Origin of the sequence: Pantoea sp. VS1, assembly GCF_002207995.1 — a bacterium.
Classification (GTDB): Bacteria; Pseudomonadota; Gammaproteobacteria; order Enterobacterales; family Enterobacteriaceae; genus Pantoea; species Pantoea dispersa.
This window is the reverse complement of the sequence record NZ_NHZE01000042.1, coordinates 57,459-104,745: the sequence shown is the minus strand read 5'-3', so window position 1 is coordinate 104,745 and position 47,287 is coordinate 57,459. Positions and strand designations below refer to the sequence as shown.

Below are 47,287 nucleotides of genomic sequence, written 5' to 3'. Positions count from 1 at the left end.
ACAGGCTCATCCTTGCGTATTATGACCGGGCAGAAAAGCGTATTATCCGAATCGACTGACCACAAAAAGTGTTACCTGTGTGCCCGGTCTGATCTGTTACCCATGTGCCCGGTCGTACCTTAATGCGCACCCTACAATCCGGGTGACAACTGGGACGATGAGAATATAAACCGGTCACATGGGTAACATTTCAGGCCGTACCACTTCAGGGGTGGCATGTGGGTACAAACCGGTCACATGGGTAACACTTGAGTCCGTATCACTGTAGGGGCGCCATTGATGGCGACCAGGCATTGCCTGAATTCATATGACAACTGGAGGAGATGTGCAGCATAAAATGGTGGCGGGAGAAGGATTATTCGCCGCAAGCGGCTCACCCTGCGGGCCGCGCTGCGCGCGTTGTCTCACTGCGTTCGACCCGAACCTTCGGTCGAAGCTTCTCATCCTTCTCCAGGTGTTATTAACTGGCTTTATTGACTGGCTGGAAGAGGACTGCAACATGAAATGGTGGCGGGAGAAGGATTCGAACCTTCGAAGTCGATGACGGCAGATTTACAGTCTGCTCCCTTTGGCCGCTCGGGAATCCCGCCAGGGATATGAAGCTCAGAAGATTCAGGCACAGAATGGATTCAGATGGTGGCGGGAGAAGGATTCGAACCTTCGAAGTCGATGACGGCAGATTTACAGTCTGCTCCCTTTGGCCGCTCGGGAATCCCGCCACTGGCCTGAATCTTTATGCCTGAAAGCGGGGCGCATCATACCAAATGCGTTCAGTCTGTAAAGCGCCCGCAGTAAAAAACTCAATCGTTTGCCCACTTTTTACGCGTGGCGCTGAAGAGTTGCGCAAATCAGCGCCGCAGTGGTTAAAGAATGATCGTGCGGTTGCCGTAAACAAACACGCGCTGGCCCAGCACTTTATACAGCGCGCGGCTTAGTACATTCTTTTCCACGTCGCGTCCGGCACGCATCATCTCTTCAGCGGTATAGCTGTGATCGACGTTAATCACGTCCTGCATGATGATCGGGCCTTCATCCAGGTTGTCGTTCACGTAGTGCGCTGTGGCACCGATGATCTTCACGCCGCGCTCATAGGCCTGATGATAAGGGCGTGCGCCAATGAAAGCGGGCAGGAACGAGTGGTGAATATTGATGATCTGGTTGGGATAACGCTGTACAAACGCCGGCGTCAGCACGCGCATGTATTTCGCCAGTACCACGTAATCCGGCTGATAGCGATCGATCTCATCCGCCATGCGGTTATCGTGCTCTTCGCGCGTCAGGCCTTCATGGCTGACCAGCACGAACGGGATGTCAAAACGCTCGACCAGTGAACGCAGCGTTTCATGGTTACCAATGACGGCGGCGATTTCCATGTCCAGACCACCAAAGGCGCTCTTCATCAGCAGATCGCCCAGGCAATGCGCCTCTTTGGTGACCAGAATCACCACTCGGCGACGTCCGGCGCTGTGCAGCTCACGTACCGAACCGCTCGGCAGCGCGCTGTCGAGGTCAGCCAGCAGCGTGTTGTCGTTGAAAATGCCTTCCAGCTCTGTGCGCATGAAAAAGCGCCCGGTACGGTGATCGACGAACTCATTGTTCTGCACAATGTTCAGTTCGTGCTTGTAGCAAATGTTGGTGATCTTGGCGATCAGACCTTTGGCATCGGGGCAAATGGTCCGTAAAACTTTTCGTTGCATGGTTTGCGCTTGCATCTCGATCAGAGTCCTGTCAAAGCGATGAATGGTGAAGCTGTTGGGCATCTGTCCAGATTAGCCACAACATTTTTTGTATTTTTTATCGGAGCCACAAGGACAGCGATCGTTACGCCCTAACTCCGGCGTTGTTCCGTCGACATAGTACCAGCGTTGATCCTCGCGAAGAAAGCGTGAACATTCATACAGGCTGCCGGCACGGCCTTTTTCGAGATAACGCGCAAAAAAAGTCACGAAGGCTTCATTCTCATGGCTTCCGTGATTACAACGGGTTACATTCAGGCCAAGCCATTCTGTGGTGGCGAAACTTTCGGATAATAGCGTCTCCAGTCCGGCCACGCGCTGGCTGGGATGCCAGGTTTCTACCAGCCAGGCGGCGTTTTGCTTAACGTAAGCGCTGTAACGCGAGCGCATTAACTGTTCAGCGCGCTGTGGCGTTTGTTGCCCGTTCAGAAAGGGCTGACAACATAGGCTATACTGCTCTCCGCTGCAGCAGGGGCACTTTTCGGACACATCATCTCCTGAGAGTGATTAAAGTTAATGAAAGTGTGCGCTATGTTAGCCGACTGGCCAGCGTGAAGCTACGCATCAGGTTGATCACGAGGTGAGATGAGAAAAGTCAGGATTGGGCTGGCCCTGGGATCGGGCGCTGCCAAAGGCTGGGCGCATATCGGTGTCATTAACGCGCTGGAGCGCGCCGGTATTGAGGTGGATGTCGTCGCCGGCTGTTCCGTCGGCGCACTGGTGGGTTCTGCCTACGTCAACGGTCGTCTGGCGTTGATGGAGAAATGGGTCAGCGCATTTCGCTACTGGGATGTTATCCGTCTGATGGATCTCTCATGGCAGCGTGGCGGCCTGCTGCGCGGCGACCGGGTGTTTAGCCATATCCGTCAGCTGATCCCCAACGAGCTCATCGAAGACGCGGACAAGCGCTTTGGCGTGGTGGCAACCAACCTCAGCACCGGACGCGAGCTGTGGCTGACCGAAGGTGATTTGCACCAGGCGGTGCGTGCATCGTGTAGTATGCCAGGCTTATTGCCTCCGGTTGGCTACAATGGTTATTGGCTGGTGGATGGTGCGGTGGTCAATCCGGTGCCGATTTCGCTGACTCGCGCGCTGGGCGCTGACATTGTGATTGCCGTTGACCTGCAACATGATGCGCACCTGATGCAGCAGGATCTGCTGTCGGTCACGCCGCAGAGCGGTGAAGAGGCGGCAGCGGCAGAAGCACTGAGCTGGGGCAAAAAACTGCGCCAGCGTCTGATGGGGTTGACCCATCGGCGCGCCAGCCAGTCTCCAGGCGCGATGGAAATTATGTCAACGTCAATCCAGGTATTGGAAAATCGCCTGAAACGTAACCGTATGGCAGGCGATCCGCCGGATGTGCTGATTCAGCCTTTTTGTCCGCAGATTTCAACGCTGGACTTTCATCGGGCTGAAGAGGCCATTGCGGCAGGCAAGGCCGCCGTGGAGAAAAAAATGGATGAACTATTACCGCTGGTCCGTAGCAGATAATCAGTTGTTCATTCACGGGGGTTGTGACTTCAGCCAATTCTGAAAGGCGCAACGGCGTTTTATGAACCACTATTGAAATATCTGGTACGCAGGGGGAGAGAATGGAAAAACCGCTAATCGGCAAAAAGATACTCATTGTCGAAGATGAGGTCGTTTTCCGTTCATTGCTGGACACATTGTTAACTGGCCTTGGAGCCAGCACGTTCGAAGCGGGCGACGGACTCGACGGCCTGAATTTACTCGCCGCGCAGTCGGTGGACCTGGTCATTTGCGATCTGGAAATGCCGCGCATGGGCGGTATTGAGTTTGTCGAGCGAATTCGTACACGCGGTAATAGCGTGCCTATCCTGATCATCTCCGCCACGCAGAACATGGCCGATATTGCCCACGTGCTGCGCCTTGGCGTACAGGACGTGCTGCTCAAGCCGCTAAAAAACCTGGAACGTTTCCGTGAAGCGGTGTTTGAGTGCCTCTATCCTTCGATGTTCACCTCGAAAGTGGAAGAAGATGAACAGCTGTTTCAGGACTGGGATGCCCTGGTCCGCGATCCGCTCGCTGCCGCCAAGCTGCTCAAACAGCTGCAACCGCCAGTCCAGCAAACCATCGCCAGCTGCCGCATAAACTACCGTCAACTCACCATGGCGGAACAGCCGGGGCTGGTGCTGGATATTGCCGCGCTGTCGGACAAAGATCTGGCGTTTTATTGCCTGGACGTAACGCGTGCCGGCGACAACGGCGTGCTGGCTGCATTATTGCTCAGAGCACTGTTCAACGGTTTATTGCAGGAGCAACTGTCCGGGCAAAAGCAGCGTCTGCCGGAACTCAATGGTCTGCTGCGCCAGGTGAATATGCTGTTGCGTCAGGCCAACCTGAACGGTCAGTTCCCGCTGCTGGTGGGCTACTACCATCGTCAGTTGAAAAATCTGATTCTGGTTTCAGCCGGTCTGAATGCCACGCTGCATATCAATACTCAGCAAATCCAGCTCAGTAACGGCGTGCCGCTTGGCACTATGGGCAGCACCCATCTTAATCAAATCAGCCAGCGCGCCGATGCCTGGCAATGTCACGTCTGGGGAGCCGGCGGTCGGCTTCGCCTGATGTTATCGTCCGAAGAATAGCCACTCAGATTTATATTTTCCGCGGGTTAAAGACAGGGCCAAAGCTTAGCTTTACACTTGGGTAATAGTCTTAAATTCCGCGGATTAACTCCATCCAGGATAAATCCGTCTGACACTAACTGATATACTCATTTCGTTTTTAAACCGACATATCAAGTATTAACTTGAACGGCCTATTAAGAGAGGTATTTGATGTCTGCCTATAAGTCTAAAGTAAAAAAAGCGGTAATCCCGGTTGCAGGTCTGGGTACGCGTATGCTGCCTGCCACCAAAGCTATTCCAAAAGAGATGTTACCGCTGGTCGATAAGCCGTTGATCCAGTATGTCGTGAACGAGTGTATTGCTGCGGGTATTAATGAGATCGTGCTGGTTACGCACTCCTCTAAAAACTCCATCGAAAACCATTTTGATACCAGTTTCGAACTGGAAGCGATGCTGGAAAAACGCGTGAAGCGTCAGCTGCTGGATGAAATCCAGTCCATCTGCCCGCCACACGTTACTATCATGCAGGTACGTCAGGGTATCGCCAAGGGCCTCGGTCACGCCGTGATGTGTGCTCATCCGCTGGTCGGTGATGAGCCAGTCGCGGTGATTCTGCCAGACGTGATTATTGATGAGTACGAATCTAACCCAACCAAAGATAACCTGGCAGAAATGCTGACGCGCTTTGAAGAGAGCGGTCGCAGCCAGATCATGGTTGAGCCAGTTGCCGATGTCACCGCTTACGGCGTGGTTGACTGCCAGGGCGCAGAGCTGGCACCGGGCCAGAGCGCACCGATGGTGGGCGTGGTTGAGAAGCCAAAAGCCTCGGAAGCGCCATCTAACCTGGCGGTAGTCGGTCGTTACGTGCTGTCTGCGGACATCTGGCCTCTGCTGGCGAAAACCCCTCCGGGTGCCGGCGGCGAAGTGCAGCTGACCGACTCCATCGCCATGCTGATGGAAAAAGAGACCGTAGAAGCTTACCACCTGACCGGCGTGAGCCACGACTGCGGTAATAAACTGGGTTATATGCAAGCTTTTGTTGAGTATGGCGTGCGTCATCCGGTGCTGGGCAAAGATTTCGCTCAGTGGCTCGACGGCGTTGCAGGCAACAAAAAGTAATTCATTAAGCACAGGATAATTCAATGAAAGTCACTGTATTTGGTATCGGCTATGTCGGTCTGGTTCAGGCTGCGGTGTTGGCCGAAGTCGGACATGACGTTCTCTGTATTGATGTCGACGAAAAGAAAGTCGAAAGCCTGAAAAAGGGCATCATCCCAATTTTTGAACCGGGCCTGACGCCGCTGGTTATGTCTAACTATGAAGCGGGGCGTCTGAAATTCAGCACCAACGCAGAAGAGGGCGTAAACCATGGCGTAATGCAGTTTATTGCTGTGGGCACGCCGCCGGATGAGGATGGCTCTGCCGACCTGAAATATGTGACTGCGGTTGCGCGTACTATCGCGCAGCACATGAACGATCACAAAGTCGTCATCGACAAATCTACCGTACCGGTAGGCACCGCTGACCGCGTGCGCGCGGTGATGAGCGAAACGCTGAAGCAGCGTGATGCCAATATCGCGTTCGATGTGGTCTCCAACCCGGAGTTCCTGAAAGAGGGCGCCGCAGTTAACGATTGCATGCGTCCGGAACGTATCGTGGTGGGCACCGACAATGATGAGGTGGTCGAACTGCTGCGTGAACTGTACGAGCCGTTTAACCGTAATCACGACCGCATGATTCTGATGGATATCCGCAGTGCAGAGCTGACCAAATATGCAGCTAACTGCATGCTGGCAACCAAAATCAGCTTCATGAACGAGATTTCCAACCTTGCGGAACGCCTGGGTGCTGACGTGGAAAAAGTACGTCAGGGCATCGGTTCTGATTCACGCATCGGTTATCACTTTATTTATCCGGGCTGTGGTTACGGCGGTTCCTGCTTCCCGAAAGACGTGCAGGCGCTGATTCGCACTGCAGAGTCAATCGGCTACACCCCGCGCCTGCTGCAGGCGGTAGAAGACGTCAACGATTCGCAGAAGAACAAGCTGCCGACGTTTATTAAACGTCACTTTGGCGACGATCTGCGTGGCAAGACGTTTGCGCTGTGGGGTCTGGCGTTCAAACCGAACACCGACGACATGCGTGAAGCCTCAAGCCGCGTGCTGATGGAAGCACTGTGGCAGGCGGGCGCAACGGTGCAGGCGTTTGATCCGGAAGCGATGGAAGAAGCTCAGCGCATCTACGGTCATCGTGACGATCTGAAGCTGTGCGGCACTAAAGAAGCTGCGCTGCAGGGCGCCGATGGTCTGGTGATCTGCACCGAGTGGCAGAACTTCCGTGCTCCGGATTTCGACGTGATTAAATCCTCGTTAAAACAACCCGTGATTTTTGATGGTCGTAACCTGTATGATCCGGAGCGTATCAGCAAACGCGGTTTTGTTTATTATGCAATCGGCCGCGGAGCGTCTATTCAAATTGTGTAATAAATGAGGGATGTATGAATTTTCTGGTCACCGGCGCGGCAGGATTTATTGGTTTTCACGTTAGTCAGCGTTTGCTGGCTGCCGGTCACCAGGTTGTTGGTATCGATAACCTGAATGATTACTACGATGTCAGCCTGAAACAGGCGCGCCTCGACCAGATTACCGCACATCCCGCGTTTACTTTTCTTAAAATGGACCTGGCAGATCGCCAGGCCATTTCTTCCCTGTTTGAACAGCATGCTTTTGCGCGTGTGATCCATTTAGGTGCACAGGCGGGTGTTCGCTATTCCATCGAGAATCCGCACGCCTACGCTGATGCCAACCTGATTGGTCACTTAAATATTCTGGAAGGTTGCCGTCATCATAAGATTGGCCACCTGCTGTATGCTTCATCGAGTTCGGTTTATGGCCTGAACCGTAAAATGCCGTTCTCCACGGATGATTCGGTTGATCATCCGGTATCACTTTATGCTGCGACGAAAAAAGCCAACGAATTAATGTCGCATACCTATTCACACCTTTACCAATTACCCACCACCGGATTGCGCTTCTTTACCGTTTATGGTCCGTGGGGCCGTCCGGATATGGCGCTGTTTAAGTTCACCCGCGCGATGCTGGCCGGTGACGCGATTGATGTGTATAACCGCGGCCAGATGACACGTGACTTCACCTATATTGATGATATTGCCGAAGCGATTGTGCGTTTGCAGGACGTGATTCCGCAGGCAGATGAAAACTGGACGGTGGAAAACGGCTCGCCTGCCACCAGTTCGGCGCCTTATCGCGTATACAATATTGGCAATAGTCAGCCTACCAGCCTGATGACTTACATAGAGTCGCTGGAAAAAGCGCTGGGGATTGAGGCGAAGAAAAATATGCTGCCGATGCAGCCCGGCGATGTATTAGGCACCAGTGCAGACACGCAGCCGCTGTATGACGCGATAAATTTCCGCCCGCAGACCAGCGTAGAGCAGGGCGTGCAGCGTTTTGTTGACTGGTACCGCGACTTCTATCAGCAATAAGTCGCGATAAAAAAAGGAAGCCAGCGGCTTCCTTTTTTCTTACCCGGTGTAAAACAGAGCACAGCGCCAGGGCTGGCATGCTGCGAAGCACTGGTTCCTTACAGCAGGAAATCGTCCAGTTGTTTACCTTGTTCTTCAATCGCTTTTTTAATCACGGCTGGCGTACGTCCCTGGCCGGTCCAGGTACGGTTCTCACCGTTTTCGTCGACGTAACCATACTTCGCCGGACGTGCCGCGCGTTTGGCTTTACCTGGCGCTTTGGTTTCCGCTAATGCCTGCAGCAGTTCGTTTGGATCAATACCGTCTGCCATCAGCATTTCACGATATTGTTCCAGCTTACGGCTGCGCTCGGCATTTTCCGCCTGGGCAAGAGATTCTTCTTCACGACGTTCATTCACCACAACCTCAAGTTTTTCCAGCATCTCTTCCAGTGTTTCCAGAGAGCATTCCCGAGCCTGCGCGCGCAATGTACGGATATTATTAAGAATTTTAAGTGCTTCGCTCATTGTCCTAATCTCAAAATATAATAAATGGAGTTGTTCTGCCGCCTCATAATAGTGGCGGTGAAAAATAACTGCAATAGCCAGATTAAAAAGCAAAACGTAAAGTTAATGTTGTTAAGCTTTTTAAGGCGCTATTTATTATTCTTTTTATAGATTTGATAGCACAGGTTTTGCAGGGATAAATACCGCTGTGCCCCTTTCGCCCGGGCATCAGCGCTAATAATGCTGAATAAAATTGCTGCATGATCACGGCTTTGACATAACGTGCGAAATGTTGATAACGATGCTGCTGATCTATGACGATGGCGTTAATTTGAGCAGTTGATAAAAATAATGCATCGCAACAGTGCAGCAGCTTTATGATAGACTCACGCGCAACAGTTTCATGCAGTGACAAGAGACATTTTATGGCGCAACTCTATTTTTATTACTCAGCGATGAACGCGGGAAAATCCACCGCACTGCTGCAGTCTTCCTACAATTACCATGAGCGCGGCATGCGTACGCTGGTGTATACCGCGGAAATTGACGACCGTTTCGGCGCCGGAAAAGTCAGCTCGCGTATTGGTCTTTCGTCTCCGGCTTTTTTATATAACGCGCAGACCAACCTGGAAAGTGAAATAGCGGAACAGCACGCGAAGCAAACGGTTCACTGTGTACTGGTGGATGAGAGCCAGTTTCTGACGCGGGAGCAGGTGAAAGCCCTGTCGGACGTGGTAGATAATCTGGATATTCCGGTGCTGTGTTATGGTCTGCGTACCGACTTTCGCGGTGAGTTATTTACCGGCAGTCAGTATTTATTGGCCTGGGCCGATAAGCTGGTGGAATTGAAAACCGTGTGTCACTGTGGACGCAAAGCCAGCATGGTATTACGGCTGGATGCGCAGGGTAAACCGTTCAGCGAAGGGGAGCAGGTGGTGATCGGTGGTAATGAGCGCTATATCTCTGTGTGCCGCAAGCACTATAAACAGGCGATTAATGACGGCTCGCTAAACGCCATTTACGGTTCACAACTGCCTCACGCCTGAATAGCCGCAGCATAAAAAAAACCCGCCGCAGCGGGTTTTTTTGTATCAGGCCAGTCAGGCCTTTTTGGTTTTCTTCTCACTCTTTACGGCTTTAGCTTCACCCTCAGCGGCAACACTGTTATCTGCTTCTGAGAACTCACGGCCATAGAAGGTATCCAGCATGATTTGTTTCAGTTCAGCAATCAGCGGATAGCGTGGGTTAGCGCCGGTACACTGGTCATCGAACGCATCATCCGCCAGCTTGTCGACTTTCGCCAGGAAGTCAGCTTCCTGCACGCCCGCTTCGCGGATAGAAGTTGGGATGCCCAGCTGAGTTTTCATCTCTTCCAGCCATGCCAGCAGTTTTTCAATTTTCTGCGCGGTACGGTCACCGGCAGCGCTCAGACCGAGATGGTCAGCAATCTCAGCATAGCGGCGGCGTGCCTGCGGACGGTCGTACTGGCTGAAGGCAGTCTGCTTGGTTGGATTGTCATTCGCGTTGTAGCGAATCACGTTACAAATCAGCAGGGCGTTGGCCAGACCGTGTGGAATGTGGAACTCAGAGCCCAGTTTATGCGCCATGGAGTGACACACGCCGAGGAAGGCGTTGGCGAAAGCGATACCGGCAATGGTCGCCGCATTATGAACACGCTCACGCGCCACAGGATTTTTCGCGCCGTCGCGGTAGCTGGCAGGTAAATTCTCTTTCAGCAGCTTCAGTGCCTGCAGCGCCTGACCATCGGAGTATTCGTTGGCCAGTACCGATACGTAGGCTTCCAGCGCATGAGTGACAGCATCCAGACCCCCAAAGGCGCACAGCGAACGCGGCATCTCCATCACCAGGTTGGCATCGACAATCGCCATATCCGGCGTCAGGGCATAGTCTGCCAGCGGATATTTCTGGCCGGTGGCATCGTCAGTCACTACCGCAAACGGGGTAACTTCTGAACCGGTACCGGAAGTGGTGGTGATGGCCACCATGCGCGCTTTGACACCCATTTTCGGGAACTTGTAGATACGTTTACGGATGTCCATAAAGCGCAGCGCCAGTTCTTCAAAGTGGGTTTCCGGATGCTCGTACATCACCCACATAATCTTGGCCGCATCCATCGGTGAACCCCCGCCCAGGGCGATGATTACGTCAGGTTTGAAGCTGTTCATCTGCTCGGCACCTTTACGCACGATGCTCAGCGTTGGGTCTGCTTCTACTTCAAAGAACACTTCGGTCTCAATACCGTGTGATTTCAGCACGCGGGTGACTTGGTCAGCATAACCGTTGTTGAACAGGAAGCGGTCGGTGACGATAAAGGCGCGTTTTGCACCGTCTGTCGCCACTTCTTCCAGCGCAATTGGCAGAGAACCGCGGCGGAAGTAGATAGACTTCGGAAGTTTATGCCACAACATATTTTCAGCTCGCTTGGCCACGGTTTTCTTGTTGATCAGGTGTTTTGGACCCACGTTTTCAGAGATAGAGTTACCACCCCATGAACCGCAGCCCAGCGTGAGTGAAGGGGCCAGCTTGAAGTTATACAGGTCACCGATCCCGCCCTGTGAAGCCGGGGTGTTGATCAGGATGCGCGCGGTTTTCATTTTGTCGCCAAAGAAGTTTACGCGCTCGCGCTGGTTGTCCTGGTCGGTATAAAGACAGGAGGTGTGGCCGATACCGCCCATTGCCACCAGTTTTTCTGCTTTATCCACCGCATCGTAATAGTCTTTCGCGCGGTACATGGCCAGCGTAGGCGAGAGCTTCTCATGGGCGAATGGCTCAGACTCATCCACCAGTTTCACTTCACCAATCAGAATTTTGGTGCTCACCGGCACGCTAATCCCTGCCAGTTCAGCAATTTTGTAAGCCGGCTGACCGACAATCGCTGCGTTCAGCGCGCCATTTTTAAGGATGATATCCTGCACCGCTTTCAGCTCTTTGCCCTGCAGCAGGTAGCCGCCGTGGCTGGCGAAGCGCTCACGCACGGCATCATAGACAGAATCCACGACAATCACTGACTGTTCAGACGCGCAAATCACGCCGTTGTCGAAGGTTTTTGACATCAGGATCGAGGCAACCGCGCGTTTGATATCGGCCGTTTCGTCAATCACCACCGGAGTGTTACCCGCGCCCACACCAATCGCTGGTTTGCCGGAGCTGTAAGCCGCTTTCACCATGCCCGGACCACCGGTGGCGAGAATCAGGTTGATATCCGGGTGATGCATCAACTGGTTAGAGAGCTCAACCGATGGCGCATCAATCCAGCCAATAATGTCTTTTGGCGCGCCGGCCGCGATAGCAGCCTGCAGTACGATATCTGCCGCGTTGTTGGTGGCATCTTTGGCACGTGGATGAGGAGAGAAGATGATACCGTTACGGGTTTTCAGGCTAATCAGGGCCTTGAAGATGGCGGTAGAGGTCGGGTTGGTGGTGGGCACGATGCCACAAATCAGGCCAATCGGCTCAGCGATGGTGATGGTGCCAAAGGTATCATCGGTATCCAGCACGCCACAGGTTTTTTCGTCTTTGTAAGCGTTATAGATATATTCGGAAGCGAAGTGGTTTTTGATGACTTTATCTTCAACGATACCCATGCCGGATTCGGCAACGGCCATTTTGGCGAGAGGGATACGGGCATCGGCAGCGGCGAGGGCGGCCGCACGGAAAATGGTATCAACTTGTTCCTGACTAAAATTGGCGTATTCGCGCTGTGCCTTTTTAACACGTTCTACCAGTGCGTTAAGCTCGGCAACATTAGTAACGGCCATAATACTCTCCTAAGGAAGTTAAACTTTTTTAGTAAACAAGCCTGAATCCAGAAGTATAGTCTCGTTACGCTTATGGATAGCTAAGGATGGCGATGCCCGTGCCGTTGCTTACTAAAAAGGTTTTTCCGCCAGGATGACCTGTGTCACAGGGTTGAGTTCCGATGGGCTAAGATTACCCCTGATGGGGTAGGCAATTTATGATGCAGATCAATTTAACTATCAGCTGACACCTTTCAGCGCTCACTTTTGCAAGTAAAGTTAGCGTCGACGGCTACAGAAGCGGATCTGACCGGCTGCAGGCCGATAACATCGTGCTAACAGTAGCGGAATAAACTGGGATAGTGCTTTAAGTGCAGCATTTATTTCTGCGTTAGCCTCTGGTGTTTCGCCAGGCTTTTGCACTACATTAAGCGCGATTTTTTCGCCATCATCTGGAGCCCACCGTGACCCCTGCGCTACTCGATCTTTCTGGCTACATTAAATTTTTTGTGGGTTTGTTCGCGCTAGTTAACCCGGTCGGCATTATTCCGGTATTTATCAGCATGACCAGCTACCAGGCGGTGGCGGAGCGCAATAAAACTAACCTGACCGCGAACCTGGCGGTGGCGATTATCCTCTGGACCTCGCTATTCCTTGGCGACGGTATCCTGCATCTGTTTGGTATCTCGATTGACTCTTTCCGCATCGCCGGTGGCATTCTGGTGGTCACCATCGCCATGTCGATGATCAGCGGCAAGCTGGGTGAAGACAAACAGAACAAGCAGGAGAAGTCAGAAACGGCGATTCGTGAAAGCATCGGCGTGGTGCCGCTGGCGCTGCCGCTGATGGCAGGGCCGGGCGCGATCAGCTCGACCATTGTCTGGAGCTCGCGTTATCACAGCTGGCCAAATCTGCTGGGCTTTACCCTGGCGATTGCGATATTTGCCTTCTGCTGCTGGTTATTGTTCCGGGCCGCACCGCTGATGGTGCGCGTATTGGGACAAACCGGTATCAACGTCATTACGCGTATCATGGGGCTGCTGCTCATGGCGCTGGGCATTGAATTTGTCGTGACCGGAATGAAAGCCCTGTTTCCAGGATTACTGAATTAACGGCGGTTATTTTTTATCGCTAAGCGCTTTATGAACCAGAATGGTGCAATTAAACGAAATATTGCACCATTATAGTGATTTTATTTGTCGCGCTTAATATCGGCTTAACCTCATCAGTTTTACTACTGGTGTTATCCCGCATATACCCTGAGCCGCAAAATACTGTGATAATCGTCACGGTATATCCCACTACTCTGCAAATAATCTGCAGTATCATTCTACAGCTTGCGCTGTAAATCCGAATAAATATCCGGGCTTCAGCATTAAAAGCAGCAATATTCGTAAATATTATAAAGTTAGTTGATTAACGAATAATTAACGTGCAAATAAGGCTGAAATTCATTATTTATCAGTGGGTTAATCGATAATTCTGCTCAAGAATTAACACTTTTCCTGTGCGCGGCAACGTGATAAAAGAGAATCAGCTAACATTTTTGTGGTTTAGCTTTGGCGTGCGGGCAACGCTTCTGATAATTTTCGGCTCACCGCAAAATTTTTTATCTGCTAGCAACAAATGTGTACGCTTCTTGCTTACTGCTATCAGGTTTATGTTGAAGGTTGATATTGGTTGATGAAAAGCATGGTAGCGAAAACGGCAGCGCGCACGTTTCTGGCGCTTTGCCTCTCCAGTGCGCTGGCGCAAAGTCAGGCCGCTGAGATCCCAGCCGGGACGTCATTGGCGGATACGCAACGCATCGTTATTAACAATGGCAGCGAAGTGTCCTCGCTTGATCCACAAAAAGTCGAGGGCGTGCCGGAATCCAATGTGATTCGCAATCTGCTGGAAGGACTGGTTGAGACCGACAACAACGGTCAACTGGTGCCCGGCGTGGCGCAGCAGTGGCAAAATCAGCAGGGCCGCATCTGGACATTCACGCTGCGTAAAGATGCCCGCTGGAGCAATGGTGAGCCGGTCACCGCGCAGGATTTTGTCTACAGCTGGCAGCGTCTGGCCGATCCCCGCACCGCCTCGCCGTACGCCAGCTATTTGCAGGCTGTGCACATCAGCAACATTGATGCCATCCTCGCCGGTAAAGCGGCGCCTTCCCAGCTGGGCGTGAAAGCGCTGGACGACCATCATTTGCAGGTTACGCTCTCTGAACCGGTACCGTATTTTGTTGATATGCTGGCTCATACTTCGATGAAACCGGTTTATCGTCCGGCGGTAGAGCAGTGGGGCGATGCCTGGACACAGCCGCAGCACTACGTGGGTAATGGCGCTTACACGCTGGCGGACTGGGTGGTGAATGAGCAGATCGTGGTGAAGCGTAATCCGCACTACTGGGACAATGCCCATACCACGCTGGAGGAAGGCGTGTTTCTGGCGCTCACCTCTGAGAATAGCGATATAAACCGCTATCGCAGTGGCGGCACCGACATGACCAACAGCGTGGTGCCGCCCGATATGTTCAAAAAGCTGCAGCAGGCGCTGGGAGACGAAGTAAAAGTCAGCCCGCTGCTGTGCACCTTCTATTACGAAATCAATAACAAGAAAGCGCCGTTTGACGACGTCCGCGTACGCAGCGCGCTGAAGTTAACGCTCGACCGCGACATCATCGCACAGAAAATTATGGGGCAGGGACAGATCCCGGCCTACGGCCTGACGCCGCCCTTTATTCACGGTATTGCTCTCAATACGCCAGCGTGGGCGCAGCAGACGCAGGCGCAACGTAACGCGGCAGCGAAGCAGCTGCTGGCGGAAGCTGGCTTCAATGCCCAGCATCCGCTGCGTTTTACTCTGCTGTATAACACCTCAGAACAGAACAAGCGTCAGGCGATTGCGGCTGCCTCGATGTGGCAAAAGAATCTCGGTGCGCAGGTCACGCTGCAAAATCAGGAGTGGAAAACGCTACTGGAGACCCGTCATCAGGCACAGTTTGATGTGGTGCGCGCCACCTGGTGTGCGGATTACAACGAGCCATCCAGCTTCCTCAATCTGCTGCTGAGTGGCTCCTCCATCAACACCGCGTTTTATCACAGCGCCGCATTTGATGCGCTGATGGCGCAAACGCTCAACACCGCTGATGACGCGCAGCGCGCGCAGCTCTATCAGCAGGCGGAACAACAGCTGGATCAGGATTCACCGATCATCCCGGTCTACTACCGCGTTAGCGTGCGGCTGGTGAAGCCGTGGGTGGGCGGTTTCAGCGGCAAAGATCCGCAGGATATGCTGGCGCTGAAATACTATTACATAAAGAAACATTGAGTAATGTGACCATCCGGCGCTACAGTCGGGCGTCACGTTGCCGTGGTAACCCTGCAGGGTGGTAGTGATCTTCGCGCAGACAGGCGGAGATCTCCCGGAAACGGGGTACGCCGGGCGGTCAGCCGACCCGGTGACGATAATAAAACTGGAGCGTAATAATGAACAACATCACGAAAAAAAGCCTGATCGCCGCAGGCGTACTGGCGGCCATCGGCGCGCTGGCAGGGAATGCTGCACTGGCGGCCAACGTACCGGCGGGTACCGAATTGGCAGCGAAACAGGAACTGGTGCGCGGCAATGGCGATGAAGTGCAGTCGCTGGATCCGCACAAAATCGAAGGCGTGCCGGAAGATAATATCGCCCGTGACCTGTATGAAGGTCTGATCGTGAGCGACAGCAACGGCAAGCCGGTTCCGGGCGTCGCGGAAAGCTGGGAAAACAAAGACTACAAAGTCTGGACCTTCCATCTGCGTAAAAATGCCAAATGGTCAAACGGCGAGCCGGTCACCGCGCAGGACTTCGTCTACAGCTGGCAGCGTCTGGTCGATCCAAAAACCGCCTCGCCCTATGCGAGCTACCCGCAGTATGGCCACATCCTCAACGTGGATGACATCATCGCCGGTAAAAAACCGACCTCCGATCTTGGCGTGAAAGCACTGGATGACCACACGCTGGAAGTGACGCTGAGCGAGCCGGTACCGTACTTCGATAAGCTGCTGATCAACGCGGTGATGTCACCGGTGTATAAGCCAGCCATTGAGAAGTTTGGCGACCAGTGGACGCAGCCGCAGAACTGGGTCGGCAACGGTGCCTTTAAACTGGAATCTCACGTGATCAACGAACGCGTGACGCTGGTGCGTAACCCGGAATACTGGGACAACGAACATACCGTACTGAATAAAGTCACCTTCCTGCCAATCAACTCCGAAGTCAGCGATGTGAACCGTTATTTCTCCGAGAACGGCAGCGACATCACTTACAACAACATGCCGATCGAGCTGTTTAAAAAACTGCAGCGTGATAACGGTAAAGAGCTGATGGTGAAACCGTATCTGTGCACCTACTACTATGAAATCAACAACCAGAAAGCACCGTTTACCGATGTCCGCGTGCGTACCGCGCTGAAGCTGGGTCTGGATCGCGACATCATGGTGAACAAAGTGCTGGCGCAGGGTCAACAGCCGGCCTACAGCTTCACCCCGCCAGCCACTGACGGCATGGAACTGCTGCCGCCGGACTGGTACAAGTGGGATCAGAACAAGCGTAACGAAGAAGCGAAGAAACTGCTGGCCGAAGCCGGTTATACCGCCGACAAACCGCTGACCTTCAACCTGCTGTACAACACTTCCGATCTGCACAAAAAACTGGCGATTGCCGCCTCGTCCATCTGGAAAAAGAACATCGGCGTGAACATCAAGCTGGAAAACCAGGAGTGGAAAACCTTCCTGGATACCCGTCATCAGGGCAACTTCGATGTCTCCCGCGCAGCATGGTGTGCCGACTATAACGAACCGACTTCCTTCCTGAACATCATGCTGTCGGACAGCAGCAGTAACACCTCGCACTATAAGAGCGCGGACTTCGACAAAGTGATTCACGATGCGGTGAAAGCGGCGGATGACAAAGCGCGCGTGGCCGATTATCAGAAAGCAGAGCAGATCCTGGATAAAGACAGCACCATCGTGCCGGTTTACTACTACGTGAACGCGCGTCTGGTGAAACCGTACGTTGGCGGCTACACCGGCAACGATCCGCTGGATAAAACCCTGGATAAGAACCTGTACATCATTAAGCATTAATAGCACTCAGGCTATCGACAGTGGCGGTGCTGCGGCGCCGCCTTTTTGACTTTGTGAAGCAACAGCCTGGTAGGTACGGCAATGTTAAAATTCATCCTGCGTCGGCTCCTTGAAGCCATCCCGACGCTATTCATTCTGATCACCATCTCCTTCTTTATGATGCGACTGGCACCCGGCAGTCCGTTCACCGGCGAGCGTGCGCTGGCGCCGGAAGTCATGGCCAACATTGAGGCCAAATATCATCTCAACGATCCGATCGGCAAACAGTATCTCAGCTACCTGGTGCAGCTGGCACACGGCGATTTCGGGCCGTCGTTTAAATATAAAGACTACTCGGTTAACTACCTGGTCGGTCATGCGTTTCCGGTATCGGCCAAACTGGGGCTGGCAGCCTTCTTCCTTGCGGTGGTGCTGGGCGTCACGGCGGGGGTTATCGCCGCGCTGAAGCAAAACAGTTTGTGGGATTATGCGGTCATGGGGGTGGCGATGACCGGGGTGGTTATTCCCAGCTTCGTGGTGGCACCGCTGCTGGTACTGATCTTTGCCATCACCCTGCGCTGGCTGCCAGGCGGCGGCTGGAATGGCGGCCAGTGGAACTACATGCTGCTGCCGATGGTGGCGCTGTCACTGGCTTACATCGCCAGTATCGCCCGTATCACCCGCGGCTCGATGATTGAAGTGATGCACTCCAACTTCATCCGCACCGCGCGTGCGAAAGGTCTGCCGCTGCGCCGTATTGTGCTGCGCCACGCGCTGAAGCCGGCGCTGCTGCCGGTGCTCTCCTATATGGGGCCGGCGTTTGTTGGCATCATCACCGGTTCGATGGTAATCGAATCAATTTACGGTCTGCCGGGCATCGGTCAGCTATTCGTCAACGGCGCACTGAACCGTGACTACTCGCTGGTGATGAGCCTGACGATTCTGGTCGGCGTGCTGACCATCCTGTTCAATGCGATCGTTGACGTGCTGTACGCCGTTATCGATCCGAAAATTCGTTACTGATGGTGGAGCTCGCTCATGATGTTAAGTAAGAAAAATAGCGAAGCTCTGGACGCGTTCAGCGAAAAGCTGGAAGTGGAAGGGCGCAGCCTGTGGCAGGACGCACGTCGCCGCTTTATTCATAACCGTGCGGCCCTTATCAGCCTGCTGGTGCTGCTGGTGATTGCGCTGTTCGTGGTGTTCGCCCCGATGCTGGCGCAGTTCAAATATGATGATACCGACTGGGCTATGATGTCTGCACCGCCGGACACCACCTCAGGCCACTGGTTTGGCACCGACTCCTCGGGACGTGACCTGCTGGTGCGCGTGGCGATTGGCGGCCGTATCTCGCTGATGGTCGGCATCGCTTCAGCGCTGATCGCGGTGCTGGTGGGCACGCTGTACGGTTCGCTGGCCGGCTACCTCGGCGGCAAGATTGACTCGGTGATGATGCGTATCCTGGAAATCCTCAACTCGTTCCCGTTTATGTTCTTCGTCATCCTGCTGGTGACCTTCTTTGGCCGCAATATCCTGCTGATCTTCGTTGCCATTGGCATGGTGTCATGGCTGGATATGGCGCGTATCGTGCGCGGCCAGACGCTGGGACTGAAGCGCAAAGAGTTCATCGAAGCGGCGCAGGTCGGCGGCGTTTCTACCGGCAATATCGTGCTGCGCCACATCGTGCCGAACGTGCTGGGCGTGGTGGTGGTGTATGCCTCGCTTCTGGTGCCAAGCATGATCCTGTTTGAATCCTTCCTGAGTTTTCTTGGCCTCGGCACCCAGGAGCCACTGAGCAGCTGGGGCGCGCTGTTGAGCGACGGCGCCAACTCGATGGAAGTATCACCGTGGCTGCTGATGTTCCCGGCGGGCTTCCTGGTGGTGACGTTGTTCTGTTTCAACTTTATCGGCGATGGCCTGCGTGACGCCCTCGACCCGAAAGATCGTTAAGGAGTTTCCCGATGACCCATCATGATACTCAGCAGCCGCTGGCGGCTGCACCTGCGGGAAACGCTAACCTGCTGCTGGACGTTAAAGATCTGCGCGTCACCTTCAGTACCCACGACGGCGACGTGACCGCTGTGAACGACCTCAACTTTTCCCTGCGCGCCGGTGAAACGCTGGGCATTGTTGGTGAATCCGGCTCCGGAAAATCGCAAACCGCGTTTGCGCTGATGGGACTGCTGGCGAAAAATGGTCGCATTGGTGGCTCGGCGCAGTTTAACGGCAGCGAAATCCTCAATCTGCCGGAAAGCAAGCTGAACAAGCTGCGCGCGGAGCAGATTGCGATGATTTTCCAGGACCCGATGACATCGCTCAATCCGTACATGCGCGTCGGCGAACAGCTGATGGAGGTGCTGAAACTGCACAAAGGCATGAGCAGCGCCCAGGCGTTTGAAGAGTCGGTGCGCATGCTGGACGCGGTAAAAATGCCGGAAGCGCGCAAGCGCATGAAGATGTTCCCGCACGAGTTTTCCGGTGGCATGCGTCAGCGCGTAATGATCGCCATGGCGCTGCTGTGCCGGCCAAAGCTGCTGATTGCCGATGAGCCCACCACCGCGCTGGATGTCACCGTGCAGGCGCAAATCATGACGCTGTTGAATGAGCTGAAGCGTGAATTCAACACCGCCATCATCATGATCACTCACGATCTCGGCGTTGTTGCCGGGATCTGTGACAAGGTACTGGTGATGTATGCCGGGCGGACCATGGAATATGGCCGTGCGCGCGATGTGTTCTACCAGCCGGCCCATCCGTACTCGATCGGTTTGCTGAGCGCGGTGCCGCGTCTTGACGCGGAGGGGGAGTCGCTGACCACCATTCCCGGCAACCCGCCCAACCTGTTGCGTCTGCCGCAGGGCTGTCCGTTCCAGCCGCGCTGCGCTTATGCCATGGATATTTGTGCCAAATCACCGCCGCTTGAACCGTTTGCCGAAGGGCGCCTGCGCGCCTGCTTCAAACCGGTGGAGGAGTTAGTATGAGCACCGTAACTGAAGAGAAAAAAGTGTTGCTGGAAATCGCCGATCTCAAGGTGCATTTCGATATCAAAGACGGCAAGCAGTGGTTCTGGCAGCCGCCGAAAACCCTGAAAGCGGTGGATGGTGTCAGTCTGCGTCTGTATGAAGGCGAAACCCTCGGCGTGGTCGGTGAGTCCGGCTGCGGCAAATCCACGCTGGCGCGCGCCATTATCGGTCTGGTGAAAGCCACCGACGGACGCGTGGCGTGGCTGGGACGCGATCTGCTGGGCCAGAGCCAGGAAGAGTGGCGTCAGGCGCGCAGTGACATTCAGATGATCTTCCAGGACCCGCTGGCCTCGCTCAACCCGCGTATGACCATTGGTGACATCATCGCCGAACCGCTGCGCACCTACTATCCGAAGATGCCGCGTCAGGAAGTGAAGGATAAGGTTAAAACCATGATGATGAAGGTCGGTCTGCTGCCGAACCTCATCAACCGCTATCCGCACGAGTTCTCCGGTGGCCAGTGCCAGCGTATCGGTATCGCCCGTGCGCTGATTCTTGAGCCGAAGCTGATTATCTGTGATGAGCCGGTGTCCGCGCTCGACGTATCGATTCAGGCGCAGGTGGTCAACCTGCTGCAGAAACTGCAGCGTGAAATGGGCCTGTCGCTGATCTTCATCGCGCATGACCTGGCGGTGGTGAAGCACATCTCTGATCGCGTACTGGTGATGTATCTCGGCCACGCGGTGGAGCTGGGAACCTATGATGCGGTGTATAACGATCCACAGCATCCGTACACCAAAGCGCTGATGTCGGCGGTGCCGATTCCTGATCCGGACCTGGAGAAGAATAAGCAGATTCAGCTGCTGGAAGGGGAACTGCCGTCGCCGATCAATCCGCCATCAGGCTGCGTATTCCGCACCCGCTGCCCGATTGCCGGCCCGGAGTGCGCCAAAACCCGACCGCTACTGGAAGGCAGTTTCCGCCATGCGGTGTCCTGTCTGAAGGTTGATCCGCTATAAGGGCGGTGCCATAAACAACAACGCCGGGCAGTGCCCGGCGTTTTTTTATGCGCTGCGGCTTATTCACGCCAAACAATTTTTCTCCGTATTGATTAGTATTTGCTCGCATTGAATAGGGCCGCTAGGTAGCGTCGCGCCTGGGTTTCGTGTATTTATCTGCCTAAATTAACCCGCACTTGTATGGGCCCGCTTTGGGTACAAAACAAGGTAAATAGGTACACGAAAAATGATTAATTCAAAAACAGACGCACTTAAGTTTAAACCGGACGAGGGAAAGACCTTTAAGAAATCAAGGGTAACAAATCAAGGACTGAAAGGACTCTATTTAGTATGCCGTGTGACCAAAGCGGGCACGCTATCTAAAAGCTGGAGGTTCATTGCTAACGGCAACGATTTGACCTTAGGCACTTTCCCTCGCTATTCACTCGATGAAGCTCGGGCCTGGTCGTCAGATGTATGGAAACGCATTAACTCAGGTTTTGTACCTGACAATGCTCCATCTGTACCAAGAACTATGGATCAGCTGTTTGCAGAGTTCATTGACCAACATGATGTCACCTTATCAACAAAAAAATCCACCAGCTCAGTATGGCGCAAGCATGTAGCCGGTTCGGCGCTGGGGCAAGCAAATCCGGCCTTATTAAAGCAGCCGCTTGTAGTCCATCATGCAAAAATAATGGGGGTAACTACTGGCACTGTTCGCTACCTACAGACAGTTAAAGCCATGATGGCTTACGGCAACATCACACATGGGTTTCAACCAGTACATGTACCATCTGCTGGAGTCATATTTGGTTCCAGAAGAGCCTACAGCGTTATCAATCCTAAGCGTTTTAATGTGCTGGACTCTGAGCAGTTCAAAAGGTTGTATCGACTATGCGCAGCAAGCTGGGATCCGGTTGATCAGATTCTGATATGGGCGATGCTAACTGGTGCGAGGAAAGGGGAGGCGATAGGTTGCCGTTTCAGCGAAATAAAAGATGGTGTATGGATTCTCCCCGCTGAGCGTACCAAAACAAACGTACAACGAGAAATCCCCTTAACTAAGCAACTATTAGCCATCATTGAACGAAACCGATGGCGTCAATCCGAGGGGGATCTGGTATTTGGCACAGTTGGAGCAGCTACTGTTTCACAAAGATGTGAGCGATATAGACCTATCATCGGCAATGATTTCACATGCCATGATTTGAGAAGAAGCTTCGCGCATCTGGCTGGTCAGGTTGTTGATCCCTTTGTGGCCGATCTGATGATTGGTCATGCACCCGTAGGTGCTAGTAAAGCATTCTCGGTTTATCAGCCACAGGCATTCATTGAACGCGTTAAAACAGCTTGGCAGGCGTGGGATAATTGGGTTGACACTAATCTTTAATGGAAATGCCTTATTTTGATGAATGGCTTATAAGCCAAAATTAGCAATTGATATCATTGGTTTTTTTAAATAGGGTTGACTTATAAATATAGGTCAATCCTATTTTTTCTTTAAAAACATATCTTTACATGAATTTTCTCTTTCGCTAGTGTCTTCCTCATCCAATACCGAGGAATACACAATTATGTCTACGCCAACTCTTTTATCATTACCTGACGTCGTTGCACGCCTTTCTGTTACACGCGATGTTTATTATAAAACTCTGCGTCATATCCCAGGTTTTCCAAAACCTCTGAAGTTCGGGAAATCAATTCGCTTCCGTGAAGATCAACTTGCTCAGTTCATTAAAAATGCTACGGAGTAGCGGCAGGAATATTTTGAAAAGTTGATTTTCACAAGTCAAAAATATGCCGTATAGATTAGAGAGAATATCTAAGAGGGGTAAACCAAAACCATAGTATAGCTCACCGAAGAAATGACCTTGAGTTATAAAATAGTGCTAGGAGATTGCAGGGAAGCTCTTCTATGTTAAAAGAGAGTGTCCGGGCTGTTGTGCCTGAAACCTGACGGAGCAGAAATGAGAACGCAAAAGCGATGCATGGGATACGTGGCGATCGTGGTCGACGACTACGATCGCGCGATTGAGTACTACACCGACAAGCTGGGCTTTACCCTGGTTGAAGACACGCCGCAGCCCGGCAAGCGCTGGGTCGTGGTGACCCCGAACCCGGAGAGCGACTGTAATCTTCTCCTGGCCCGTGCTTCAAACGAGCGGCAGGAGGGCTTTATCGGCAACCAGTGCGGCGGGCGGGTATTTCTATTCTTGCAGACCGACGACTTCTGGCGCGACTACAACGCCATGAAGGAAAAGGGCGTCCACTTCTGCCAGGAGCCACGGGAGGAGGAGTACGGGATGGTGGTGGTGTTTGAGGACCTTTACGGTAACCGCTGGGATCTCTACCAGAACGCGCAGCCCTGACAAATATGCTGCTTTGCAGGACATGTAATGCCCTGACCAATTGATTAAAAAGGGCTAAAATTAGCCCTTAGATAATTTTAATCAAGTTTCATCTCGAATGACTGTGGAACTGCCATTCTTTTGTACGGATGCAATGCCATTTTGAGCTGCTTGTTTTGATGAATACATCTCGCTGGTTGCAATCACTTCATGATTATCCGCTTTTAAAATGAAGTAATATTTCTGGTCAAACAGCGACGGTTGGCCTTTTTTGATTACGTAATATCCCATGAGGTATCTCCTTATCCTGCCGCAACATGCGACAGGTAACTCAATATTCTCTTTTGCAATCGACTGATCAATATGCATTTTTTATCGATGCATGAACTTTGATTGGTATCACTTTTTCATCCAAGAGTAGTGTCTACGCATACAACTGGAAATATAGGTCAACCCTATATTTATCAATAAGTTATATTGATCCTTGGCTATGCAGTCATGTATTTTGTATACGACAGTCTCCTACAGTTAGAGGTATCAGGATATGGCACTACCAAAGTTAGTAAGCTTGGCAGAAGCGTGCCGGGCTTTGAGCTGCAGTCGCTGGCAGTTCTACAGTTCGCCGGCATGCTTCCCCGCGCCCATTAAGGTCGGCGGCCGCATTAAATTCAGAGAAGATGAGCTTGTGGCCAAGATCGCCGAGCTACAGGCGCAGACGGCGGAAAACAGATGAACTACCAAAAACGCGAAAGCCCCGAACTGCGGCAAACAGTCGGGGCTTTTCTAATTCTTCGCGGGCGCAAGTGCGAAGCTTTTACAGAACAAAAAACATGAGCATTTAACTATGAAAAACCCTCACGCTTTACAGAATAGTTTAAAAGATGAACGCGCCGATTGCAACGTCCATCATATCTCAGAAGCAGTCAAAAGCATCAAAGATCGCCAAAATGCAAAGAAAATCGCCGAAAAGGAAAGTGCTGCCAAGTACCAGCGGGAACTTAAAGCAGAAGACATACGGCTGGAAGCTCTGGAGCATCAGCACGGCAGCATCTTTGAAATCATCAAAGATCACCCGATCGCTGAATTTATCAAGCAGGTGGCATCATCCCGGCAGGTTGTCCTGGATAGCGTCACGCTGGTGGGGCTTAGCATGCTATCCAGTGCAGTGGGCATGGCGTTCAAATGCAAGCGTCCTGGCTACGTTGCTATACCTGTTGGCCTTTACGCCGTCGCAGCGCAACCGCCCGGTGCCAGAAAATCGGCGGTCATCAGCGCGTTCTCTGAAGCGTTATTCGGCGCACTGATCAATCGTAATGCCGCGCTGAAAGAAGAAATTATCAATAGCGACGATGACATAGTGGTTAATGCGGCGCGCGATAAATTATTCCGTCCGTTCGTCAGCGACGCCACCGCCGAATCGGTAGAAGAGCATGTGTTGCGATCGACCGAAGGTTTTTTTGCCGTTCAGACCGACGAGCAGACAATGCTGGACACGCTCTTTCGCCGTAAACATGAGGGTTCAACCGGCGAGCCGCCCAGCTTCCTGACGCAAGGCTTTGAAGGCGGCTATGTCTGTTCCAGCCGCGTTACGCGCAAAGGATTCTCCGGGAACGCCCACGGTGCCATGACTGTATTTGCACAAGAAGGCGCCATTGATACCGTCCTGAATGCCGGTGTTACCGTAAGAGGAATGGTGCAACTGCTGGAGGAAGCTACTAACGTTGGATCCCGCAAAAGGCCAACTGCAGAAAGCCGGTACTGCGATCCTGCAGCATGGGAGCAAATGGGAGAGCGCCTACTCGCTCGACTGCCGGCAGAACGAGGTTTAAAGCGTCTCCACACCCTGAAAGTGTGCGACTCTGGTAACGAACTGCTGGACGACTTTGCGTACTTACTTGAACCCCAGGTATTGCCGGGGCAGCGCTTCTCGAGCGAGGAAATCCAGCTTAGCGCACTAAATGCACCAGTCGTGGCCACAAAAATCAGTGCCGTCCTGCATGCAGCACGCAACCTACTGGTGGCAGACGATGTGCCGACTGATATCGGGCTGGACGATATAGAGCTGGGCATTCTGCTGGCGGAGAAGCTGCTGGACGTGAAAGAGCGCCTTTTGCTGTCGCGAGGCCTTATGGGCGGCGATAACGCCGAGAAAGATGCGGTGCTGGCCTTCCTTGGTAAGCAGCCTGGCTTTGCTTTCCCGGCAAGTGAAGCCGTTCGCCGGCTTCGAAACATATCGCCTTTTCGATCTGCAGGCCCGGGCGGCTCACGCCAGTCAACATCAGCTATCAATGCCGTTCTTCGGCAGATGGTGGTCTCAGGAATCATCGGCGGAGATATCGACGGGATCAGGTTAAAGACTATCCGACTCAACCGTTAAAAATCCAAAGCGCCCATGTGGCGCTTTTTTTTTGCAATTATCCGTATGGAAGTGATTACCCGCAGTTAATGCTGAAACATTTGGAAATATAAAATGGTCCACTTTCGTGCCAAATGGTCCACAGCTAGCACGATTTTTTTTAATTTAACATTAACCACTTATAGAAAATGGTCCAGATCGTGCCAGTAGACACCCCCATGTATAGGGATCTGCCGTCCATGTCGTGCTAAAACTGGCCCCTTTATAAATATATATTTTATAATATATATATATTAATCAGCGGCTTGGGTCCTTCTTTTGCTTGGATGGCTGGACCATCTCGCACGATTTGGCCCAAAATCAAAGAAATCCAGCAACGGCAAGGCTTTGCGATCGTGCAACCACTGGACCATGCAGAACGGATTTGGACCATTTCTAGTGTCACGTTGCGTTACTTAACGTACAAGTGCGTACTCAACGTAACACTGCTGCCGAACGGCAGTCAGCACCAGTTATACCGCCATACTCTTACCAGGCGTACCGCCTGCAACCACGCAAGGCATCAACCACCAGCAACGGCAAACACCCAGGCTTTTCGCGCTGGTGGATCGTTAGCGCATCCCTCATTCAAAGCGTTCACTGTAATCAGATAAGCCTCGACGTTCCGATTTATAGCCCTACCTAAAATGCGTCAAACCTATAATAGGGTTGACCTATATATTATTGATTTTAAATAATATTTTTATTGACTGCAGGATTGGCCGGGCATATCGTTGAGTTCATGAATTAACCGATTTTAACCACCCAGAAGGCTGTCAAAGATGCGACAACCACACCTGAATTTGAAAGCTGAACAGCAGAGAAAGCTATCCGAACTCGGCGCGCAAATCTCCTGCCTGATCGGCGGTTTTCAGCCAACCCACCACGCTTTAGGGCGCGAGGTTTTCGATCTCGGGCTGGCTGTGCTGGAAGCACGCTTGGCTACTGGCTCTGCCATGCACGGTGAAGCTGGATATCAGCAAATCCTCGGCGAGTCGTTGGCTCATGCCGCATTGCCGCAGGCTGCATTATCACCGGCAGAGCGTGAACAAATCCGCGCCACCCTGCTGGGCGCAATGCGTCAGGATTCGGCGGCATGAGTGCTGGACGCGAACTGCTTGAGAATGTGGCACGCCGTCATATCGATAAGTGGATCGCACAGGTTGTGGCACGCGCACTGCCGGAGAATGCACCAGCAGTACTTATCGCGCAGCTTAACGAACGCGCTTCTGCTGCAGCCTTCCTCGCGATGATGCATCACATAGATGCCGCTGCTGCACAACTGGATGCTGACGGCGAGATGGATGAGAAAGACGCTGTGCGCGCCCTGTTGTTGCACATGAACAAGACGCTGCGCCACACCACGGCAGCCGTTCACTAACCGAGAGGCAAGATGATGGACCGCAACCAATTACTGAAAGCACTGAGCGCCGGGGAGCATGACAAAGCCACCATCGGCAATGTTGTCGATCTGCTGTTATCCATGAGCGCAGCCGTGCGAGAGAAGACAGCCGGCGATGTCGACGAGTTACTGGGTCTGATCTCTGAGCTGCAGGACGATGTGGCGCAGCTCAAAGATATGGTCGCTGAGCTGTCGAGCCGTGTTACGGCGCTTGAAGCGGAGCAGCAGTCGTGAAGGCTGACTGGTATGACCGCTATTACACCAGCAGCTTTGTATTGTGTGCCGCTCAAATTGCGATCACACATCATCTGAATGGCGGTGACATCTTGGGGCCACGCGCCCACATCAGCCAGGCGCGTGAGATTGTTGATGAGGCGATGTCCTGGCTACGTAGGCTGCAACCAGCGTTCACAAATGAGCGCATGCCAAACGGCAGCTATCGAGGTGATCGTGCAGCAGAGGCCCACAACCGGCCGCTTATCAGGGCGCACCTGCGCGAATTATGCGCGGCAATGGGTACCAATTGCGTTGACCACTTCGACCGACTCGTTGCACAGCAGTAGTTGCTACAGAAATGATTGTATTTGCAACTATATCGAGAGGAAAAGGCCGGTCGACCCGGGGGGTTGCGGCGAAATAATCAGGGCGGAAGTCCTGGAAACCGCCACCGTTCGCACGCGCGGAATGTGTTTAGAGTTTAACTAAGGTTTAACCAATGAAAACGGCGCCTTTAAGAGGTAAACGTGAACAAATGGCGCAGGCTTTAGCAAAAGGTTTGCAGCCAGTTCCAGCAGCGATCGCCGCCGGATATTCACAAAGCGTTGCCGCGGTAAAAGCCAAGAGTTATGCGGCTGCTCCTGACATGGTGGCACGTGTTGAAGATCTGCGAGGTGGTAAAGCTGCAGTGATTTCCGCGGATGCCAGTGGAACGGAAAAGGCGGTAATCCCACTCGACCCGCTGGAAGCGCTGCTTCAGGCAATGACTGGGCAGCTGATGCTTACAGTTGCCCAAGAACGTATCGCGATGGGACTGATGCCGTGGTTCTACGCTCAGCGGAAAGATGCAGTCAGCAAAACCGGGGCAAAGCCTGCTGTTGTGAAAACCGGTGGAGTTGGGCGTGACAAGCAGCAACAAGCTGCCGTGGCAGGCGATCCGGTCCAGCAAAAAATGGCCGAACTGGCAGCCCGCATTAGGCAAAAATGATTTTTTAATGCTGGCAAATACGCCGGTAAAAATAACCAGGCAAACCGCACGGACGGCGCGCCGCAAAGCGAAGAGGTTCGACAAAAATGAAAGCAGATACGCTTCTGAAGGCTCAGACAGGAATCCGTGCGGCGCGCTATTTGGCAGTGAACGCATTGCAAGACGCTAAAGCGATGTTGAAAAACGATCCTGTCGCACTCGAATTTATCGAAAAAGCTGCAGTACCAGGCTTGGGTACCGACGGTTTTCCGGAAGTCATCAGCACCGTTGCTGCGCAGAACTTGGCCCAGGCCGTTATCGCCGATAGCGTGCTGCCGTTGCTTCAAAATGGTGGCGCCAACGTACGGGGTTTCGGTGATCTCGCCGTTGGAATCAGCGCTTCAGGTGCGAGTTTTGTAGCTCAGGGCAAAGCGACGCAGGTTATTGCTGGCAGCACCCTGCCTGCGGCAGAACGCCTCACCCCTTATAAAATTTCCGTGATCACCGTGCTTACGGATGAGCTAACGCGCTCCGTGTCCGCTGAAACCAACGCACAGATTGCCCAGGCACTGGCCGATACAGCAGGCCCGGTAATTGATGCAACCCTGCTTGATGCCAACGCAGCGGACGATGCCCGACCGGCAGGCCTACTGGAAAATGCAGTGGCAGCCAGTGCGAATACCGTTGCCGCCGTTATGCAAAAACATGCCGAGAAAAACAAAATCGCCGGAACGGTACTGGTGTTGCCAGTTTCGGCAGCGTTTAGTGACGGTTTCAATGAGATGGCTGCTGGTCTTTTCCGCCTCGGGGTGACGTTGCATGTGTCTCCGGCCAATGTTGAAAAAATCATCGCGATTAACCCACGTAAAATTGTCATGACAGCGCCAGCGACTGATCTGGACAACAGTACTTCGGGCACGATCGAGATGGTTGACAGCTCGGCACAGGACTCTCTTGCCGGCACCGGCACACAACTGGTTTCCATGTTTCAGACCAACAGTACCGCGATCCGCAGCCGTACCTGGCTTGATATTCGTCGCCTGACTGATGACGCAGTGACTATTGGCGCATAACGCTGTACGGCTCTTCGGAGCCGTTAACGAGTTCCTCGAGGGAGACGGTGGGTCTGCAGCGAAACAGACTCCACAACGGCAGCCGGCAAGCCGTGACACAAACCGGCACTAATTCACAGTCTGAGGACAAAGCGATGACCGTAAACCAAAAACGCAGCCATACGATCGCCGAAATGATGCTGGCCAACTCTCTACGTGCTGCAGACCGCACGTTGGACGAAGCAGCGTCGACCGGAAGCGATAACCCAACTCAAAGCGCTGCACGCCGTGCCGTGCATCATAAAACATCACGTGCATGTGCCCGTAAACGTCGCGCTGCCGATGCGCTGGCTGCCGCTGATTTTGCATGGCAAAAACCAGTGCCGTTCCGCCGCTAACAGGCACCGGCCATGAGCAACCCGATCCGGTTTTGCCGCAAAGAATATTTGTGCGAGGTTGAGCTGTTCCTGCTCAATCGGCAGGCCGCCCAGGATCACGCCGAAGCCATTGAAAGCCTTGCAGGCGGGACGGCCGCACTGCGGCGCCCCCGAATTAGACGTTTGGAAACACCGCAGCGGATGGCAAGAAGGGAATCCACACCAGCAAAAGCTCCAGTCAGCGGCCCGATAACGGCAGCGAAATCACCTGAAGCCATACTGGCGTTATCCGAAGCGGAAATACAGACATTCACATGGCGGCAGGCACGCCCACTGCGTCGCTAAGTTTTCGCCCCTCCATCGGTGATCGATTGAGTAAATTGCCAACTAAGAATATTCCTAATAAAGCGAATCCATTGTTTAATACATGTGTAAGATTTGCCTCTTTCACATCATTCACAAGCAATGGGTCTTTAGCCAATGAAAAAATTATTAGTACTTTTGGGAACTGTAATGGTTTTGACGGGCTGCGCGACATCGACTGGTAAACCAGTAGAAGTCGTAAACGCTGATCGCGCTGGTGGGGTAGTCACAGTCGGATATGTTAACTCTGAAAATTTGCCGCTAATGGATGACGGCAGCAAAGCCCGCTGGGGTGATGCGGTTGGCATTGCGACTCGGGTTTGTAGTAAGTGGGGCTATGAAAGCGCTGAAGAGCTGACGCCACATGCGCGTACGGAAGGGCAACGTAACGGTTTTGGACAGTTGTTAAACGGAAGTGTTACGAAGCAATATCAGTGCTTGGGTGGGGCAGTTAAGTAAACATTCTGGCCACGGGTTGGTGGCCATTTGAAAAAAAAAATAAAAAAATTATCTTCGGAACATTCATGGGTGCAAAAATACCGCAAGCCTTGTCCCGCAAGGCTTACAATCAATCACGCCACAGAATATGACACAGCTTATGGTCTTTCTCGCGGCACAGCAGGATGCGCGCGAACACATCGGTAATCGGTTCGCCGTCCGCTTCACCAAGGCCGATCACCACTTCTGAGAAGAAGTCAGGGTTGAGATCGAAATCCACATGTTCCTGCCAGTCTTCGGATGGATCAAACAGCTCGGCGCCGCCGCGCTCTTCAAATTGCAGATTGAACAGAATGATGTCTGCCGGATCGAGGTTATCGCCTGCCAGCTCAAGAAAAATATCGTAAGCCTGTTCCAGCGTTTCATCTTCAGTAAGGCGATTATTTAAATCCATGGTCATTCCTGCTTGCCCTGAGGCGGTAATATTTTCGCTCGTTTTACAGTAAAGGGCTAAAGAAGTAAAACAGTCGTTCGACGATGCGCTGCCACCAGGCACGTTTTGCCCAGCGCGCGCCGTCCAGCAGACGCGAACGGGCGATATAATCATCCTGGACGGTGGCGAGATCGCTACCAAAGCCATCATCATCCACCACCAGCGTGATCTCGAAGTTAAGCCACAGGCTGCGCATATCCAGGTTCACCGTGCCCACCAGGCTGAGCTGACCGTCCACCAGCACGCTCTTGGTGTGCAACAGGCCATCTTCAAATTGATAGATTTTCACCCCGGCTTCCAGCAGTTCAGTGAAGAAGGCGCGGCTGGCCCAGCCGACCAGCAGTGAGTCATTGTGGCGCGGTACAACAATGCTCACCTCAACGCCACGCAGCGCGGCGGTACAGATGGCGTGCAGTAAGTCGTCGCTCGGCACGAAGTAGGGCGTGGTCATGATCAGCTGCTCGCGCGCCGAATACACCGCCGTCAGCAGCGCCTGATGAATCATGTCCTCCGGGAAGCCCGGACCTGAGGCGATCACCTGAATGGTGTGACCGCTCTCCTGCTCAAACGGCATCACATTGCCGTCCGGCGCCGGCGGCAGAATGCGTTTGCCGGTTTCGATTTCCCAGTCGCAGGCGTAGACGATGCCCATGGTGGTGGCCACCGGGCCCTCCATGCGCGCCATCAAATCAATCCACTGACCCACGCCAGCATCCTGTTTAAAGAAGCGCGGATCCACCAGATTCATGCTACCGGTATAGGCAATATAGTTATCGATCAGCACCACTTTGCGGTGCTGACGCAAATCCATGCGGCGCAGGAATACACGCCACAGGCTAACCTGCAATGCCTCGACCACATCAATACCGGCGTTGCGCATCATGCCCACCCACGGACTGCGGAAGAACGCCACGCTGCCGGCGGAGTCCAGCATCAGGCGGCAGTGCACGCCGCGCCGTGAGGCAGCCATCAGCGATTCCGCCACATCATCAGCCAGACCACCCGGCTGCCAGATGTAAAACACCATCTCAATATTATGGCGCGCCAGCTGAATATCGCGGATCAGCGCCTGCATCACGTCATCGGCGCTGGTCAGCAGCTGCAGCTGATTGCCTTTAACGCCGGCAATGCCCTGACGATGACGGCACAGCTCGAACAGGGAACGCGCCACGTCGCTGTGTTCAGTCGCGAAAATGTGACGACACTGTTTCAGGTCGTTGAGCCATTTGGCGGTCGAGGGCCACATGGTGCGGGCGCGTTCTGCGCGACGTTTACCTAAATGCAGTTCGCCAAACGACAGATAGGCAATAATACCCACCAGCGGCAGAATGTAGATGATCAGCAGCCAGGCCATCGCTGAGGTCACCGCACGCCGCTTCATCAGGATGCGCAGCGTAACCCCGGCAATCAGCAGCCAGTAGCCAAACAGCAGCAACCAGCTGATAAGGGTATAAAATGTGGTCATAAAGTGGACGTCCCGTTCGCGCTTTGATGGGCAAAGTTTACGTGTTGATCTGCGCCAGCGAAACCTTTAATCGTTGATGACGTTTCGATGAAGGTTTCGATTTGGCATTTTTAGCCAGATCACTATAATGCGTCGCGGGTTTAGCCAGTCAGAGAGGATGTGATGAGACGCAGCAGAAATGAAGTGGCCCGCTGGAGAATGTTACGCCAGGCGCATCGCCGTCGTGCCCGCTGGCTGGAAGGGCAGTCACGTCGTTATAAGCGCATCCATGCGATTCGTCATCAGGTAGCGCAGCAGCAGCGCCGCTCCATCCTGTTTATCACGCAGAATACCTGAGCAATGAACGCGGTCGTCAGTGGCCGCGTAATACCAGTGAAACATTCACTATCTGCAGGGCCGCCGCCAGTACTACCAGCATGACGATGTGCTGGCGCGCCTGACGCCAGCCCTGACGGCGCCACAGCCACAGCGCACGACCAATCAGTAGCAGCACCAGCACTAACAACAGAAGGGGCTGCCACTGCATCAGAACACCCGTTTAAACGGTTTAACCGTGACTTTGTCGTACACGCCAGCGGCGATATACGGATCGTCATTGGCCCATGACTGGGCCGTTTCCAGCGATGAGAACTCGGCAACAATCACAGAACCGGTGAAACCAGCCGGGCCCGGCTCATTACTGTCGACGGCAGGCAGAGGACCGGCGACAATCAGACGCCCCTCATCCTGCAGCAGCTGCAGACGCGCCAGGTGTGCCGGGCGCACAGAGTTACGTTTTTCCAGTGAATCTGCGGTATCTTCCGCATAAATGACGTAAAGCACGATGGGATACTCCCGTTAGACTTGCCGAATTTGCGAGACACGTTAAGTGATCGCTAAACAGAGTGCAAACGAAAGATAATGGGCGCGCGCTGCAACGCAGGCAGGGTTAAAAAGCGCCTTTCTTTTGGGCTTCAGTAGCGTGCTTATTGAAACTGATTGCTATTTGCATTTAAAATCAGCGCTTCACTCAATGAACATGACTGATATGACGACGTTGACTACGCCTTTTCCAACCCGAACGCCTGTGTCCGTGATTTTATCCGTGCTCCTTCACGGTTCGGTAATCGCCGGCATTCTTTATGCTTCATTTCATCAGACCATTGAGGTTCCTAAAGCGTCTCAGCCTATCAGCATTAGCATGGTGGCCCCCGAAGTGCAGCCTGAACCGGCACCGGCAGCTGTAACCCCGCCGCCGCCGCCCGAGCCGGAACCCGAGCCGGAAGTCGCGCCAGAGCCACCAAAAGCCGAGCCGGTGCCGATCCCTAAGCCGGAACCTAAACCGAAGCCAAAACCGAAACCGAAGCCAAAGGTGGAGAAGAAGGCAGAGCCGAAACCGCGTCAGCAGGTGAAGCCGCAGGAGAATCCGTTTAAACAGGACGCGCCAGCCGCGCAAACGCGCCCCTCTACGGCACCGAAGAGTAACCCGGCCCCAACGCAGACGGTGTCGGATGGACCGAAAGCAATGAGCGTCAGCAAGCCGGCATATCCGGCGCGTGCGTTCGCGCTGCGCGTTGAAGGGCGGGTGCGGGTGAAGTTTGACGTGGACAGCGATGGGCGCGTCGATAATGTCGAGATTTTGTCCGCCGAGCCGCGCAACATGTTTGAGCGCGAAGTGAAGCAGGCGATGAAGAAGTGGCGCTATCAGCCAGGACGGCCGGGCAAAGGGCTGACGATGAACATCGTGTTCCGCATTAACGGCGGCGCGAACATCGAGTAAAGCCAGACAGGCAAACAAAAAGCGGCCATTCCGGGCCGCTTTTTTATACGCTTAATTGCTCAGATTGGCCTGGCCTTCCGGCAGTGGACGGGATTTCCCGCTGTTATCGACCGCCACATAAACAAACACCGCTTCGGTGGCGCAGTAAGTCTGGCCGATCGGTTCGGACGACACTTTTTTAATCCACACTTCCACGTTAATGGTCATCGAGCTATTGCCGGTGCGGATGCAGCGCGCGTAGCAGCTCACCACATCGCCGACGGCGACGGGCTTGAGGAAGGTCATACCGTCCACGCGCACCGTTACCACGCGGCCTTTGGCAATCTCTTTAGCCAGTATCGCGCCGCCCATATCCATCTGCGACATCAGCCAGCCGCCGAAGATATCACCGTTGGCATTGGTATCTGCCGGCATCGCCAGGGTACGCGAGACCATCTCGCCTTGCGGCAACTTATGTTTTTCGTCCATTGCTCAGTTCTTCTGCAGGTGAAGACAAGCCCGGCGGAGACCGGGCTGCATCGATTATTTTTGTTCTTGTTGCGGCATCTGTCGCCAGATGTACAGGCCGCTTAACAGCGTAAACAGCAGGGTCAGGCCGGTAAGACCGAACACTTTAAAGTTAACCCAAAACGCCTGGGATAACCAAAACGCGACATAAATATTCGCCAGGCCGCAGGCCAGGAAGAACAGGGCCCAGGCGATATTCAGCCGACGCCATACCGCACCCGGCAGCTGCAGCTCTTTGCCAAGCATGGTCTGGATCAGCGGTTGCTGCATAAACCACTGGCTGTACAGCAGCGCCAGCGCGAACAGCGAGTAAATCACCGTGACTTTCCATTTGATGAATTCATCGTTGTGGAACACATAGGTCAGGGTGCCGAACACCGCAACCAGCACAAAGGTGAAAATGGTCATTTTTTCCAGCTTGCGGTACAGCACCCAGCTGACCACCAGCGCAATACCGGTCGCCACCACTAGCGCGCCGGAGGCGACAAAAATGTCGTACAGCTTGTAGAAAATAAAGAAAACTACCAGGGGAAGAAAATCGAGTAACTGCTTCATAGCGTTTCCAGTCAGGGGCAGGAGCGTTGAGTTACGGCGCCGCCGCGGGCGCCATAACGCTTAACGTAACAGCATATACAGCCGGTACAAATAGATAATCAGAATGGCTGATACCAGGTTGCCCAGCGCGTTGAGCACCACCGAGGCGATATTGGCAGGCAGCACGGTCAGCGAAGAGAAGAAGAACATCAGCGCAATTTTCGCCAGCAGCCACAAAATAATCGCCGGGGCGATCACCTTAATGTTCTTCCAGGCCAGACGCATACTGGCGCGCATCGCACTGAAAATGCCCATTTTTTCACTTGCCAGCATCACCGGCGCCAGCGACAGCAGAATCGCCAGAATCACACCCGGCACCATCAGTACCATAAAGCCCAGCTGAATCAGCAGGGTGATCAGGAAGGTCTGCACCAGCAGTTTCGGCAGCAGCGGCGCAGAGGCGCCAATCGCGCGCAGCGCGCTGACGCGCTGTCCACTGGATACCATCGGCAGCAGGCACAGCATGCCGCCCAGCAGCAGCGTGTTGCCAATCAGGGCAGCAAAAGTGCCGGCGGCAGAGGCGCGCAGCAGAATGCGTTGCTGATCCGGTGACATGTTCTGGACGATTTCAAACAGCGAAGAGGCGCTGCTGTCGGTCTGGCTGAGCAGGGATAACTGATCCTCGCCCGGCGTCAGGGCGTGGCCAACAATCACGGTAATAAACGAGGTCAGCAACGCCATCAGCACGATGGTGACCAGCTGATGGCGCAGAAAATTTCCTGTGTCACGGTATAACGAGCTTGCCGTGATAGACATGTACACTCCTTGAAGGAACCGGGTTAATTAACCCGGCGATTGTACATGTTCTGCAGGCAGGCTGGCACCCGGAATCCCATAACTTTCTGTCATCTCAGGTAAAGAAGGGTGAAAAAGCGCGGGTAAACCATAGCGCGCCCGGGCGCGATCGCAGGCGTCATTTGGCACGCCATTTTCGCCGGACATGGCGAACTCCCGGCACGGTGACGGCCGCTGCGCATAAATCCCACAGGAAACACAGCCGCCAATTTCACCCTGCAGCGCCACGCAGCGCGGGACACGATCGTTGGTGCCGCGCATGTTGCGCATCAGCAGGCTCAGGGGTTCTGTCAGTTCAACCGGCACCGCGCCACCGCCGTCGTCGGCTTCGGCCCAGTAAAAAGAAACGCGAAAATGGGCGCAGCAGGCGCCACAGGTCATACAGGGGTTAAGTAAATCGCTCATCTGATCGCCCGCCACTCCTGAGGCTTCGAACCAAAATCACAAAAGGGGAATAGCAACATAATCACGCCGTGTCATGGCGGCAACAGGATTTTTATGTCCGCTTGTAAAGGCAAAATTGATCTGAATCAATTCATTGTTTTATAAGTGATTAATGTGAATTGATGCTGATGATCTTTTCGCAAAAAAGGGGTAAATCTTGTGCCGCGATTAACCTCAATACCCTGTTTTCCGGCAAAGGAGTGATTATGAAACTGGCTAAATGCGCGCTGCTGCTGGCGCTGGCGATCCCGCAACTGGCACTGGCTCACCAGGCCGGTGATTTTTTTGTGCGCGCCGGTAGCGCGACCGTTCGTCCGACCGAAGGCTCTGATAATGTGCTGGGTATGGGCGGCTTCAGCGTCAGTAATGATACCCAGCTGGGTCTGACGTTTACCTGGATGGCGACCGACAATATCGGCGTTGAGCTGCTGGCGGCCACGCCGTTCCGCCACAAAGTGGGACTTGGCCCGACCGGCAACCTCGCTACCGTGCGTCAGCTGCCGCCCACCCTGATGGCGCAGTACTACTTTTTCGACAGCCAAAGCGCGCTGCGCCCTTACGTTGGCGTCGGGATCAACTACACCACCTTCTACGATGCGAAGTTCAACCAGACCGGGCAGGATGCGCAGCTGAGCGATTTGAGCGTGAAAGACTCCTGGGGCGTGGCGGGTCAGGTCGGGCTGGATTATCAGATCAACCGCGACTGGATGCTCAACGCGTCATTGTGGTACATGGACATCGATACCGAAGTGAAATTCAAAGCGGCGGGCGAACAGCAGAATATCAATACCCGCATCGATCCATGGGTGTTCTTCTTTGGCGCGGGCTACCGTTTCTGATTTTTACACCAGAAAGAAAAAGGGCGACCCGCAGGTCGCCCGTTTAGTTACTTAATCTGCATATTGTTGACGACGGATTTTACCCCCGCCACGTTACGCGTTACCGCAACCGCACGGTTGGCCATCTGCGGCGAGCTGACAAAGCCGCTCAGCTGTACTTTCCCTTTGAAGGTCTCAACGTTTATTTCTGTCGATTTCAGCGCCTCGTCATTCAGCAGCTGAGCCTTCACTTTGGTGGTAATGACCGTGTCATCGATGTAACCGCCGGTCCCTTCCTTTGTTGCTGTTGGTGCACAGGCACTTAAGGTGAGCGCCATCACTGCAGCCACTAAAAACCCCGCAACGACTTTGAACAATTTCATTGGTTATCTCCCTGTCATAGATGGTGGTGCACCGTAACGTGACGGCACGCTTAAGTGTGGGCCGTGCCTCGCATTTCGGCAACTCAGGCGCGATGAAAAAGTTTGTCGCAGGGGAGAAAAAGGGGGTAAGAAGCAAGAAGGGCCCTGCAGCCTGTGCAGGGCCGTGCCAACTCAGCGGGTAGCCGCTTTGAGATCGCTGACGAACGTTTGCAGTTCGCTGAGCAGCGCCGTTGGGTCGTTCTGATTACGCTCAATGATTTTCACGATAGCCGAGCCGGAGATGGCTCCGGCGGCTCCGGCGGCAACGGCCTCTTTCACCTGACCCGGTTCAGAGATGCCGAAGCCCTGCAGCGGCGGCGCAGCATGATATTCGCGCAGCTTCTCGATCAGATGGTGCAGCGGCAGGCTGGCGCGATTTTCCGCACCGGTAACGCCGGCGCGTGACAGCAGATAGGTGTAGCCCCGGCCGTGCGAGGCGATTTCGCGCAGCAGATCGTCATCCGCGTTGGGCGGACAGATAAAGATCGGCGCAATGTTGTGACGCATCGCCGCCTGGCGGAACGGGGCCGACTCTTCCACCGGCACGTCAGCCACCAGCACCGAGTCAACGCCCACCGCAGCGCACTGCGCGTAGAAGTTGTCGATACCTCTGCTGAACACCAGGTTGGCGTACATCAGCAGGCCAATCGGCAGATCGGGGTATTTCTGGCGCACGGTGGCGAGCATTTCAAAACACTGCGCCACGGTGGTGCCGGCGGCAAAGGCGCGCAGCGTAGCGCCCTGAATCGTCGGTCCATCGGCCAGCGGATCGGAGAACGGAATGCCCAGCTCCAGCGCATCCGCACCGCCCGCGACCAGCGCATCAATAATTTTCAGCGACAGCGCTGGCGACGGATCGCCAAGGGTGACGAAGGGCACAAACGCGCCTTCCTGTTTCGCGGACAGACGTTGAAACAGCTGATTATAACGCTCCATCAGATCTCTCCCTTAGCTTTCAGAATATCGTGAACGGTAAAGATGTCTTTGTCGCCGCGGCCGGAAAGGTTCACCACCAGCAGCTGCTCTTTGTCCGGGTTTTCGCGAATCATCTTTAGCGCATACGCCAGCGCGTGCGATGACTCCAGTGCCGGAATGATGCCTTCGGCACGACACAGCGTCTTAAAGGCCTCCAGCGCTTCATCATCCGTGATTGACACGTAGTCAGCGCGGCCGGTGCTGTTCAGGTGCGCATGCTGCGGACCGACCGACGGGAAATCGAGACCGGCAGAGATAGAGTAGGACTCTTCGATCTGTCCCTCTTCGGTCTGCATCATCGGCGCCTTCATGCCGAAATAGATGCCGACGCGACCGTGCTTGAGCGGCGCACCGTGCTCACCGGTGTCAATACCGTGACCCGCAGGCTCCACGCCGATCAGGCGCACGCTGCTCTCTTCGATGAAATCCGCAAACATGCCGATGGCGTTAGAACCGCCGCCGACGCACGCCAGTACCGCATCCGGCAGGCGACCCTCTTTTTCCAGAATCTGCGCTTTGGTCTCTTCGCCAATCATGCGCTGGAATTCACGCACAATGGTCGGGAACGGATGCGGACCTGCGGCAGTGCCGAGCATGTAGTGCGCGGTTTCGTAGCTGCCGGACCAGTCGCGCAGCGCCTCGTTACAGGCATCTTTCAGCGTGGCCGAGCCGCTGTGTACCGGAATCACCTCTGCGCCCATCAGCCGCATACGGAACACGTTGGGTGACTGACGCTCAACGTCTTTTGCGCCCATGTAAATACGGCATTTCATGCCGAGCAGGGCACACGCCAGTGCCGACGCCACGCCGTGCTGACCGGCGCCGGTTTCCGCGATGATCTCGTTTTTGCCCATGCGTTTTGCCAGCAGCGCCTGGCCCAGCACCTGGTTAGTTTTGTGCGCGCCGCCGTGCAGCAGATCTTCGCGCTTCAGGTACAGGCGGGTTTTGCTGCCTTTGGTCAGGTTGCTGCACAGCGTCAGGGCCGTCGGGCGACCGGCGTAGTTTTTCAGCAGGTCAGTAAATTCTGCCTGAAACGTCGGATCGCGCTGTGCTTCAACAAAGGCCGTTTCCAGCTGACGCAGTGCTGGCATCAAAATCTGCGGCACATACTGGCCGCCGAATTCGCCAAAGTAGGGATTAAGTAATGTCGTCATCGTGTCCTCTTCCTTATCCGGCCCGCCCGCAGGCGGGCAGATGCAATTAATAGGCGCGCAGCGTGCGGAATACCGCCGCGACTTTACTGGCATCTTTAATGCCCGGCGCGGACTCTACGCCGGAGTTGAAGTCGAGGCCGGCACAGCCGAGCTGAGCGGCTTCGACGCAGTTATCGGCGCTCAGGCCACCGGCCAGCAGCACATCAGCCAGGTCTTCACCCTGCAGCAGCGACCAGTCAAAGCGCTGACCGCTGCCACCCTGGCCATTATCCAGCACGTAGCGATCAACGTGCGGCCAGTCGCGTGGCGGCAACCGATCTTGAATGCTCAGTGCCTTCCAGATGCGCACGCTGGTCGGCAGCGCCTGGCGCAGTTCCGCAACGTAGGCTCTGTCTTCGTCGCCGTGCAGCTGGACGGCCGCAAGCGATAAACGCGTAGCTAACGTGACAACGTCACTGATAGCCTGATTGCGGAACACGCCGACATACTTCAGCGGTGCGGCGGCGATCACCGCCTGTGCCTGCGCCTCGTTAACCTGGCGCGGCGAACCGGCGGCAAAGATCACGCCGCCATACAGCGCACCAGCCTGATGCGCGGCCTGCGCATCTTCCGGGCGGGTCAGGCCGCACACCTTGTTATCGCCCAGCAGCACGCGGCGCACACCGGCGTCGAGGTCGTGCTCTTCCATCAGCGCCGAGCCAATTAAAAAGCCGTTGGCAAAATGGCTCAGCTCGCGCACCTGGGCGTAATTATGGATGCCGGACTCGCTGATCACGGTGACGCCATGGCTGAGACGCGGGGCCAGCTGACGCGTGCGATTCAGGTCAATCGACAAATCACGCAGATCGCGGTTGTTGATGCCGACCACTTTAGCTTCCAGCGCGATAGCGCGCTCCAGCTCTTCTTCATTACTGACTTCGGTTAGCACCCCCATTTTCAGGCTGTGCGCCACCGCAGCCAGTTGACGGTACTGCTCATCATCCAGTACTGACAGCATCAGCAGAATGGCATCGGCCTGATAATGGCGCGCCAGGTAAATCTGGTAGGAATCAATAATAAAGTCTTTGCACAGCACCGGCAGCGTGATGGCGGCGCTGACCACCGGCAGGAAATCAAAGCTGCCCTGGAAATATTTCTCATCGGTCAGCACTGACACCGCAGAGGCGTAATGGCGATAGATCCCGGCGATAGTCGCGGGATCAAAATCGGCGCGAATCAGCCCTTTCGACGGGGAGGCTTTTTTACACTCCAGAATGAAGACGGTGCGCGTGCCACGCAGCGCCTCGTAAAAATGACGCTCCGCCGGCTGCAGATCGTTCTGGAAGGAGGCCAGCGGCTGCTGCGATTTACGTGCTTCAACCCACAGGGCTTTATCCTGCACAATTTTCTCTAATACGGTGCCCTTGATACTCATTTCATCCTCTCGCTGCCAGTGCCACAACGCGCTCGTACGCCTGACCGCTGCGAATGGCAGCCATGGCGCGCTCAGCGTTATCGCGCAAATCTTCATTTCCGAATACTTTCAGCAACATTGCGACATTTACCGCAACGGCCTGCTCGTGGGCGGGCTGGCCTTTACCCTGGAGCAAACGCGTCAGAATGTCACGGTTTTCTTCCGGTGTGCCGCCGGCCAGCGCCTCTTTCGGCTGGAAGCTGAAGCCAAAGTCTTCCGGCGTCAGCTGGTAACTGGTGATCTCACCGTCACGCAGCTCAGCGACCTGGGTCGCACTGTGCAGCGCTACTTCATCCATGCCGCCACCGTGCACCACAGCAGCACGCTGGTAGCCCAGCACTTTCAGCGTCTGGGCGATGGGCAGCACCAGTTCCGGACTGTAGACTCCAATCACCGCCAGCGGTGGGCGCGCCGGGTTGATCAGCGGACCCAGCACGTTAAACAGCGTGCGGGTTTTAAGCTGCTGGCGCACCGGCATCGCGTGGCGGAAACCGCTGTGATACTGCGGCGCAAACAGGAAGCAGACGTTGAGATCGTCCAGCGCCTGCCGTGCCTGCTGTGCCGGCATGTCGAGATTGATACCGAAAGCGGCCAGCAGATCGGAAGATCCGGATTTGCTGGAGACGCTGCGGTTGCCGTGCTTGGCCACTTTCAGCCCGCAGGTGGCGGCGACAAAGGCGCTGGCCGTGGAAATATTAATGCTGTTGCTGCCATCACCGCCGGTGCCAACGATATCGGCAAAAGTATAGTCCGGACGCGGGAACGGTCTGGCATCGGCCAGCAGCGCGGAGGCGGCACCGGCGATTTCTTCCGGGCGCTCGCCACGCACTTTCATGGCGATCAGCGCCGCTGCCAGCTGCGTCGGCTCGAGCTGTCCGGTAATAATCGCGCTGAACAGCTGGTGGCTCTCGGCCTGGCTCAGCGTTTGCGCCTGATACAGTTTTTCCAGAATAGTTTGCATCATCATCTCCCTGTTATTTCGCCAGCGCCCAGGCCAGTGTTTGCTCCAGCAGACGTGCGCCCTGCGTGGTGAGAATCGACTCGGGATGGAACTGGAAGCCGCACACGCGGTCCGTTTCGTGACGCACCGCCATCACCATGCCGTTGTAGCTGGCATTGACCGTCAGTTCCGCCGGCGTATTGCTGCCCACCAGCGAGTGGTAACGCGCCACCGGCAGCGGGTTGCTGAGGCCGGTAAACATCGCCTCGCCATCATGGGTAATGGCGGAAGCTTTGCCGTGCAGAATTTCGCCCGCCTGGCCGACGTGCCCGCCGTAAGCTTCGACAATGGCCTGATGGCCGAGACAGATACCAATGATCGGCAGCTGACCGCGCAGCGCCTGTAACAGCTGCGGCATGCAGCCCGCATCTTTCGGTGCGCCAGGGCCGGGTGAGAGCATCAGCACCGGGTTTTCCATCTGCTGCAGGCGGTCGATCAGCACTTCTGCCGGGACGTTGTTGCGGTAAATCACCACGTTGTGGCCAAAGGTACGCAGCTGATCAACGAGGTTGTAGGTAAAGGAGTCGATATTATCGAGCAGCAGGATATCGGCCATCAGAAAATCTCCTTGCAGTGATGGGCAGTAGCGATGGCGCGCAATACCGCGCGAGCTTTGTTGCGGCTCTCATCCGCTTCAGCCTGAGGCTGAGAATCCAGCACCACGCCGGCACCGGCCTGCACGGTGGCAACGCCACCTTCCACCCAGGCGGAGCGGATGACGATGCAGGTATCAAGGTCGCCGCTGGCGGTGAAGTAGCCGACCGCGCCGCCGTAGCTGCCGCGCCGCGTGCCTTCTTTTTCCGCAATCAGCTGCATCGCGCGCACTTTCGGTGCGCCACTTAGCGTGCCCATGTTCATGCAGGCGCGATAGGCGTGCAGCACATCAAGATCGTTACGCAGCGTGCCTACCACGCGGGATACCAGATGCATCACAAACGAGTAGCGGTCCACTTTGGTTAAATCCGCCACGTAACGGCTGCCGGGCACACAGATACGTGCCAGGTCGTTGCGCGCCAGATCCACCAGCATCAGGTGCTCAGCCAGCTCTTTATGATCGGTGCGCATTTCCAGTTCAATACGGCTGTCCAGGTCGCGATCCAGCGAGCCATCCGCATGGCGACCGCGCGGACGCGTACCGGCAATCGGGTAGATTTCGATCTGGCGCGAGCTGGCGTCATACTTCAGCGAGCTCTCCGGCGAAGCGCCGAACAGCGCAAAGTCCTGATCCTGCATAAAGAACATGTAGGGACTGGGATTGCTGTTTTTCAGCGTATCGTAAGCCGCCAGCGGTGACGGGCACGGCAGCGAGAAGCGGCGCGACGGTACCACCTGGAAAATTTCGCCGATGCGAATGGCCTGCTGCAGTTCGCTCACTACATTGCAGTAAGCCTCATCGCTCTGGCTGGTGCTCAGCGTCATCTGCTCGACGCGCTGCACCGGCAGCGCTGGCGCTGGCTGCGTCATCTGACCGTGCAGCTGTTCAATACGGCTCTGCAGACGCTGAAACTCGCTGGTCGACGGCGCAAACAGGCTGGCCTGCAGACGGGCACTGCGCTGCTGATGATCGATCACCAGTAACGTTTCGGCCAGGTAGAAACAGTAGTCCGGGCAGCTTTGGTCATTGCGCAGCGGCGGCAGATCTTCAAATCCCGCCACCAGATCGTAGGCAAACAGGCCGCCCAGCAGCATGGCTTCACGTTCTTCGGCCGGGCTGTTCACCAGATGCGGAATCAGACGCAGTGCATCAAACACCGACAGCGCCTTCAGGCGGGAGTCTTCATCGTGCAGACCCTCAACCGGCGTGAAATGCAGCTCACGTCCGTCCGGGCGCACGGCGATGCGCACCTCGGGCGGCAGCGCTTCGTCCAGCAGCGGCAGCAGCGCGCGGCCGTTTTCCGACAGCGCCTGCAGGGTAACAACATTGCCCAGGGCGCTGATGCGCAGCGCGCTGTCGACAATCAGCAGGCTTTTCAGGTTCTGCTTGCTGTCGATATCGGCAGATTCAAGCAGCAGAGTTGCCGGACGTGCGCCGCATAATTGATGAAACACTGCGGCCGGATCTTCGCGGTAGGGCGCGGTACCGGTAATCAACTTCAATGTAGGTTTCGCATTAGCCATAATGGATTCTCTGAATTTCGCTCAAAAAAAAGCCCGCTCGGTGGCGGGCTCAGGTATCTGCACTGCGGTTACGCAAAATGTGCATGACGACGTCGCCCGTGAAAGGGATCATCGCGCCACCAACCATTAACATGCGTACCGATAAGAGCCATGATTAAATACCCGTTACGTGTGAACTTGTGTACTAGTTAACTGGTTCGGCTGAAAAAAGTCAATACCCTTTTTCAGTTACGGGCAAAATCGTTATCATGCCAGCCGGTTTAATGCAGTCGCTGGAGTGACCTTGTCAGATATCGCCCGTTTTCCACTTTATGATTTACACAGCCATACCCAGGCTTCCGACGGTTTGCTGACGCCGACCGCGCTGGTGCAGCGCGCCGTTGAGATGCATGTCGGCGTGCTGGCGATTACCGATCACGACAGCGTGGCGGGCGTTGCTGAAGCGCAGGCGGCGGTGCAGCAGCTTCAGCTACCGCTGCGGGTACTGGCCGGTGTGGAAGCGTCGACGCTGTGGGAAAACCACGAAATTCATATTGTCGGGCTCAACGTTGATACGCAGCATCCGGCGTTAACCGCTTTTCTGGCGCAGCAGCACCAGTGCCGTATGGCACGTGCAGAGTTGATTGCTGAACGGCTGGAGCGCGCGCGCATTCCTGACGCACTGGCCGGCGCTCAGCGTCTGGCGCAGGGCGGGGTGATCACCCGCGGGCATTTTGCCCGCTATCTGGTAGAGCTGGGCAAAGCCGATAACATGGCGCAGGTATTTAAAAACTATCTGGCGCGCGGCAAAACCGGCTACGTGCCGCCACAATGGTGTACAATTAAACAAGCCATTGATGCTATTCATCATTCTGGTGGCGTGGCGGTGCTGGCCCATCCTGCGCGCTACGGGCTGTCGGCCAAATGGCTGAAGCGACTGATTGCGCATTTTGCCGCAGAAGGCGGCGATGCGATGGAAGTGGCACAGTGTCAGCAGGCACCGAATGAACGTACCCAGCTGGCGAGCTATGCGCGCGATAACCAGCTGGCGGCCTCGCAGGGGTCCGATTTTCACCAACCCTGTCCGTGGATTGAACTGGGGCGCAAGCTATGGCTGCCGGGCGGCGTGGAGCCGGTCTGGGAGCGTTTTCCCGCTTTAGCGCCAGTCAGATCGCACGTTGATGGGTGATATGAGGTTTTTATGAGTCAACTTTTTCACATTCATCCGGAAAATCCGCAGCCGCGTCTGGTTAATCAGGCGGTGGATTATCTCAACAAAGGCAGCGTTATTGTCTATCCGACCGATTCCGGCTACGCGCTGGGATGCCGTCTGGAAGAGAAGAATGCCATGGAGCGTATCTGCCGCATTCGTCAGCTCGATGGTAACCATAACTTTACCCTGATGTGCCGCGATCTCTCAGAGCTGTCGACCTATTCGCAGGTGGATAACAGCGCGTTTCGCATTCTGAAAAACAACACGCCAGGCAATTACACCTTCATTCTGAAGGCCACCAAAGAAGTGCCGCGTCGTCTGATGAACGACAAACGTAAAACCATCGGCCTGCGCGTACCGTCAAATCCGGTGGCGCTGGCGCTGCTGGAACGCCTCAATGAGCCGATGATGTCGACCTCACTGATGCTGCCAGGCAATGATTTCACTGAATCCGATCCGGAAGAGATCCAGCACAGCATCGGCAAGCTGGTGGATTTAATTATCGATGGCGGCACGCTGGGCCAGCAGCCAACCACCGTGATCGATCTCACCAGCGATGCGCCCGTCATCGTGCGTGAAGGGGCAGGCGATACCCGCCCGTTCCTGTAATTACGCCGGGCCGGGCGCTGTTTGTGGCGTCTGGCCGATATTGGCTTCCAGCCAGCGTTTGAAATCGCCGTACGGAATGTACAGCGAGACATCTTTTAAGATGACTTTTTTGCTGCGTACGTTAGCAATTTCATGGCTGTAACCCACAATCACTCCGCTGATGGTCTGGTCGGCATTATAGACAGCGCCGCCCGACATCCCCTGAACGACACCGGCATCGGAAGCCATTGCCATACAGGGCTTTTTATTCCAGCGATTATTAATGGCGGTACGCGCCAGATTAACGCCGCTCGACTCCACCGGCATCGCGGAAATAAAACTGTAGCCATACATTTTAATTGGCTCGCCCACCGCGCTGCTGCGGAATTTCGCCAGCGTATCCGGATTGTTTTTATGATAAATAATTGCGACGTCGCAATAGGGGTGATAAGCCTTCACGCGCTGCACGGCGGTTTTGGCCACGTGCGCGGCAGTCAGACTGTATTCCGGCGTTAACGGAATGGTTGTACCGAGGATGCCCAGACCCAGTACCGTCGGGATGCCGGTCACGCTCATATCCACGTGCTGCAGCGCCGTACGACTGTACTCAGTATGGCCCACGGAACAGCCGCTCAGTGCCAGCGCTGCAAGCGCCGGCCAAAGCAGGGAGGTTCTCATGATGGCGGTCTTCATTTAATGTCCGTCAGCAAAATCCCTGGTGAAGACTTTCGACAGACAAATTAAATTCAATCCGTGAAACGATTAGCGCGCCATTTCCTGAGCGCGCCGGATTATATTATCAGGCCAGCTGTACCATTAT

At 54.6% G+C, this 47,287-nt stretch carries 50 protein-coding genes, 2 tRNA genes, 1 other RNA gene, 1 pseudogene and 1 other annotated feature; of the genes and pseudogenes, 30 read left to right on the top strand and 24 right to left on the bottom strand.

What is annotated here, in order from left to right:
* Positions 1–338: 338 nt before the first annotated feature.
* The 5 genes from CBW22_RS16340 to CBW22_RS16320 form a co-directional block, all read right to left on the bottom strand.
* A non-coding RNA gene (locus tag CBW22_RS16340) (RtT sRNA) lies at positions 339–465 on the bottom strand.
* Positions 466–505: 40 nt separating this feature from the next.
* Positions 506–590, bottom strand: a tRNA-Tyr gene (locus CBW22_RS16335).
* 44 nt (positions 591–634) lie between these two features.
* Positions 635–719, bottom strand: a tRNA-Tyr gene (locus CBW22_RS16330).
* 144 nt (positions 720–863) lie between these two features.
* Positions 864–1,712: a formyltetrahydrofolate deformylase gene (purU, locus tag CBW22_RS16325; protein WP_088517199.1), complete on the bottom strand. Its 849-nt coding sequence runs from the start codon at positions 1,710–1,712 to the stop codon at positions 864–866.
* Positions 1,713–1,769: 57 nt separating this feature from the next.
* Complete coding sequence (locus CBW22_RS16320) at positions 1,770–2,225, bottom strand: YchJ family protein (RefSeq protein ID WP_088517197.1); 456 nt, start codon at positions 2,223–2,225, stop codon at positions 1,770–1,772.
* 96 nt (positions 2,226–2,321) lie between these two features.
* On the opposite strand from CBW22_RS16320, the gene rssA reads away from it, so the two are divergent.
* The 5 genes from rssA to CBW22_RS16295 all read left to right on the top strand — a co-directional run bounded on the left by rssA (position 2,322) and on the right by CBW22_RS16295 (position 7,832).
* Positions 2,322–3,227, top strand: coding sequence for a patatin-like phospholipase RssA (gene rssA / locus CBW22_RS16315; protein WP_021510074.1), 906 nt, complete (start codon positions 2,322–2,324; stop codon positions 3,225–3,227).
* Between the two features lie 101 nt (positions 3,228–3,328).
* On the top strand, positions 3,329–4,345 hold the full coding sequence (rssB, locus tag CBW22_RS16310) for a two-component system response regulator RssB (RefSeq protein ID WP_021510075.1): 1,017 nt from the start codon (positions 3,329–3,331) through the stop codon (positions 4,343–4,345).
* Positions 4,346–4,537: 192 nt separating this feature from the next.
* The gene (gene galU, locus CBW22_RS16305; protein ID WP_021510076.1) at positions 4,538–5,446 is read left to right on the top strand and encodes a UTP--glucose-1-phosphate uridylyltransferase GalU; all 909 of its coding nucleotides are present in this window, start codon (positions 4,538–4,540) and stop codon (positions 5,444–5,446) included.
* Positions 5,447–5,469: 23 nt separating this feature from the next.
* Positions 5,470–6,810, top strand: a complete 1,341-nt coding sequence (locus CBW22_RS16300) for a UDP-glucose dehydrogenase family protein (RefSeq protein WP_058757711.1) — start codon at positions 5,470–5,472, stop codon at positions 6,808–6,810.
* A 14-nt stretch (positions 6,811–6,824) separates the two neighbouring features.
* A complete protein-coding gene (locus tag CBW22_RS16295; RefSeq protein ID WP_058757710.1) occupies positions 6,825–7,832 on the top strand; it encodes an NAD-dependent epimerase in 1,008 nt (335 codons plus the stop codon).
* A 98-nt stretch (positions 7,833–7,930) separates the two neighbouring features.
* Here CBW22_RS16295 and hns read toward each other — a convergent pair whose 3' ends face one another.
* Both hns and CBW22_RS26115 read right to left on the bottom strand, forming a co-directional pair.
* Entirely contained in the window at positions 7,931–8,338 is a 408-nt protein-coding gene (hns, locus tag CBW22_RS16290) for a histone-like nucleoid-structuring protein H-NS (protein ID WP_031280215.1), read from the bottom strand.
* Between the two features lie 82 nt (positions 8,339–8,420).
* Complete coding sequence (locus CBW22_RS26115; protein WP_141097330.1) at positions 8,421–8,732, bottom strand: hypothetical protein; 312 nt, start codon at positions 8,730–8,732, stop codon at positions 8,421–8,423.
* Between the two features lie 10 nt (positions 8,733–8,742).
* On the opposite strand from CBW22_RS26115, the gene tdk reads away from it, so the two are divergent.
* Positions 8,743–9,363 (top strand): thymidine kinase, encoded by a 621-nt coding sequence (gene tdk / locus CBW22_RS16285; protein ID WP_058757709.1) that lies wholly within the window; start codon positions 8,743–8,745, stop codon positions 9,361–9,363.
* A gap of 54 nt (positions 9,364–9,417) precedes the next feature.
* Here tdk and adhE read toward each other — a convergent pair whose 3' ends face one another.
* Positions 9,418–12,096, bottom strand: a complete 2,679-nt coding sequence (adhE, locus tag CBW22_RS16280) for a bifunctional acetaldehyde-CoA/alcohol dehydrogenase (RefSeq protein WP_088517196.1) — start codon at positions 12,094–12,096, stop codon at positions 9,418–9,420.
* 443 nt (positions 12,097–12,539) lie between these two features.
* Here adhE and CBW22_RS16275 point away from each other — a divergent pair, with 443 nt between their 5' ends.
* The 9 genes from CBW22_RS16275 (at position 12,540) to CBW22_RS16235 (ending at position 23,501) form a co-directional block, all read left to right on the top strand.
* Positions 12,540–13,187, top strand: coding sequence for a YchE family NAAT transporter (locus CBW22_RS16275; RefSeq protein ID WP_031280216.1), 648 nt, complete (start codon positions 12,540–12,542; stop codon positions 13,185–13,187).
* A 571-nt stretch (positions 13,188–13,758) separates the two neighbouring features.
* Positions 13,759–15,393 (top strand): ABC transporter substrate-binding protein, encoded by a 1,635-nt coding sequence (locus tag CBW22_RS16270; protein ID WP_088517195.1) that lies wholly within the window; start codon positions 13,759–13,761, stop codon positions 15,391–15,393.
* A 158-nt stretch (positions 15,394–15,551) separates the two neighbouring features.
* Positions 15,552–17,192 carry an oligopeptide ABC transporter substrate-binding protein OppA gene (gene oppA, locus CBW22_RS16265; protein WP_021510084.1) on the top strand — a complete coding sequence of 547 codons (1,641 nt, stop codon included), beginning with the start codon at positions 15,552–15,554 and terminating at the stop codon, positions 17,190–17,192.
* 81 nt (positions 17,193–17,273) lie between these two features.
* On the top strand, positions 17,274–18,194 hold the full coding sequence (gene oppB, locus CBW22_RS16260; RefSeq protein WP_021510085.1) for an oligopeptide ABC transporter permease OppB: 921 nt from the start codon (positions 17,274–17,276) through the stop codon (positions 18,192–18,194).
* Between the two features lie 15 nt (positions 18,195–18,209).
* A complete protein-coding gene (gene oppC / locus CBW22_RS16255; RefSeq protein ID WP_021510086.1) occupies positions 18,210–19,118 on the top strand; it encodes an oligopeptide ABC transporter permease OppC in 909 nt (302 codons plus the stop codon).
* 11 nt (positions 19,119–19,129) lie between these two features.
* On the top strand, positions 19,130–20,149 hold the full coding sequence (locus tag CBW22_RS16250) for an ABC transporter ATP-binding protein (protein ID WP_021510087.1): 1,020 nt from the start codon (positions 19,130–19,132) through the stop codon (positions 20,147–20,149).
* Positions 20,146–21,150 (top strand): murein tripeptide/oligopeptide ABC transporter ATP binding protein OppF, encoded by a 1,005-nt coding sequence (gene oppF, locus CBW22_RS16245; RefSeq protein ID WP_058785617.1) that lies wholly within the window; start codon positions 20,146–20,148, stop codon positions 21,148–21,150. The genes CBW22_RS16250 and oppF overlap by 4 nt, the downstream gene beginning before the upstream one ends.
* A gap of 226 nt (positions 21,151–21,376) precedes the next feature.
* Complete coding sequence (locus CBW22_RS16240) at positions 21,377–22,522, top strand: tyrosine-type recombinase/integrase (protein WP_088517194.1); 1,146 nt, start codon at positions 21,377–21,379, stop codon at positions 22,520–22,522.
* Positions 22,523–23,099: 577 nt separating this feature from the next.
* Entirely contained in the window at positions 23,100–23,501 is a 402-nt protein-coding gene (locus CBW22_RS16235) for a VOC family protein (protein WP_088517193.1), read from the top strand.
* Positions 23,502–23,582: 81 nt separating this feature from the next.
* Here the strand turns inward: CBW22_RS16235 and CBW22_RS16230 are convergent, their stop codons facing one another.
* On the bottom strand, positions 23,583–23,771 hold the full coding sequence (locus tag CBW22_RS16230) for a YegP family protein (RefSeq protein ID WP_088517192.1): 189 nt from the start codon (positions 23,769–23,771) through the stop codon (positions 23,583–23,585).
* A gap of 553 nt (positions 23,772–24,324) precedes the next feature.
* Here CBW22_RS16230 and CBW22_RS16220 point away from each other — a divergent pair.
* The 10 genes from CBW22_RS16220 to yecR all read left to right on the top strand — a co-directional run bounded on the left by CBW22_RS16220 (position 24,325) and on the right by yecR (position 30,711).
* Positions 24,325–25,857 carry a DUF3987 domain-containing protein gene (locus CBW22_RS16220; RefSeq protein ID WP_088517190.1) on the top strand — a complete coding sequence of 511 codons (1,533 nt, stop codon included), beginning with the start codon at positions 24,325–24,327 and terminating at the stop codon, positions 25,855–25,857.
* Between the two features lie 800 nt (positions 25,858–26,657).
* On the top strand, positions 26,658–26,975 hold the full coding sequence (locus CBW22_RS16215; protein ID WP_088517189.1) for a hypothetical protein: 318 nt from the start codon (positions 26,658–26,660) through the stop codon (positions 26,973–26,975).
* On the top strand, positions 26,972–27,256 hold the full coding sequence (locus tag CBW22_RS16210; protein WP_088517188.1) for a hypothetical protein: 285 nt from the start codon (positions 26,972–26,974) through the stop codon (positions 27,254–27,256). The genes CBW22_RS16215 and CBW22_RS16210 overlap by 4 nt, the downstream gene beginning before the upstream one ends.
* Positions 27,257–27,268: 12 nt before the next feature.
* Positions 27,269–27,511, top strand: coding sequence for a hypothetical protein (locus tag CBW22_RS16205; protein WP_141097329.1), 243 nt, complete (start codon positions 27,269–27,271; stop codon positions 27,509–27,511).
* A complete protein-coding gene (locus CBW22_RS16200; RefSeq protein WP_088517186.1) occupies positions 27,508–27,840 on the top strand; it encodes a hypothetical protein in 333 nt (110 codons plus the stop codon). Before CBW22_RS16205 ends, CBW22_RS16200 begins: the two co-directional genes overlap by 4 nt.
* A gap of 152 nt (positions 27,841–27,992) precedes the next feature.
* Positions 27,993–28,481 carry a hypothetical protein gene (locus CBW22_RS16195; RefSeq protein WP_088517185.1) on the top strand — a complete coding sequence of 163 codons (489 nt, stop codon included), beginning with the start codon at positions 27,993–27,995 and terminating at the stop codon, positions 28,479–28,481.
* An 86-nt stretch (positions 28,482–28,567) separates the two neighbouring features.
* Positions 28,568–29,533, top strand: a complete 966-nt coding sequence (locus CBW22_RS16190) for a hypothetical protein (RefSeq protein WP_141097328.1) — start codon at positions 28,568–28,570, stop codon at positions 29,531–29,533.
* Positions 29,534–29,667: 134 nt separating this feature from the next.
* The gene (locus tag CBW22_RS16185) at positions 29,668–29,910 is read left to right on the top strand and encodes a hypothetical protein (protein WP_088517183.1); all 243 of its coding nucleotides are present in this window, start codon (positions 29,668–29,670) and stop codon (positions 29,908–29,910) included.
* Between the two features lie 12 nt (positions 29,911–29,922).
* A complete protein-coding gene (locus CBW22_RS16180) occupies positions 29,923–30,234 on the top strand; it encodes a hypothetical protein (protein ID WP_088517182.1) in 312 nt (103 codons plus the stop codon).
* Positions 30,235–30,369: 135 nt separating this feature from the next.
* Entirely contained in the window at positions 30,370–30,711 is a 342-nt protein-coding gene (yecR, locus tag CBW22_RS26110) for a YecR family lipoprotein (protein WP_141097327.1), read from the top strand.
* A gap of 109 nt (positions 30,712–30,820) precedes the next feature.
* On the opposite strand, the gene CBW22_RS16175 is transcribed toward yecR, so the two are convergent.
* Complete coding sequence (locus CBW22_RS16175; protein ID WP_217899529.1) at positions 30,821–31,150, bottom strand: HI1450 family dsDNA-mimic protein; 330 nt, start codon at positions 31,148–31,150, stop codon at positions 30,821–30,823.
* A gap of 37 nt (positions 31,151–31,187) precedes the next feature.
* Positions 31,188–32,648: a cardiolipin synthase gene (cls, locus tag CBW22_RS16170; RefSeq protein ID WP_021510090.1), complete on the bottom strand. Its 1,461-nt coding sequence runs from the start codon at positions 32,646–32,648 to the stop codon at positions 31,188–31,190.
* A 162-nt stretch (positions 32,649–32,810) separates the two neighbouring features.
* On the opposite strand from cls, the gene CBW22_RS16165 reads away from it, so the two are divergent.
* The gene (locus CBW22_RS16165; protein WP_088517180.1) at positions 32,811–32,984 is read left to right on the top strand and encodes a YciY family protein; all 174 of its coding nucleotides are present in this window, start codon (positions 32,811–32,813) and stop codon (positions 32,982–32,984) included.
* A 16-nt stretch (positions 32,985–33,000) separates the two neighbouring features.
* On the opposite strand, the gene CBW22_RS26375 is transcribed toward CBW22_RS16165, so the two are convergent.
* Positions 33,001–33,174 carry a hypothetical protein gene (locus CBW22_RS26375; protein WP_021510092.1) on the bottom strand — a complete coding sequence of 58 codons (174 nt, stop codon included), beginning with the start codon at positions 33,172–33,174 and terminating at the stop codon, positions 33,001–33,003.
* Positions 33,174–33,470 carry a YciI family protein gene (locus tag CBW22_RS16160; protein WP_010617723.1) on the bottom strand — a complete coding sequence of 99 codons (297 nt, stop codon included), beginning with the start codon at positions 33,468–33,470 and terminating at the stop codon, positions 33,174–33,176. Before CBW22_RS16160 ends, CBW22_RS26375 begins: the two co-directional genes overlap by 1 nt.
* Before the next feature lie 205 nt (positions 33,471–33,675).
* Here CBW22_RS16160 and tonB point away from each other — a divergent pair, with 205 nt between their 5' ends.
* The gene (gene tonB / locus CBW22_RS16155; protein WP_031280217.1) at positions 33,676–34,407 is read left to right on the top strand and encodes a TonB system transport protein TonB; all 732 of its coding nucleotides are present in this window, start codon (positions 33,676–33,678) and stop codon (positions 34,405–34,407) included.
* A gap of 51 nt (positions 34,408–34,458) precedes the next feature.
* Here the strand turns inward: tonB and yciA are convergent, their stop codons facing one another.
* The 4 genes from yciA to CBW22_RS16135 are packed head-to-tail and all read right to left on the bottom strand — an operon-like array spanning position 34,459 to position 36,708.
* On the bottom strand, positions 34,459–34,875 hold the full coding sequence (gene yciA / locus CBW22_RS16150) for an acyl-CoA thioester hydrolase YciA (RefSeq protein ID WP_058758638.1): 417 nt from the start codon (positions 34,873–34,875) through the stop codon (positions 34,459–34,461).
* A gap of 54 nt (positions 34,876–34,929) precedes the next feature.
* The gene (locus tag CBW22_RS16145) at positions 34,930–35,469 is read right to left on the bottom strand and encodes a septation protein A (RefSeq protein WP_058758637.1); all 540 of its coding nucleotides are present in this window, start codon (positions 35,467–35,469) and stop codon (positions 34,930–34,932) included.
* A gap of 60 nt (positions 35,470–35,529) precedes the next feature.
* Entirely contained in the window at positions 35,530–36,264 is a 735-nt protein-coding gene (locus CBW22_RS16140) for a YciC family protein (protein WP_088517179.1), read from the bottom strand.
* A 27-nt stretch (positions 36,265–36,291) separates the two neighbouring features.
* A complete protein-coding gene (locus tag CBW22_RS16135) occupies positions 36,292–36,708 on the bottom strand; it encodes a YkgJ family cysteine cluster protein (RefSeq protein ID WP_088517178.1) in 417 nt (138 codons plus the stop codon).
* 245 nt (positions 36,709–36,953) lie between these two features.
* Here CBW22_RS16135 and ompW point away from each other — a divergent pair, with 245 nt between their 5' ends.
* Positions 36,954–37,586: an outer membrane protein OmpW gene (gene ompW, locus CBW22_RS16130; protein ID WP_058771265.1), complete on the top strand. Its 633-nt coding sequence runs from the start codon at positions 36,954–36,956 to the stop codon at positions 37,584–37,586.
* 47 nt (positions 37,587–37,633) lie between these two features.
* Here ompW and CBW22_RS16125 read toward each other — a convergent pair whose 3' ends face one another.
* The 6 genes and pseudogenes from CBW22_RS16125 to CBW22_RS16095 form a co-directional block, all read right to left on the bottom strand.
* The gene (locus CBW22_RS16125; RefSeq protein WP_021510099.1) at positions 37,634–37,948 is read right to left on the bottom strand and encodes a BON domain-containing protein; all 315 of its coding nucleotides are present in this window, start codon (positions 37,946–37,948) and stop codon (positions 37,634–37,636) included.
* Between the two features lie 171 nt (positions 37,949–38,119).
* Complete coding sequence (trpA, locus tag CBW22_RS16120) at positions 38,120–38,923, bottom strand: tryptophan synthase subunit alpha (protein WP_058771266.1); 804 nt, start codon at positions 38,921–38,923, stop codon at positions 38,120–38,122.
* Positions 38,923–40,116, bottom strand: a complete 1,194-nt coding sequence (gene trpB, locus CBW22_RS16115; protein WP_088517177.1) for a tryptophan synthase subunit beta — start codon at positions 40,114–40,116, stop codon at positions 38,923–38,925. The genes trpA and trpB overlap by 1 nt, the downstream gene beginning before the upstream one ends.
* A gap of 46 nt (positions 40,117–40,162) precedes the next feature.
* Positions 40,163–41,530, bottom strand: a complete 1,368-nt coding sequence (trpCF, locus tag CBW22_RS16110) for a bifunctional indole-3-glycerol-phosphate synthase TrpC/phosphoribosylanthranilate isomerase TrpF (RefSeq protein WP_088517176.1) — start codon at positions 41,528–41,530, stop codon at positions 40,163–40,165.
* Between the two features lies 1 nt (position 41,531).
* Positions 41,532–43,125: pseudogene (trpD, locus tag CBW22_RS26770) on the bottom strand (bifunctional anthranilate synthase glutamate amidotransferase component TrpG/anthranilate phosphoribosyltransferase TrpD).
* Complete coding sequence (locus tag CBW22_RS16095) at positions 43,125–44,687, bottom strand: anthranilate synthase component 1 (protein WP_031280219.1); 1,563 nt, start codon at positions 44,685–44,687, stop codon at positions 43,125–43,127. The pseudogene trpD and the gene CBW22_RS16095 overlap by 1 nt, the downstream one beginning before the upstream one ends.
* Positions 44,688–44,710: 23 nt before the next feature.
* Positions 44,711–44,815, bottom strand: a sequence feature (Trp leader region).
* Between the two features lie 155 nt (positions 44,816–44,970).
* On the opposite strand from CBW22_RS16095, the gene rnm reads away from it, so the two are divergent.
* Both rnm and CBW22_RS16085 read left to right on the top strand, forming a co-directional pair.
* Positions 44,971–45,855, top strand: a complete 885-nt coding sequence (gene rnm, locus CBW22_RS16090) for an RNase RNM (protein ID WP_088517175.1) — start codon at positions 44,971–44,973, stop codon at positions 45,853–45,855.
* Between the two features lie 12 nt (positions 45,856–45,867).
* Entirely contained in the window at positions 45,868–46,488 is a 621-nt protein-coding gene (locus CBW22_RS16085; protein ID WP_021510107.1) for an L-threonylcarbamoyladenylate synthase, read from the top strand.
* Here the strand turns inward: CBW22_RS16085 and CBW22_RS16080 are convergent, their stop codons facing one another.
* Positions 46,489–47,145, bottom strand: a complete 657-nt coding sequence (locus CBW22_RS16080; protein ID WP_176428135.1) for a serine protease — start codon at positions 47,143–47,145, stop codon at positions 46,489–46,491.
* Positions 47,146–47,287 lie beyond the last annotated feature (142 nt).

Bases quoted from the DNA above. Each gene is read 5' to 3' on its own strand.
- purU (WP_088517199.1), bottom strand. From the start codon at position 1,712: ATGCAAGCGCAAACCATGCAACGAAAAGTTTTACGGACCATTTGCCCC.
- rssA (WP_021510074.1), top strand. From the start codon at position 2,322: ATGAGAAAAGTCAGGATTGGGCTGGCCCTGGGATCGGGCGCTGCCAAA.
- rssB (WP_021510075.1), top strand. From the start codon at position 3,329: ATGGAAAAACCGCTAATCGGCAAAAAGATACTCATTGTCGAAGATGAG.
- galU (WP_021510076.1), top strand. From the start codon at position 4,538: ATGTCTGCCTATAAGTCTAAAGTAAAAAAAGCGGTAATCCCGGTTGCA.
- CBW22_RS16300 (WP_058757711.1), top strand. From the start codon at position 5,470: ATGAAAGTCACTGTATTTGGTATCGGCTATGTCGGTCTGGTTCAGGCT.
- CBW22_RS16295 (WP_058757710.1), top strand. From the start codon at position 6,825: ATGAATTTTCTGGTCACCGGCGCGGCAGGATTTATTGGTTTTCACGTT.
- hns (WP_031280215.1), bottom strand. From the start codon at position 8,338: ATGAGCGAAGCACTTAAAATTCTTAATAATATCCGTACATTGCGCGCG.
- tdk (WP_058757709.1), top strand. From the start codon at position 8,743: ATGGCGCAACTCTATTTTTATTACTCAGCGATGAACGCGGGAAAATCC.
- adhE (WP_088517196.1), bottom strand. From the start codon at position 12,096: ATGGCCGTTACTAATGTTGCCGAGCTTAACGCACTGGTAGAACGTGTT.
- CBW22_RS16270 (WP_088517195.1), top strand. From the start codon at position 13,759: ATGAAAAGCATGGTAGCGAAAACGGCAGCGCGCACGTTTCTGGCGCTT.
- oppA (WP_021510084.1), top strand. From the start codon at position 15,552: ATGAACAACATCACGAAAAAAAGCCTGATCGCCGCAGGCGTACTGGCG.
- oppB (WP_021510085.1), top strand. From the start codon at position 17,274: ATGTTAAAATTCATCCTGCGTCGGCTCCTTGAAGCCATCCCGACGCTA.
- oppC (WP_021510086.1), top strand. From the start codon at position 18,210: ATGATGTTAAGTAAGAAAAATAGCGAAGCTCTGGACGCGTTCAGCGAA.
- CBW22_RS16250 (WP_021510087.1), top strand. From the start codon at position 19,130: ATGACCCATCATGATACTCAGCAGCCGCTGGCGGCTGCACCTGCGGGA.
- oppF (WP_058785617.1), top strand. From the start codon at position 20,146: ATGAGCACCGTAACTGAAGAGAAAAAAGTGTTGCTGGAAATCGCCGAT.
- CBW22_RS16240 (WP_088517194.1), top strand. From the start codon at position 21,377: ATGATTAATTCAAAAACAGACGCACTTAAGTTTAAACCGGACGAGGGA.
- CBW22_RS16235 (WP_088517193.1), top strand. From the start codon at position 23,100: ATGAGAACGCAAAAGCGATGCATGGGATACGTGGCGATCGTGGTCGAC.
- CBW22_RS16230 (WP_088517192.1), bottom strand. From the start codon at position 23,771: ATGGGATATTACGTAATCAAAAAAGGCCAACCGTCGCTGTTTGACCAG.
- CBW22_RS16220 (WP_088517190.1), top strand. From the start codon at position 24,325: ATGAAAAACCCTCACGCTTTACAGAATAGTTTAAAAGATGAACGCGCC.
- CBW22_RS16215 (WP_088517189.1), top strand. From the start codon at position 26,658: ATGCGACAACCACACCTGAATTTGAAAGCTGAACAGCAGAGAAAGCTA.
- CBW22_RS16210 (WP_088517188.1), top strand. From the start codon at position 26,972: ATGAGTGCTGGACGCGAACTGCTTGAGAATGTGGCACGCCGTCATATC.
- CBW22_RS16205 (WP_141097329.1), top strand. From the start codon at position 27,269: ATGATGGACCGCAACCAATTACTGAAAGCACTGAGCGCCGGGGAGCAT.
- CBW22_RS16195 (WP_088517185.1), top strand. From the start codon at position 27,993: ATGAAAACGGCGCCTTTAAGAGGTAAACGTGAACAAATGGCGCAGGCT.
- CBW22_RS16190 (WP_141097328.1), top strand. From the start codon at position 28,568: ATGAAAGCAGATACGCTTCTGAAGGCTCAGACAGGAATCCGTGCGGCG.
- CBW22_RS16185 (WP_088517183.1), top strand. From the start codon at position 29,668: ATGACCGTAAACCAAAAACGCAGCCATACGATCGCCGAAATGATGCTG.
- CBW22_RS16180 (WP_088517182.1), top strand. From the start codon at position 29,923: ATGAGCAACCCGATCCGGTTTTGCCGCAAAGAATATTTGTGCGAGGTT.
- yecR (WP_141097327.1), top strand. From the start codon at position 30,370: ATGAAAAAATTATTAGTACTTTTGGGAACTGTAATGGTTTTGACGGGC.
- CBW22_RS16175 (WP_217899529.1), bottom strand. From the start codon at position 31,150: ATGACCATGGATTTAAATAATCGCCTTACTGAAGATGAAACGCTGGAA.
- cls (WP_021510090.1), bottom strand. From the start codon at position 32,648: ATGACCACATTTTATACCCTTATCAGCTGGTTGCTGCTGTTTGGCTAC.
- CBW22_RS16165 (WP_088517180.1), top strand. From the start codon at position 32,811: ATGAGACGCAGCAGAAATGAAGTGGCCCGCTGGAGAATGTTACGCCAG.
- CBW22_RS26375 (WP_021510092.1), bottom strand. From the start codon at position 33,174: ATGCAGTGGCAGCCCCTTCTGTTGTTAGTGCTGGTGCTGCTACTGATT.
- tonB (WP_031280217.1), top strand. From the start codon at position 33,676: ATGACGACGTTGACTACGCCTTTTCCAACCCGAACGCCTGTGTCCGTG.
- yciA (WP_058758638.1), bottom strand. From the start codon at position 34,875: ATGGACGAAAAACATAAGTTGCCGCAAGGCGAGATGGTCTCGCGTACC.
- CBW22_RS16145 (WP_058758637.1), bottom strand. From the start codon at position 35,469: ATGAAGCAGTTACTCGATTTTCTTCCCCTGGTAGTTTTCTTTATTTTC.
- CBW22_RS16140 (WP_088517179.1), bottom strand. From the start codon at position 36,264: ATGTCTATCACGGCAAGCTCGTTATACCGTGACACAGGAAATTTTCTG.
- CBW22_RS16135 (WP_088517178.1), bottom strand. From the start codon at position 36,708: ATGAGCGATTTACTTAACCCCTGTATGACCTGTGGCGCCTGCTGCGCC.
- ompW (WP_058771265.1), top strand. From the start codon at position 36,954: ATGAAACTGGCTAAATGCGCGCTGCTGCTGGCGCTGGCGATCCCGCAA.
- CBW22_RS16125 (WP_021510099.1), bottom strand. From the start codon at position 37,948: ATGAAATTGTTCAAAGTCGTTGCGGGGTTTTTAGTGGCTGCAGTGATG.
- trpA (WP_058771266.1), bottom strand. From the start codon at position 38,923: ATGGAGCGTTATAATCAGCTGTTTCAACGTCTGTCCGCGAAACAGGAA.
- trpB (WP_088517177.1), bottom strand. From the start codon at position 40,116: ATGACGACATTACTTAATCCCTACTTTGGCGAATTCGGCGGCCAGTAT.
- trpCF (WP_088517176.1), bottom strand. From the start codon at position 41,530: ATGAGTATCAAGGGCACCGTATTAGAGAAAATTGTGCAGGATAAAGCC.
- CBW22_RS16095 (WP_031280219.1), bottom strand. From the start codon at position 44,687: ATGGCTAATGCGAAACCTACATTGAAGTTGATTACCGGTACCGCGCCC.
- CBW22_RS16085 (WP_021510107.1), top strand. From the start codon at position 45,868: ATGAGTCAACTTTTTCACATTCATCCGGAAAATCCGCAGCCGCGTCTG.
- CBW22_RS16080 (WP_176428135.1), bottom strand. From the start codon at position 47,145: ATGAGAACCTCCCTGCTTTGGCCGGCGCTTGCAGCGCTGGCACTGAGC.